General features: G+C 44.8%; 46 protein-coding genes, 4 tRNA genes and 2 pseudogenes (2 of these 52 running past the window's edge). 40 read left to right on the top strand and 12 right to left on the bottom strand.

The window, feature by feature from the left end; translation table 11 throughout:
* Together scpA and meaB are read left to right on the top strand one after the other, a co-directional pair.
* On the top strand, positions 1 to 1,945 hold the 3' portion of the coding sequence (gene scpA, locus IPP67_06845) for a methylmalonyl-CoA mutase (protein MBL0338872.1). Its footprint begins 215 nt before the window's first position; 1,945 of the gene's 2,160 nt are visible here — the last part of the coding sequence; its start codon lies off the left edge, out of view; it ends in the stop codon at positions 1,943 to 1,945.
* A 10-nt stretch (positions 1,946 to 1,955) separates the two neighbouring features.
* Entirely contained in the window at positions 1,956 to 3,005 is a 1,050-nt protein-coding gene (meaB, locus tag IPP67_06850; protein MBL0338873.1) for a methylmalonyl Co-A mutase-associated GTPase MeaB, read from the top strand.
* A gap of 95 nt (positions 3,006 to 3,100) precedes the next feature.
* Here meaB and IPP67_06855 read toward each other — a convergent pair whose 3' ends face one another.
* From IPP67_06855 to rpmI, 4 genes are all read right to left on the bottom strand, one after another.
* Positions 3,101 to 5,551 (bottom strand): phenylalanine--tRNA ligase subunit beta, encoded by a 2,451-nt coding sequence (locus IPP67_06855; GenBank protein ID MBL0338874.1) that lies wholly within the window; start codon positions 5,549 to 5,551, stop codon positions 3,101 to 3,103.
* A complete protein-coding gene (gene pheS / locus IPP67_06860; GenBank protein ID MBL0338875.1) occupies positions 5,552 to 6,673 on the bottom strand; it encodes a phenylalanine--tRNA ligase subunit alpha in 1,122 nt (373 codons plus the stop codon).
* Between the two features lie 114 nt (positions 6,674 to 6,787).
* The gene (gene rplT, locus IPP67_06865) at positions 6,788 to 7,159 is read right to left on the bottom strand and encodes a 50S ribosomal protein L20 (protein MBL0338876.1); all 372 of its coding nucleotides are present in this window, start codon (positions 7,157 to 7,159) and stop codon (positions 6,788 to 6,790) included.
* 16 nt (positions 7,160 to 7,175) lie between these two features.
* Positions 7,176 to 7,376: a 50S ribosomal protein L35 gene (gene rpmI, locus IPP67_06870; protein ID MBL0338877.1), complete on the bottom strand. Its 201-nt coding sequence runs from the start codon at positions 7,374 to 7,376 to the stop codon at positions 7,176 to 7,178.
* 491 nt (positions 7,377 to 7,867) lie between these two features.
* On the opposite strand from rpmI, the gene IPP67_06875 reads away from it, so the two are divergent.
* The 3 genes from IPP67_06875 (at position 7,868) to IPP67_06885 (ending at position 9,789) form a co-directional block, all read left to right on the top strand.
* Positions 7,868 to 8,836 (top strand): hypothetical protein, encoded by a 969-nt coding sequence (locus tag IPP67_06875; GenBank protein MBL0338878.1) that lies wholly within the window; start codon positions 7,868 to 7,870, stop codon positions 8,834 to 8,836.
* Positions 8,837 to 8,994: 158 nt separating this feature from the next.
* Complete coding sequence (locus tag IPP67_06880; protein ID MBL0338879.1) at positions 8,995 to 9,153, top strand: hypothetical protein; 159 nt, start codon at positions 8,995 to 8,997, stop codon at positions 9,151 to 9,153.
* Between the two features lie 162 nt (positions 9,154 to 9,315).
* Entirely contained in the window at positions 9,316 to 9,789 is a 474-nt protein-coding gene (locus tag IPP67_06885; GenBank protein MBL0338880.1) for a hypothetical protein, read from the top strand.
* 16 nt (positions 9,790 to 9,805) lie between these two features.
* On the opposite strand, the gene IPP67_06890 is transcribed toward IPP67_06885, so the two are convergent.
* From IPP67_06890 to moaA, 4 genes are all read right to left on the bottom strand, one after another.
* Positions 9,806 to 11,059 carry a molybdopterin molybdotransferase MoeA gene (locus tag IPP67_06890; GenBank protein ID MBL0338881.1) on the bottom strand — a complete coding sequence of 418 codons (1,254 nt, stop codon included), beginning with the start codon at positions 11,057 to 11,059 and terminating at the stop codon, positions 9,806 to 9,808.
* On the bottom strand, positions 11,040 to 12,119 hold the full coding sequence (locus IPP67_06895) for an alkene reductase (protein MBL0338882.1): 1,080 nt from the start codon (positions 12,117 to 12,119) through the stop codon (positions 11,040 to 11,042). The genes IPP67_06890 and IPP67_06895 overlap by 20 nt, the downstream gene beginning before the upstream one ends.
* A gap of 107 nt (positions 12,120 to 12,226) precedes the next feature.
* Positions 12,227 to 12,703 carry a cyclic pyranopterin monophosphate synthase MoaC gene (gene moaC, locus IPP67_06900; protein MBL0338883.1) on the bottom strand — a complete coding sequence of 159 codons (477 nt, stop codon included), beginning with the start codon at positions 12,701 to 12,703 and terminating at the stop codon, positions 12,227 to 12,229.
* A 34-nt stretch (positions 12,704 to 12,737) separates the two neighbouring features.
* Positions 12,738 to 13,712 carry a GTP 3',8-cyclase MoaA gene (moaA, locus tag IPP67_06905; GenBank protein MBL0338884.1) on the bottom strand — a complete coding sequence of 325 codons (975 nt, stop codon included), beginning with the start codon at positions 13,710 to 13,712 and terminating at the stop codon, positions 12,738 to 12,740.
* 141 nt (positions 13,713 to 13,853) lie between these two features.
* Here moaA and IPP67_06910 point away from each other — a divergent pair.
* From IPP67_06910 to IPP67_06965, 12 genes are all read left to right on the top strand, one after another.
* Positions 13,854 to 13,927 (top strand) — tRNA-Gly (locus IPP67_06910).
* 219 nt (positions 13,928 to 14,146) lie between these two features.
* Positions 14,147 to 15,355 (top strand): elongation factor Tu, encoded by a 1,209-nt coding sequence (gene tuf / locus IPP67_06915; protein MBL0338885.1) that lies wholly within the window; start codon positions 14,147 to 14,149, stop codon positions 15,353 to 15,355.
* 60 nt (positions 15,356 to 15,415) lie between these two features.
* Positions 15,416 to 15,492, top strand: a tRNA-Trp gene (locus tag IPP67_06920).
* A 198-nt stretch (positions 15,493 to 15,690) separates the two neighbouring features.
* The gene (secE, locus tag IPP67_06925) at positions 15,691 to 15,870 is read left to right on the top strand and encodes a preprotein translocase subunit SecE (protein MBL0338886.1); all 180 of its coding nucleotides are present in this window, start codon (positions 15,691 to 15,693) and stop codon (positions 15,868 to 15,870) included.
* Between the two features lie 24 nt (positions 15,871 to 15,894).
* Entirely contained in the window at positions 15,895 to 16,425 is a 531-nt protein-coding gene (gene nusG, locus IPP67_06930; GenBank protein ID MBL0338887.1) for a transcription termination/antitermination protein NusG, read from the top strand.
* Between the two features lie 115 nt (positions 16,426 to 16,540).
* Positions 16,541 to 16,969 (top strand): 50S ribosomal protein L11, encoded by a 429-nt coding sequence (gene rplK / locus IPP67_06935; GenBank protein ID MBL0338888.1) that lies wholly within the window; start codon positions 16,541 to 16,543, stop codon positions 16,967 to 16,969.
* A gap of 6 nt (positions 16,970 to 16,975) precedes the next feature.
* Positions 16,976 to 17,674 carry a 50S ribosomal protein L1 gene (gene rplA / locus IPP67_06940; GenBank protein MBL0338889.1) on the top strand — a complete coding sequence of 233 codons (699 nt, stop codon included), beginning with the start codon at positions 16,976 to 16,978 and terminating at the stop codon, positions 17,672 to 17,674.
* Between the two features lie 316 nt (positions 17,675 to 17,990).
* A complete protein-coding gene (gene rplJ / locus IPP67_06945; GenBank protein ID MBL0338890.1) occupies positions 17,991 to 18,509 on the top strand; it encodes a 50S ribosomal protein L10 in 519 nt (172 codons plus the stop codon).
* Positions 18,510 to 18,546: 37 nt separating this feature from the next.
* Positions 18,547 to 18,924 carry a 50S ribosomal protein L7/L12 gene (gene rplL / locus IPP67_06950; protein ID MBL0338891.1) on the top strand — a complete coding sequence of 126 codons (378 nt, stop codon included), beginning with the start codon at positions 18,547 to 18,549 and terminating at the stop codon, positions 18,922 to 18,924.
* Positions 18,925 to 19,284: 360 nt separating this feature from the next.
* On the top strand, positions 19,285 to 23,451 hold the full coding sequence (rpoB, locus tag IPP67_06955) for a DNA-directed RNA polymerase subunit beta (protein MBL0338892.1): 4,167 nt from the start codon (positions 19,285 to 19,287) through the stop codon (positions 23,449 to 23,451).
* A 38-nt stretch (positions 23,452 to 23,489) separates the two neighbouring features.
* Positions 23,490 to 27,644 (top strand): DNA-directed RNA polymerase subunit beta', encoded by a 4,155-nt coding sequence (rpoC, locus tag IPP67_06960; protein ID MBL0338893.1) that lies wholly within the window; start codon positions 23,490 to 23,492, stop codon positions 27,642 to 27,644.
* Between the two features lie 479 nt (positions 27,645 to 28,123).
* A complete protein-coding gene (locus tag IPP67_06965) occupies positions 28,124 to 30,205 on the top strand; it encodes a sodium-translocating pyrophosphatase (GenBank protein MBL0338894.1) in 2,082 nt (693 codons plus the stop codon).
* 139 nt (positions 30,206 to 30,344) lie between these two features.
* Here the strand turns inward: IPP67_06965 and IPP67_06970 are convergent, their stop codons facing one another.
* The gene (locus IPP67_06970) at positions 30,345 to 30,788 is read right to left on the bottom strand and encodes an outer membrane protein assembly factor BamE (protein MBL0338895.1); all 444 of its coding nucleotides are present in this window, start codon (positions 30,786 to 30,788) and stop codon (positions 30,345 to 30,347) included.
* Between the two features lie 131 nt (positions 30,789 to 30,919).
* Between IPP67_06970 and IPP67_06975 the strand changes: the two genes are divergently transcribed.
* From IPP67_06975 to IPP67_07025, 11 genes are all read left to right on the top strand, one after another.
* On the top strand, positions 30,920 to 31,447 hold the full coding sequence (locus IPP67_06975; GenBank protein MBL0338896.1) for a ubiquinol-cytochrome C chaperone family protein: 528 nt from the start codon (positions 30,920 to 30,922) through the stop codon (positions 31,445 to 31,447).
* 27 nt (positions 31,448 to 31,474) lie between these two features.
* Positions 31,475 to 31,909 carry a hypothetical protein gene (locus IPP67_06980; GenBank protein MBL0338897.1) on the top strand — a complete coding sequence of 145 codons (435 nt, stop codon included), beginning with the start codon at positions 31,475 to 31,477 and terminating at the stop codon, positions 31,907 to 31,909.
* A gap of 570 nt (positions 31,910 to 32,479) precedes the next feature.
* Positions 32,480 to 32,677 carry a 50S ribosomal protein L32 gene (gene rpmF, locus IPP67_06985; protein ID MBL0338898.1) on the top strand — a complete coding sequence of 66 codons (198 nt, stop codon included), beginning with the start codon at positions 32,480 to 32,482 and terminating at the stop codon, positions 32,675 to 32,677.
* A 41-nt stretch (positions 32,678 to 32,718) separates the two neighbouring features.
* A complete protein-coding gene (gene plsX, locus IPP67_06990; GenBank protein MBL0338899.1) occupies positions 32,719 to 33,774 on the top strand; it encodes a phosphate acyltransferase PlsX in 1,056 nt (351 codons plus the stop codon).
* Entirely contained in the window at positions 33,771 to 34,733 is a 963-nt protein-coding gene (locus tag IPP67_06995) for a ketoacyl-ACP synthase III (protein ID MBL0338900.1), read from the top strand. The genes plsX and IPP67_06995 overlap by 4 nt, the downstream gene beginning before the upstream one ends.
* Before the next feature lie 139 nt (positions 34,734 to 34,872).
* A complete protein-coding gene (locus IPP67_07000; GenBank protein MBL0338901.1) occupies positions 34,873 to 35,181 on the top strand; it encodes an integration host factor subunit alpha in 309 nt (102 codons plus the stop codon).
* A gap of 10 nt (positions 35,182 to 35,191) precedes the next feature.
* Positions 35,192 to 35,728, top strand: coding sequence for a MerR family transcriptional regulator (locus IPP67_07005; GenBank protein ID MBL0338902.1), 537 nt, complete (start codon positions 35,192 to 35,194; stop codon positions 35,726 to 35,728).
* 66 nt (positions 35,729 to 35,794) lie between these two features.
* Positions 35,795 to 35,871, top strand: a tRNA-Pro gene (locus IPP67_07010).
* Between the two features lie 218 nt (positions 35,872 to 36,089).
* Positions 36,090 to 37,622, top strand: a complete 1,533-nt coding sequence (locus tag IPP67_07015; protein ID MBL0338903.1) for an acyl-CoA carboxylase subunit beta — start codon at positions 36,090 to 36,092, stop codon at positions 37,620 to 37,622.
* A 73-nt stretch (positions 37,623 to 37,695) separates the two neighbouring features.
* A complete protein-coding gene (locus tag IPP67_07020) occupies positions 37,696 to 39,690 on the top strand; it encodes an acetyl/propionyl/methylcrotonyl-CoA carboxylase subunit alpha (protein ID MBL0338904.1) in 1,995 nt (664 codons plus the stop codon).
* Positions 39,691 to 39,693: 3 nt separating this feature from the next.
* Positions 39,694 to 39,972, top strand: coding sequence for an acylphosphatase (locus IPP67_07025; protein ID MBL0338905.1), 279 nt, complete (start codon positions 39,694 to 39,696; stop codon positions 39,970 to 39,972).
* On the opposite strand, the gene IPP67_07030 is transcribed toward IPP67_07025, so the two are convergent.
* A complete protein-coding gene (locus IPP67_07030; GenBank protein ID MBL0338906.1) occupies positions 39,969 to 40,832 on the bottom strand; it encodes a diaminopimelate epimerase in 864 nt (287 codons plus the stop codon). The two genes, IPP67_07025 and IPP67_07030, sit on opposite strands and share 4 nt — an antisense overlap.
* 163 nt (positions 40,833 to 40,995) lie before the next feature.
* Here IPP67_07030 and IPP67_07035 point away from each other — a divergent pair.
* The 6 genes from IPP67_07035 to IPP67_07060 all read left to right on the top strand — a co-directional run bounded on the left by IPP67_07035 (position 40,996) and on the right by IPP67_07060 (position 48,002).
* Positions 40,996 to 41,071: transfer RNA gene (locus IPP67_07035), tRNA-His, on the top strand.
* 150 nt (positions 41,072 to 41,221) lie between these two features.
* Positions 41,222 to 42,709, top strand: a complete 1,488-nt coding sequence (locus IPP67_07040; GenBank protein ID MBL0338907.1) for a DUF4139 domain-containing protein — start codon at positions 41,222 to 41,224, stop codon at positions 42,707 to 42,709.
* Positions 42,710 to 42,950: 241 nt separating this feature from the next.
* Positions 42,951 to 43,985: an HlyD family efflux transporter periplasmic adaptor subunit gene (locus tag IPP67_07045; protein MBL0338908.1), complete on the top strand. Its 1,035-nt coding sequence runs from the start codon at positions 42,951 to 42,953 to the stop codon at positions 43,983 to 43,985.
* A gap of 19 nt (positions 43,986 to 44,004) precedes the next feature.
* Positions 44,005 to 45,783: an ABC transporter ATP-binding protein gene (locus IPP67_07050; protein ID MBL0338909.1), complete on the top strand. Its 1,779-nt coding sequence runs from the start codon at positions 44,005 to 44,007 to the stop codon at positions 45,781 to 45,783.
* Positions 45,780 to 46,892 (top strand): ABC transporter permease, encoded by a 1,113-nt coding sequence (locus IPP67_07055; GenBank protein MBL0338910.1) that lies wholly within the window; start codon positions 45,780 to 45,782, stop codon positions 46,890 to 46,892. The genes IPP67_07050 and IPP67_07055 overlap by 4 nt, the downstream gene beginning before the upstream one ends.
* 3 nt (positions 46,893 to 46,895) lie before the next feature.
* Positions 46,896 to 48,002 (top strand): ABC transporter permease, encoded by a 1,107-nt coding sequence (locus tag IPP67_07060; protein ID MBL0338911.1) that lies wholly within the window; start codon positions 46,896 to 46,898, stop codon positions 48,000 to 48,002.
* Between the two features lie 666 nt (positions 48,003 to 48,668).
* Here IPP67_07060 and IPP67_07065 read toward each other — a convergent pair.
* Together IPP67_07065 and IPP67_07070 are read right to left on the bottom strand one after the other, a co-directional pair.
* Positions 48,669 to 49,709 carry a ribonucleotide-diphosphate reductase subunit beta gene (locus IPP67_07065; protein MBL0338912.1) on the bottom strand — a complete coding sequence of 347 codons (1,041 nt, stop codon included), beginning with the start codon at positions 49,707 to 49,709 and terminating at the stop codon, positions 48,669 to 48,671.
* 61 nt (positions 49,710 to 49,770) lie between these two features.
* A complete protein-coding gene (locus IPP67_07070; GenBank protein MBL0338913.1) occupies positions 49,771 to 51,582 on the bottom strand; it encodes a ribonucleoside-diphosphate reductase subunit alpha in 1,812 nt (603 codons plus the stop codon).
* Positions 51,583 to 52,117: 535 nt separating this feature from the next.
* Here IPP67_07070 and IPP67_07075 point away from each other — a divergent pair.
* From IPP67_07075 to IPP67_07100, 6 genes and pseudogenes are all read left to right on the top strand, one after another.
* Entirely contained in the window at positions 52,118 to 52,813 is a 696-nt protein-coding gene (locus tag IPP67_07075) for an isochorismatase family protein (protein ID MBL0338914.1), read from the top strand.
* Positions 52,814 to 52,898: 85 nt separating this feature from the next.
* Positions 52,899 to 54,074, top strand: coding sequence for an isovaleryl-CoA dehydrogenase (locus tag IPP67_07080; protein MBL0338915.1), 1,176 nt, complete (start codon positions 52,899 to 52,901; stop codon positions 54,072 to 54,074).
* 179 nt (positions 54,075 to 54,253) lie between these two features.
* The gene (locus tag IPP67_07085; protein ID MBL0338916.1) at positions 54,254 to 54,934 is read left to right on the top strand and encodes an SDR family oxidoreductase; all 681 of its coding nucleotides are present in this window, start codon (positions 54,254 to 54,256) and stop codon (positions 54,932 to 54,934) included.
* 38 nt (positions 54,935 to 54,972) lie between these two features.
* Positions 54,973 to 56,577, top strand: a complete 1,605-nt coding sequence (locus IPP67_07090) for a methylcrotonoyl-CoA carboxylase (GenBank protein ID MBL0338917.1) — start codon at positions 54,973 to 54,975, stop codon at positions 56,575 to 56,577.
* Position 56,578: 1 nt separating this feature from the next.
* Positions 56,579 to 57,327: pseudogene (locus IPP67_07095) on the top strand (enoyl-CoA hydratase/isomerase family protein).
* Between the two features lie 42 nt (positions 57,328 to 57,369).
* Positions 57,370 to 57,671, top strand: a pseudogene (locus IPP67_07100) (ATP-grasp domain-containing protein); it runs 1,682 nt beyond the window's last position.

Genomic DNA, 57,671 nt, shown 5'->3' on the forward strand with positions numbered 1-57,671 from the left:
CACCATGTATGCCAACCGCCCTTGGACAGTCCGTCAATATGCTGGTTTTTCAACGGCTGAGGAATCGAACGCTTTCTATAAGAAAAATCTGGCGGCTGGGCAAATGGGCTTGTCGGTGGCCTTCGATCTTGCGACCCACCGTGGTTATGATTCGGATCATCCGCGGGTGACAGGCGATGTGGGTAAGGCAGGCGTTGCGATTGATAGTGTGGAGGACATGAAAATTTTATTCCATGAGATCCCCTTGGATAAAATGAGCGTATCGATGACGATGAACGGGGCGGTTCTGCCAGTGCTTGCCAGTTTTATTGTAGCCGCGGAGGAACAGGGGGTCAAACAATCGCAGCTTTCCGGCACCATCCAAAACGATATTTTAAAAGAATTCATGGTGCGCAACACTTATATTTATCCACCAGCCCCCTCCATGCGGATTGTGGCTGACATTATTGCCTATACCGCTGGCCATATGCCGAAATTCAATTCGATTTCCATCTCTGGCTATCATATGCAAGAGGCGGGGGCTACGGCGGTGCAAGAACTGGCTTTCACTTTGGCGGACGGGCTTGAATATGTGCGCGCTGCTTTGGCCCAGGGGTTGGATATTGATAGCTTTGCCCCGCGCTTATCTTTTTTCTTTGCCATTGGCATGAATTTTTTCATGGAAGTAGCCAAATTACGGGCGGCCAGATATTTGTGGGCAAAATTGCTCAAGCCCTTTAACCCCAAAAATCCCGTCAGTTCAACTTTGCGTACCCATTGCCAAACCTCGGGCGTCAGTTTGACCGAGCAAGATCCTTATAATAACGTCATACGCACTACCTTGGAAGCATTGGCAGCGGTTTTGGGCGGCACGCAATCCTTGCACACCAATGCGCTTGATGAAGCCATAGGCTTACCCACGCCCTTTTCCGCCCGGATTGCTCGCAACACCCAATTGATTTTGCAGGAAGAAACGGGTATTACCAAGGTGGTTGATCCTTTGGGGGGGAGTTATTATGTGGAAAGCCTAACTAATGAATTGATCCAGGCGGCCTCAAATTTGATTGAGAAAGTGGAAAAGATGGGCGGGATGACCCAAGCCATTGAAACTGGGTTCCCAAAACGCCAGATTGAGGAAGCAGCTACCCGCCGTCAAGCTCGCATTGATCGGGGGGAAGAGGTTATCGTTGGGGTTAATAAATATAAACCGGCTGAAAAAACCACCATTGAGCTTTTGGATATTGACAACCAATCCGTGCGCGACAAACAAATTGCCCGGTTGCAGCAGGTTAAAAAACAACGGGATCCCAAGCAATGCGCGGCAGCCCTGCAGGCTTTAACAAAAGCTGCAGCTGGCAATGCCAATTTACTGGCGGCGGCGATTGATGCGACCCGCGCCCGGGCAACGGTTGGCGAGATATCCGATGCGATGGAAAAGGTTTTCGGGCGGTATCAGGCAACTCCGGTGGCGGTAAGCGGGGTATATGGTGCCGTTTATGCAAAGGATAAGGATTTCATGGCCATACAGGCGGATATTAAATTGTTTATGGAAGAGCAGGGGCGCAGGCCCCGGATGTTGGTGGCCAAATTAGGGCAGGATGGCCATGACCGCGGCGCCAAGGTGATTGCCACTTCCTTTGCGGATTTAGGCTTTGATATTGATATTGGCGCTTTATTTCAAACACCCGTTGAGGTGGCGCGCCAGGCGGTTGAAAACGATGTTCACATCGTGGGGGTATCAACCCAGGCGGCGGGTCATAAAACCTTGGTACCGGAATTAATCAAAGAGTTAAAGAAACAAAAAGCGCCGCATATTTTGGTGGTGGTGGGGGGGGTAATCCCCGAACAGGATTATGATTTCTTATGGAAACAGGGGGTTGCGGGCATTTATGGGCCAGGCACTAATATTATCAATGCTGCCGCTGAAATTTTAGGTAAATTACGTCAACATCAACAAAAAAATTAACTAAACCCGCATGCAACCAAAACCGCCTGTATCATCTGCAATTTCTTATGAATTAAGCGCCCCCTTACAGGAATTGCGGGAGAAAATTCTGGCGGGTGAAAGGGCCGCTTTGGCGCAGGCTATTACCTTATCGGAATCCAGCCGTGCCGATCACCGTAGGCAAGCCGAAAATTTAATCCAAAGCCTATTGTCACACACCGGCCAATCCATCCGCATAGGTATTTCGGGGCCACCGGGCACTGGCAAATCAACCTTTATTAACCGCTTTGGCTTAGAGATATTGCAGCAAGGGCACCGTTTGGCGGTGTTGGCGGTTGACCCATCTTCACAACGGGATAGTGGCGCTATTTTGGCTGATAAAACCCGCATGTTGGAATTATCGCAGCATCCCAGCAGTTTTATAAGGCCCAGCCCATCGGGGAAGAATTTAGGGGGGGTTGCGCGTTATACCCAGGAAGCCATTTTATTATGTGAAGCAGCGGGATATGATGTGGTGATGGTGGAAACGGTGGGGGTTGGGCAATCCGAAACGATGGTGGCGGAGATGACGGATTTATTTTTGCTGTTATTGCCACCCGGGGGTGGCGATGAATTGCAGGGCATGAAACGTGGCATCTTGGAATTGGCTGATATCATTCTTGTGAATAAGGCGGACGGTAATCTACTGCCCTTTGCCGAACAAACGGCCGATGAATTTCTTCGGGCTATCAATTTGTTTTACCCTCGTTACGCGGATTGGAAAACCGATGTGGCTTTATGTTCAGCAATGACCGGTAAGGGATTGAATGAGGTCTGGCAAAAAATTCAGCAATTTGTTGGGGTGATGAAAAAAGCTGGCGGGTGGCAGCAACGCCGCTCGAGGCAAAGGGAATATTGGTTAGAGAAAGAATTGCAAGAACAGCTGTTGGCAATTTTCCAACAGGAACCTTCTTTTAGCGGGCTGGTTAAACAAATTCACCAACAGGTGGGGGAAGGGGGCGTGCTGCCTTCCCTGGCTGCTCGGCAAACCATTGCTGCGGTTTTGCCCCCCCTGCTGACTACCAAAAAGCTCCCCAAATAAATCCGTTGTTAGGTTTCCGCCTCGTTGTTGGCACTTCAGGCGAAAAGTTCTTTTATTGACGGCGGGTCATCAATTTACTTTTTAGTTGCTCAAATTTATTGCCGCAGCACCGCCCCGGTGGCTTTGTTAGCGGCGGCAAGGATTTTGTTGGTGAGAGTGGTAATCTCCTCATCGGTTAGGGTGTGATCGGCTGCTTGCAACACCAAGCCAATCGCCAAGGATTTTTTGCCATCGGCTAATCCTTTGCCGCTATAAACATCAAACAGTTCCACTTTGCGGATCAATTGCTTATCAACCTGGCGCATCGCCCGCAATAATTTTTCAGCAGGCACGTTTGCATCCACCACCAGCGCAAAATCCCGTTCGACTGGCTGATAGGGCGATAAGGTCAGGGATGATTTTTGCGGTATTTTCGCTTCCGGTAAATCTTTTAAAAACAACTCAAACCCAGCAGCTGTGCCTTGCATATCATAATGCTGCAAGATACGGGGGTGGATTTCACCAAATTGCCCGATCATGATTTTCCCCATCATCAATTTGCCGGAACGGCCAGGGTGATAATAGTTTGCAGCTGGGGGTTCGGTGGTAATGGCCTCAGGCGATACCCCAGCGGCTTGTAACATAGTCATCAACGTCCCTTTAACATCAAAGGCGTCAACCACCCGTGCTGGCGCTGTCCAATGGCGGCGTACGGTGGTGCCCATCTGTAACCCGGTGAGTACCGGTTGCTGACCCTGCGGGGTAATATCTTGAAAAATTGGCCCCATTTCAAAAACCGCCCAATCCTTAAGGCCGCGGTTTTGGTTGCGCACTGCCGCTTGCAGTAAATTGGGCAATAGGCTTGGTCGCATCACCGATAAATCGACCGTGATGGGGTTGGTCAGAGTTAAGGCAGGCGACTTGCCCCCAAATAATTCAGCCGCCTTGGGGGACAGAAAGCTATAGGTTAAAGCTTCTTGATAGCCGCGCGTCACCATCAAGCGTTTCAGCATGTCTTGGCGTTGGTAAGCCAGCATATCCGTCATGCCCGGTTGGCCAACAGGTTTGCTTTTGTCGATGGTAGGGGAAATCAATGGGTTAGGGGTAAAAGCCGGTAAGGGCGTGCTAACGATTTGCTGATAGCCAATGACCCGCAATATCTCTTCCACTAAATCCACCCCTTGTTGCAAATCAGGCCGCCAACTGGGGGGTGTTACTAACCAAATATCCTGTATTTTTGATGCCATAGCCACAGCACATCCCAAAGCAGTTAAAATTTGCTGCATCTTGGCTTCAGGAATAGTGACGCCACCTAAATTTGTTACTTGGCTTGGGTTAAATTTGATTTGACGGACAAGGTTGGGCAATTGCCCGGCTTGCACGGTATCACTGGCTTCACCGCCGCAGATATCCAGGATCATTTGCGTGGCAATATCCATGCCCCAAGTAACAGATTGTGGGTCAACGCCCCGTTCGAACCGGTACCGGGCGTCACTTAAAATATTCAGTCGGCGTCCGGTGCGGGCAATAGTGGTTGGCTGAAAATAGGCAACTTCCAAAAAGGCCTCGGTTGTGGTCAGTTCACAAGCTGCGCTGCGCCCGCCAATAATGCCTGCCAATCCTTGCACCTGCTGCTGATCGGCAATCACCACATCATCGGTTGATAATTGATAGTCCTGGCCATCTAGGGCTGGCAGTACCTCTTTGTCTTTGGCCAACCTTATGACCAAATTCCCGTTTAAGCGCTGGGCATCATAGAGATGAAGGGGGCGACCCAGATCATAGGTTAAATAATTGGTGATATCGACCAAGGCGGAAATCGGGCGCTGACCAATGGCTTGCAGCCTTTGCTGCAGCCAACGGGGGCTTGATTGATTACGTAAGCCACGAAAATGCCTGCCGGTAACAATTGGGCAACGATCGCTGGCGGTCGTTGGCAAATCTATTTTCCAGCTAATCGGGCTTTTGAAAGAACCTTTGCGGGACTGGGTTTTCAAGGGGATGAGTTCGCCAAGTCCGCTGGCCGCCAAATCCCTGGCAACGCCATAAACGGCGCTGCAATCCGCCCGGTTGGGGGTAATGGCAATATGGATCACCGGATCATTCAGGTTAGCATAGGTCACAAAAGCTTGGCCAACGGGCGCATCGGTTGGTAATTCAACAATCCCATCAGCGTCACTGGATAATTTCAGTTCCTGGCCCGAGCATAACATGCCCTGGGATTCAACCCCGCGGATGGCGCTTTTCTTTAAAACCATGCCGTTGCTGGGCACAACCATGCCGGGCAATCCCAATACGGTTTTTAGGCCTTTGCGGGCATTTGGCGCCCCACAAACAATTTGCAGCAAGGGTTGGCCGGGTGCAGCCTGAACCATGCAAATTTGCAAGCGCTGGGCATCGGGGTGGGGTTTCGCCTCCATAATTTCGGCAACCATAAATCCCTGCAGATCTTTTCGCTCGATTATTTCCTCAACCTCTAAGCCTAAATTGGTTAAGCGGTCGCTGATGTCAGCGGTGGTCGCGGAAGTTTTGAGGTGGCTTTTTAACCATTGTTCGGTGAATTTCATTTATATCCCCATCCTGCTACTGGGTTTATCAAAGGGTGAAAAACCATAATGCTGCAACCAGCGGGCATCGGAATCGTAAAAAGCCCTAAGATCGGGAATACCGTATTTCAGCATGCCTAGGCGTTCAATGCCGATACCAAAAGCAAAGCCTTGATATTCCTCGGGGTTTATCCCTCCCATTTTTAAAACGTTCGGGTGAACCATGCCGCAGCCCAGTATTTCCAGCCAATCATCGCCTTCGCCAATTTTTAATTTACCGTCCCGCCGCAAGCAACCGATATCCATCTCGGCTGACGGTTCGGTGAACGGGAAATAACTGGGGCGGAAGCGCGCTTTTAAATGACGGACACCGAAGAAAGACTGACAAAAATCAATCACGCAAGCCTTCAAATGACCCATATGGATTTTTTTATCAACCACCAAGCCTTCAACCTGATGAAACATCGGGCTGTGGGTGGCATCCGAATCACAGCGGTAGGTGCGGCCTGGTGCCAATACCCGCAACGGTGGTGCTGATTGTCGCATGGCATGGATTTGCACGGGTGAGGTATGGGTACGCAACAAAACCGCCCCTAATTCCTTGCCGTCATGGGCAGGGGGTAAATAAGCAGGGGGTAAATAAAAGGTATCATGCATTTGCCGGGCGGGGTGATCTTCCGGGAAATTAAGGGCGGTGAAATTGTAATATTCGCGTTCGATATCAGGGCCTTCCGCCAACTCAAAACCCATTTTGGCAAAAATCTGCGTCACTTCCTCAATCACCTGGGTGATGGGGTGGATTTTTCCAACTGTTTCCGGCCGAGGCGGCAAACTGACATCCTGCTTTTCTTGCATTAACTTCTGATCTAAGGCAAGTTGTTGCAAGCTGGCGAAGCGTTCTTCCAGTTTTGTGGCCACTTCCTCGCGTACTTTATTTAAAAATCCGCCCAATTCCTTACGCGCATCAGGCGGCAATTGCCCCAGCATTTTTAACATATGGGTTAAGGGCGATTTCTTGCCGGTTAAATCGGGGCGAATTTTTTCAAGATCTGCAAGCGATGAAACCTGCTCTAATTGTTGCAGCAATTGTTGATGCAGAACCTGTATGCTGGTGAGGGTAAGGGGAGGGGAAATATCAGACATTTAAGTCACCTGTATCCTATCATCCATTAAATAAAATAAAAAAGCTGGGGAACAAAATAAAAAAGCTGGGAAGTTTCCTGCCCAGCTTTTCACTCGATTGTTGGTATAAACGACCTAGGCAGCTGCTTTGGCAGGAATAGCTGCCTTTACTTTTTCCACGATCGTTTTAAATGATTCCGGCTCACGCGTTGCCAGATCAGACAAAATTTTACGGTCTAACGTAATGCCTGCCAATTTAATGCCATGCAAGAATTGCGAATAGGTAATGCCATGCGAACGAACGCCAGCATTAATCCGTTGGATCCACAAACTGCGGAAATCACGCTTTTTATTGCGGCGGTCGCGGTACGCATAGCGAAGCGCCTTTTCAACTTTTTCAAGTGCAACTGAATAAACCTCAGACGAACGGCCACGATAGCCAGCGGCCATCGCCAATACTTTTTTGCGGCGAGCACGCCCTGGTACACCACGTTTTACACGAGCCATTTTTTAATACCCCTATCTAACCGTTTGGAAAATAATAACGTTTAACGAAATGTTCATCGGCCACATTCATCAATTCCGGGCCACGATGTTGACGTTTCATTTTCTTGGGGCGGCTCACTTGCCGGTGGCGCCGCTGCGAGGGGTACATTTTAACCTTCCCGCTGCCGGTCAACGCAAAGCGTTTTTTGGCGCCGCTTTTGGTTTTCATCTTGGGCATTTGTTATCCTTTCTTTAACATTTATCATCATCACATACGGGGGTATCGGCATGCCCTACATACGCCTTGACCACCCAAATTTCGAGCTAACGGTAAGTTTTATACATGAACTATGGGATAATTCAAGCATTTTTTAGAGGATTGGCTGCGGGATAAAGAAAGAACTTTTCTTCACAAAAGAAATCAGGTGCGGAAGAAAAAAACAGGGATCAGGATTTATCACTTGGCTTTGCTTTTAACATAGAATTCATAATGACCTATTCTGGTTGTCAAATATAGTGATTTATGCTAGGTAAAATTAAAATCAGAACAGCGGGGAAGAAAATGCTTTGGTTGAATAAAATAGGATGCGGGTTGCTTGGGATGGCGGTTTGGCTGGCAGCTGGTATTTCGGTTCCACAAGTTGATTCAACCGCCAAAGAATTGTTATAAAACCTTTTCCGGCAGAATTATTAAAAAGTGATTTTAATAGCCTGGGTTCTTGTGGATTAGTGGTTGTTAAGGGAGATTTTAGTGATCCTGCAACATCGATATCTGGGACAAACGGCTTTGGTTTGATATGTGGGGTTAAAACAAAAAATACGTCAAAAATTTGGTTTGCCCGCATTGCCGCAGATGGCACCTATCTAAAGGGTCATTTTCTAGACCAATTGGTTAAAAGAATTGAATATGCCTATGAAGACGGAAGCATTCTCGGACTTGCCAATACCTCTATCCCTGCTTTTATCATGGTTGATCCTCAAGGAAAAATAGTTTGGCAGTATAAAACTAAGACTGCCGAAAGTTTGGCAGCAGAAAATATTGCCATTGCTGAAGTAAAAGATGGATATGTTATAACCTATTATTCTCATATGGTGGCGCAAACTTCATCTCAGGGTATTAATTATAAGTTATTAAAAATAGGGATTGAAAAAATTGACCGTTACGGAAAAATAATATGGACGAATGAGCTCAAAGAACCCATCCAAGAAAATGCTGCTTTATTTGGGGAAAATGGAGAGGCAGTAACAATAGAAACATTACAAGATTCCAAATTTGCCGTATCAATTACTACTCGTTTTTTGGATGCAAATAATAACCCTAGTGCTATCCATTATGAGGTACATTACTATAATATGGATGGCACTCGGAAGTATCGTCGTGGATTTAATGTTAAAGATGCAGCGGCTAATGCTGACCAAGCTTTTAGTGTTGATCCAAATGGTAACATGATATTTATAGGATATACAGGAGAAAGTCAGGAAGATTGGCAAACTTTAGAACAACTGCAATTCATATTTTTCAATAGCGATGGAGAAATCGTGTGGCGTCAACCAATAGTGCCCAGTATCCCTCCGCAAACTGATACTAAAACTAAAGTAGGCGCTATTTGTATGCTTTGGAAAGCATTACAAGACCCCCAAGGCGATTATGTGGTGATATGCGAACAGCGCTATGCGGATGTAGCTATGCGGATGTAAATGGGTGGGTATCTGATCAAAGCTACAATCAATTAATGGCGTATCGATTTAATCAAGAAGGGAAGGCAATATCTATTACTCCTCTTTTAAATGGAGAGGAAGTAAGGAAAAATTCGTATTTTGAATCTGAGGGGGAAGTTACGCCAGTTGGAAAGAATGTGGCTTTTTCGCAAGGACAATTGCTGATTGGGTTAACAAAACCTATGGTCGAATTATCCAAAGCAGAACTAGACCAATTGATGCTGCCTAAAAATTCAGGGCAGATCAGTGAAAAATTAGGGATTAAGATTTACCAAATTTCATTGCCAACCAAATAAAACTTAGGTCGCTGAAAAAATTAATTTAGGGGCTGGGATAGATGTTTAGGTTATCTGTCTAGTCTTAATCCATTGGTTGAGTAGGTTCAACTGTATTTTTGGAGTATTGAAATGTTGTTGAGGGATGCCATTTAACTTTCGCATGTGCCGCTGCCAGCACCTTTGATTTCAAGTGCTATCAATAAAAAATTCTGGACTTTAAGAATTTTTCTAGCCCTTTTCTTTTTGTTAGGTTTTGGCGTCATACCTGCCAACGCAAAAATTTATGGATCTACCTGGAAAATCGTTCGCGTTATCGATGCGGGTACTTTTGAGGTGATTATTCCTGATTTGCCGGTAAATGCTAATCATGCAGCTGTTTACTTGATAGTGGAAAAAAAATTAAAACTGCCCAGACTTTTAAAAGGTGCTTTGGAATCTTGTGGTAGAGAATATGATGCAGCGGTTAAAGCCCAACAATATGTTCAAGAGATAGTTAATAAAGCCAAACAGATTGGTTTCGGTAATCCTAAAGGCTTAGAAGAATTAATGCGGGGAGAAACTCACGAAATAACGGCTGATATCATGATCGATGATAAATTGTTGAATGATTTACTGAAAGAAAAGAATTTTATTAGGTATAATTGGTGCATATAAATACGTTAATTCTATTTTATATAAAGGCAGGCAGCCAAGGATAAAATCCTTTTTTCATGCCTGCTGATAAAACATTATCGCTTTCATCGGCTATAATCCAGCCGTTGGTTTTAAGTAAAGGCTGAATTTTGAAAGATTCTTGCCCCGCAAGAATTTCTGCCTTGAACTGTGCCTGATTATCAACAGCCCCGTAAGCCTTTAAGAACTGTTTCAAGCGGCTATTTTTATGATAATCATTGGTAAGCACGGCAGTTAAGGGCTGTTCTTGAGGTTGTCCTAGCAAATGCCTTAAAAACGGCAGAATAAAAAAACGAAAACCGATCACGGTTGAAACCGGGTTGCCCGGCAGGCCGAAAAAATAATGGCCATTTGGTAATTCGGCAAATAAGATGGGTTTCCCGGGGCGGATAGCCACACCATGGAATAAAACTTCCCCCCCCATATTCTCAATTGTGGAGGGGATCAGATCATATTTACCTTTGGAAACAGCGCCGGTTGTAATAATCAGACCGGGTTTTTCCTTAAGGATAATTTTTTCAATATTTTGCTGCCATAATTCCGCCCGGTCGGCCATCGGTGGATAGGCCTTGAAGGGCAAGGATAATTCAGCACATAAACAATCAATCATTGGCAAACTGCTGTTGTAGATTTTACCACCTGCCATTGCCTGGTGGGGGGAAGATAGCAACTCATCACCCGTTGCCAGAAAATGCAGGGTTGGCATCATTGACGTTTTCACGGTGTCTTGCCCAAACGCTGCTAGAACAGCCAATTCAGCTGCATGTAAGGGCTGACCTTTAGACAACAAAAATTGTCCTGTCTTCACATCGCTGCCGACTTGGCGAACATTCTGTGAAGCCTTTAAAGCTGTGCTGATGGTTAGGTGAGGGGAAGGGGTTGGAGAATAAATGGCTTCCTCAACCGGTAGCACTGTATCATACCCTGCAGGCAAAGGGGCCCCGGTATTAATTTCAAAAGCTTTTGGGGTGCGAAAGGGTGGTGGTGATACACTTTGTCCGGCTGTAACGGTGCCCACCACCGGAATGGAAATAGGGTTAGTGGTTGAGGCCGCATGGGTATGGCTGGATACTAAAGTAAATCCATCCAGGCCAGCATTGATAAAGCGAGGCAGGGGAAAAGGTGCCTTGAACTCTTCTGCCAAAAAATGCCCTCGGCCTTTTGCTAAAGGAAGCGTTTCCGTTAGCGATAAGCGCGATTGTTGTTGGATAATCCCCAGGGCATCGTGATAGCTAATTAATCCGGGTTTCATCAAATGTTCCTTGTAAAGCTGGATAATCAACATATCCCTTGGCCCCAGGGGTATAAAAAGTCGCAGGGTCGGATGGGTTTAAAGGTGCATTCAATGAAAAGCGACGGGGTAAATCAGGATTAGAGATGAATAAGTTACCAAATGCTACGGCATCTGCCTGGTTGTTTTTTAAAGCGTGCTCAGCCAGTTCTTTGGTAATTTTTTGATTAGCTATATAAACACCACCGAAAGCTTTTTTGATTTCAAGCCCCAACCGACCTTCTTTTAAGGATTCGCGAACAAAAATGAAGCCAATTTGGCGTTTGCCTAATTCTGCGGCGACATAGCGGAAAGTTTCAACCAAATGCGTGTCTTCATCGGGTAATTTATCGCTGCGGGGAGACAGATGTACCCCAACCCGCTTGGCTCCCCAAACGGAGATTGCGGCATCCGTTACCTCCAGCATCAAACGGGCGCGATTTTCAAGGGAACCACCATAACGATCATGACGTTGGTTGGTGCTTTCATGCAAAAATTGATCAAGCAGATAACCGTTGGCCCCATGAATTTCAACCCCATCAAATCCAGCGACTTTAGCGTTATAAGCCGCTTGCCGGTATGATTCGATAATATCGGGTATTTCCTTGGGTTCCAAAGCCCTCGGGACAACATACGGCCGTTGTGGCCGCAGCAGGCTAACATGGCCGGGGGCGGCGATGGCACTGGGGGCAACCGGTAATTTCCCGTTTAAAAAAATGGGATCAGAAATACGGCCTACATGCCACAATTGCAGAAAAATGCGCCCTTGTGCCTGATGAACGGCTTGTGTTGTTAATTTCCAGCCCTCGATTTGGGCAGATGACCAAATTCCAGGGGTATCTGCATAGCCAACCCCCATCGGGGAGATCGACGTGGCCTCCGCTATAATTAAACCGGCTGAGGCGCGTTGCTGGTAATATTTAGCCATCAACGCATTGGGGATACGTTCTTGTCCTGCTCGACTGCGGGTCAACGGGGCCATGATAATACGATTGGGAATGGTTAGCTCGCCAATTTTAAGAGGGTCAAATAAACCGACCAATATGTATCCTTTCATTTTTGTGACTGCCATTTTATATGGAGTGGGCAATTTGTATTATCAAGTTCTGTGGGAATAAAAATTGGCACGGGGGGGGGCTGGAATTTAAATTATCTTTTTTCTATTTCTGGCTTCAACCACTGTGGAACATATTCCTGATTCTGCCACAAGCCATTTTTCCCGCCCTCTTTATATATCAATTTAATCTGATGAATCACTAAAAGGCTATCCAACATTTTGGTTAAATCATAAACCGTTAATAGAGCACCGGATACGGCTTGCAATGCCTCCATTTCCACGCCAGTTTTATAATGGGTACGCACCAGGCCATAGGCATGGATAGAAGAATTGTTGCGGTCCGGTTTTAGCCAAACCTTTATTTTTTCGATGGGTAAGGGATGGCATAGGGGAATTAACTGGGCGGTCATCTTGGCTGCTTGGATGCCAGCAATTTCTGCTAAAATCAAAGCATCTCCCTTAGGCAGGCGGCGTTCGACCACCTGCTTAAAAACATGAGGGCTAAGGGTGATATAGCCGGTGGCCACTGCTTGGCGAAAGGTTGCCTGCTTATCTCCAACATCAATCATTTATAGGCAGCGGTATTTTCCTCAGGCATAGTACTTATCCTCCGATTGAAGCAAGGTGCGGCGTAATACCGGTATGACCCTGTTGCAAACGGTGGGTTTCTTCTTTTAGGTTTAAGGCGCCGATAATGGCTTTTTGTAGGGCAGATAACTGGTCATCATGTTGCAACAATGGTCTTAAGTCATGACGCCCATCACCGAAAAGGCATAATTGTAGCCCACCCTTAGCGCTTACCCGCAAACGGTTACAACTCGCGCAAAAATTCTTTCCGTAAGGGGTAATTAGCCCAATGGTTCCTTGAAATTTAGGGTGTGAAAATTCGCGGGCAGGGCCAGCCGCAACTGCCCGGGGGATTTCCTGCCAACCGCTATTTAATAAGAAATCTTCAACCACTTGGCCAGATACATGGTGTTTTTGAAAAAATTCTTTTGTATGGCCGGTTTCCATCAATTCAATAAAACGGATGCTGAAAGATCTATTTCTAACCCATTCTATGAATTGGCTGATGTCTTGGTCGTTATACTCTTTCATTAGAACCGCATTTATTTTAATTTTTTGGAACCCTATCTTTTTTGCCAAATCAATGCCCTCCAGGATTTCCAGCAATTTGTTTTGGCCGGTGATTTCTTGGAATTTTTTGGGGTCAAGCGAATCGATGCTGACGTTTAAATAACGCACGCCTGCTTCATAATATAAAACGGCTTTTTGTAATAAATTATATCCATTGGTGGTTAGGGCAATGTGGGTAATTTGGGGGATAGAACGGATGGCTTCAATGATATGAGGTAAGTCCGTACGGATAGTTGGCTCTCCCCCTGTTAAACGAATTTTCCAAACTCCTAAAGCCGCGAATCCACGCACTAACCTACTAATTTCATCCACTGTTAAAAATTGTTGTTTGCCCTTATTCTCATATCCATTAGGCAAACAATACCTACAGCGAAAATTGCAGGAATCCGTTATGGAAAGCCTTAAATAAGGAAATGATCGCCCAAAAAGATCCTGCAGCAATTTTTTGTTGTCCTAGGTGCTTCAGCTAAGAAAAAATCTGGTAAGTGGGATGATAAAAACCGATTTTTATGAAAGCTTTATCATAAAACGATTTTTTGTTTTGACTAGTAAAAATAAAACAGGTAAAAAATGCTCTGACATGCGGGTGTAGCTCAATGGTAGAGTCCCAGCCTTCCAAGCTGGTTACGCGGGTCCGATTCCCGTCACCCGCTCCAACACAATGGATGAAAGCCAATTCCCGTAGATAAGGGGGTGTTTTGTTTTTATAAAAACCGTTGGCGATCAAATAAAATCTGGTTATTTATGGCTTGACAGAAAGTTGTTTACCCATCAGATATTCTAGAAACGGGTAAGGTGTATTCTCCGTCAGGGAATATGGTTTTTATCACAGGCAGTAAATATTTTAAATTGAATAATTTAAAGGATGAGAAGAGATGGCGAAAGCGAGATTTGAGCGGACGAAGTTGCACTGTAACGTAGGGACGATAGGGCACGTTGATCATGGTAAGACGACGACGACTGCGGCGTTGACGAAGATCTCTGCGGAGGTATATGGGAAGACGAAGTATGTGGCGTATGATGAGGTAGCGAAGGCGTCTGAGTCGCAGGGGCGGAGGGATCCGACGAAGATATTGACGATTGCGACGTCGCATGTGGAATATGAGACGAAGGGGCGGCACTATGCGCATGTGGACTGTCCTGGGCATGCGGATTATGTGAAGAACATGATAACGGGTGCGGCGCAGATGGACGGGGCGATATTGGTGGTATCAGCGGAAGACGGGCCGATGCCGCAGACACGTGAACATATATTATTGGCGCGGCAGGTGGGTGTGCCGGCGTTGGTGGTATTTTTGAACAAAGTGGACAAGGTGGATGATCCGGAGTTATTGGACTTGGTGGAATTGGAGATTAGGGATTTATTGACGCATTATAACTACCCTGGGGACAAGATACCGATTGTGCGAGGGTCTGCGTTGAGTGCGGTGAATGGGACTAATCCGCAGCTTGGGAAGGAAGCGATACTGAAGTTGATGGAAGCGATTGACACGTATATTCCGCAGCCTGTGCGTCCGAAGGACAAGGCATTTTTGATGCCGATTGAGGATGTGTTTTCGATCTCTGGGCGAGGGACGGTGGTGACAGGGCGAATTGAGCGGGGTGTTGTGAAGGTAGGGGAGGAAGTGGAGATTATCGGGTTGAAGGATACGGTTAAGACGACAGTGACGGGAGTTGAGATGTTCCGGAAGTTGTTGGACAGTGGAGAGGCAGGGGACAATGTGGGGGCGTTGTTGCGCGGGACGAAGCGAGAGGATGTGGAGCGTGGGCAGGTATTGGCGAAGCCTGGGTCGATTACGCCGCACACGAAATTTAAGGCGGAGGCGTATATTTTAAAGAAAGAAGAGGGCGGGCGTCATACGCCGTTCTTTACGAATTACCGGCCGCAATTTTACTTTCGGACGACGGATGTGACGGGAGTGGTGCAGTTGCCTGCTGGTACGGAGATGGTGATGCCGGGTGATAATATAGCGGTGGATGTGCAGTTGATTGCGCCGATTGCCATGGATGAGGGGTTGCGTTTTGCTATCCGTGAGGGCGGCAAGACTGTTGGTGCCGGTGTCGTCACCAAAATCGTCGAATAATTAACTCTTGTAAGACGGTGAGGGGTTGTGAATTGATCCTTCACCGTCTTGTTTTTTTTTAGGAGTGTAGCTCAATTGGCTAGAGCACCGGTCTCCAAAACCGGGGGTTGGGGGTTCGACTCCCTCCACTCCTGCCACCTTAAAATCAAGTATCGGGGCGGGAATAGCGTGGGAATTAGTTTTATACCATGCTGATCCGTTGACGTTGTATTTTTGGCATTTAAATGTAAGCAATTGATAATTGCAGTAAAAGATTAATGGGTGATTGTTTTCCCTTGACTTATCTTGTTAAGTCTGCCAAAAAAACCAAGTTTTCAAATATACTGGTAGATCCAATGAAATTGTTACAATTCTATCGACAAGTCGTTCAAGAAACAAAAAAAGTTGCCTGGCCAACAAGGCGTGAAACCCTGATCACAGCCTTAATGGTTGTGGTTTTAACTGTAGTGGCGTCGCTTTTCTTTTTTTTGGCAGATCAGCTATTTGCTTATGTTATCGGATCGATTATCGGTTAAACAGAAAAGTTAAGGAGTGCGCTTGTGGCGTTGCGTTGGTATGTCATCCATGTATATTCGGGGTTTGAGCGGAAAGTTGCTGCTTCTATTCAGGAGCAGGCCCAAAAAAAGGATATGCGAGATAAGTTTGCAGAAATTTTGATTCCCACGGAAGAAGTGATTGAGGTCCGTAGGGGGGCGAAAGTTAGTGCGGAACGCAAATTTTTTCCGGGCTATGTCCTGATTAAAATGGATCTCAGTGACGAAACCTGGCATTTGGTCAAAAGCACCCCAAAAGTCACGGGTTTCTTGGGTAGTAGGGATCGTCCTTCCCCTATTTCTGAAGATGAGGCAATGCGTATCTTGACTCAAATGAAAGAGGGTGTTGAGCGGCCTAAACATTCTGTTTCTTTTGAGATTGGCGAACAGGTGCGAGTGACAGATGGGCCTTTCACAACCTTTAGTGGGATGGTGGAGGGGGTTGATTTGGAAAAAAACCGCTTGCGGGTCGCTGTGTCGATTTTCGGTCGTTCGACGCCGGTGGAGCTTGAATATTCACAAGTGGAAAAAGTTTAGTATCAGAGAAATTAACAATATTCGGCGGGAGACTTGGCCAGAGTTGCTGACCGCCACTTTCTATGTTTAACAATAAAATCTGGCTTTGTTGTTGGCCTTATGATTGGAGTTTAAAATGGCAAAAAAAATCGTTGGTTATATTAAATTGCAAGTTCCGGCGGGTAAAGCAAACCCATCGCCGCCGATTGGCCCTGCATTAGGGCAGCGTGGCTTAAATATTATGGAATTCTGCAAGAATTTTAATGCACAGACACAAGGGATGGAAGCTGGGATGCCAATTCCAGTTGTCATTACGTGCTTTTCCGATAAATCATTTACTTTTGTAATGAAGACACCGCCCGTCAGCTATTTCTTGCTAAAAGCTGCGGGTTTGGAAAAAGGTTCGCAAACCACTGGTAAAACGGTTGTTGGTAAGGTTGCAATTGATGAAGTTCGTGCAATTGCCAAAAAGAAAATGGCTGATCTGAACGCAAATGATTTAGAAGCGGCCATATCCATGGTTAAGGGGTCAGCACGTTCAATGGGCATTCAGATTGTGGAGTAATGGATAATGGCGTTTGTAGGGAAAAGACTAACAAAAGCTTATGGATTGGTTGATCGCAATAAATCTTATGCGTTAGATGAGGCGATTAAAATTTTAAAGAAAACGGCTTCAGCTAAATTTGATGAAACAGTCGAAATTGCTATGAATCTTAGCGTTGATCCGCGTCAAGCAGAGCAATCCGTACGTGGGGTGGTTCAGCTGCCCAACGGGACTGGTAAGCAAGTTAGGGTGGCTGTTTTTGCCAAGCCTGATAAAGCGAAGCAAGCATTGGAAGCGGGTGCCGACATTGTGGGTGCAGATGATTTGGCTGAAAAAGTGTTGGCAGGCCAAATTGATTTTGATCGTTGTATTGCAACGCCCGATATGATGGGTGTTGTAGGAAAACTGGGAAAAGTTTTAGGGCCACGTGGGTTGATGCCAAATCCTAAATTAGGTACTGTAACCGCTGATGTGGCGCAGGCTGTAAGGGCTGTTAAGGGTGGCCAAGTAGAATTTCGTGCTGAGAAAACAGGGATTGTGCATGCCGGTATTGGTAAGGCTAGCTTTACGGAGCAAGCCCTTAACCAAAATATTAAGTTTTTTGTGGCGGCCATTCAACGGTCAAAGCCATCTGGGACAAAAGGCAGTTATGTGCGCAAGATTTCGATCAGTTCCACGATGGGGCCTGGTTTAAAACTTGAATTATCTAGCGTACAGGATGCTTAAGGATTTTACCGTATCAAGATTGATGCGGGGACAAAGTTTCCCGGGGAAACCCGGGAATGGTTGAATTAAGAAATTTTTTCAACCGTCTTCCTGTCCAAAGACTGCAGGGGTTGGTGTCATTGATTGTTGATAACTGACTTAATTTTCCCGGCATAGGAGAAAGAAGCAAGAAACCATGAAACATCTTTTGATGGCCATGTTGTCTCTTAAACTTCCAGGACAGGTGACAAAATGTTTCCTTCAGTTTTTTATGAAGGAAATTCGCAGCTAACCATGTTAAGCCGGGTGGTTTAACATAACCTTTGGAGAAGTATCAGTGAATCGAACAGAAAAAGAAGAACTGGTCGAATCTTTGCGACAATCGTTAAATAAGGCAGGTGTTGTTTTGGTAACGCATAATGCCGGTTTAACCGTTGCAGAGGTTACTGATTTACGTAAGGTTGTACGTAAATCGGGAGCGACTTATAAAGTTGCCAAAAATAGGTTAGCCTGTATCGCCTTGGAAGGAACAAAGTTTGAAGTAGCGAAATCTATATTCAAGGGCCCAACCGCGCTGATTTGCGCCGAAGAACCTATTGCAGTTGCCAAAGCTATTATGGCTTATGCAAGCAGCAATCCTAAATTAAAGATTGTTGGGGGTTGTTTGGATGGTCAGTTGTTGGATGAGAAGGCTGTTAAAACGCTTTCTACCTTGCCGTCGCTTAACGAACTACGGGCTCGAATTCTTGGCATGTTGCAAACACCTGCCACGCGTTTGGCCACTGTATTGCAGGCACCTGCATCTCAGATGGCACGTGTTGTCCAGGCTTACAGCAAAAAAGAACAGGCAGCCTAATATCATTTATAATCAATAGAAGTTTAAGGAGACAGAAATGGCTGATTTACAGCAATTGGTAAACGATTTATCGAAATTAACCGTATTAGAAGCGGCCGAATTAAGCAAAAAACTGGAGCAAGCATGGGGTGTTTCTGCTGCTGCTCAAGTGATGTCGGCCGGTCCTGCAGCTGGTGCTGCAGCTGCAGCCCCTGCTGCTGAAAAAGAAGACTTTACGGTTGTATTGGTAAATGCTGGCGCCAATAAAATCAACGTGATTAAAGAAGTGCGTGCCATTACGGGCTTGGGCTTAAAAGAAGCAAAAGACCTGGTTGAAGGCGCGCCGAAGAATATTAAAGAAGGCGTCAATAAAGCGGAAGCTCAGGATTTGAAAAAGAAACTTGAAGATGCTGGCGCTAAGATTGAACTGAAATAAGGCTGATAGAGAGGATTGGTAGAATCAGATAAAGTCATTCTACCAACCTTCTATTAAAATAAAAAATAAAAAAATTAGCTTATAGACGTGTCAGCGTCTTTAGGCTAATTTCCATTACTTCGTAAAAATACTTCATTATTCGCAGTATATGCTTTCGTAAGGCCAATTAGTATCGGAAGAGACAACACTTTTCTCAGGTTATCCGCTTCATATTTAAGGGCGAGGTGAAGCGGAGAAATTATAATATCAAGGAATAATAGTGTTAAGGATTGAAATTTTTTAGGTATGACGCTGGACAGAGACGTTTCACCATATTTTATCATCAGTTTTTATTATTGCTAAGCAGACGGGATCATCCACATGACAAAAACATTAGCTGGTCGTAGGCGCGTTCGGAAAAATTTTGGGCGTATCCCCGAAATTGTGACGATGCCAAATCTTATCGAAATGCAAAAAAATTCTTATGATCAGTTCCTTCAGATCCATATCAAACCGGAAAACCGCCAAGACATAGGTTTGCAGGAGGTTTTTAAATCCGTTTTTCCGATTAATGATTTTGCCGGTCGTTCAGAATTGCAATTTGTGCAGTATGAATTTGATGAACCGAAATATGACGTGGATGAATGCCAGCAACGGGGGATGACTTTTGCGGCCCCTTTGAAAACTACCTTGCGCTTGATTGTTTGGGATATAGAGGAGGATACGGGGGCTCGCTCCATTCGTGACATCAAAGAACAAGAAGTATATATGGGCGACATGCCGTTGATGACGAATAAGGGTACCTTTATCGTTAATGGCACAGAACGTGTTATTGTTAGCCAAATGCATCGCTCGCCTGGCGTTTTCTTTGATCATGATGGCGGAAAAACCCACTCTTCAGGCAAGTATTTGTTTGGTGCCCGTGTTATTCCTTATCGCGGCTCTTGGTTGGATTTTGAGTTTGATGCGAAAGATATGTTATTCGTGCGCATTGACCGGCGGCGCAAATTGTCAGCGGCAACCTTTTTGATGTCCTTGTGGAATGATCAGGTTGAAGAAATTGTTGCACAAGGTAAGACTCCAGACGAACAGGATATTCGTTTTGGGGGGATGACGCCGGAACAAATTTTACAAACTTTCTACAGCCAAATTGTATATACTCGCAATAAAAAGAAGGGTTGGCAAACCGCTTTTAATCCTCAGCAATTAAAGGGGACAAAATTAACCCATGATTTTGTTAATGCCGCTAATGGGGAAGTTTTGGCTGAAGCAGGTGCCAAGATTACTCCCCGTGTTCTTAAAAAACTAGAAGAATCAGGTGTTAAAAATCAACTGGTAATCCCTGCTGAGTTGGTGGGTAAATATGTTGGGGCAGATCTTATTAATGAGGCCACGGGTGAGATTTACGTCGAAGCTGGCGAAGAACTAACGGAAGAGGTATTGGCAAAGCTTGAAAAAGCAGGTGTACAAGAAATTTCCACTTTAGCCATTGATCATATCAATGTTGGTCCTTATTTGCGCAATACCTTGTTTGCCGACCGTAACCGGACGCGCGAAGAAGCGTTGTTGGATGTGTACCGCGTCATGCGCCCCGGTGAGCCACCGACATTAGATGCTGCCCACACTTTATTCCAAAATCTGTTTTTTGATATTGAACGGTATGATCTTTCGGCTGTCGGCCGGGTCAAGATGAATGCACGTTTGAATTTTAAAACGGATGACCAGGTTCGTATTTTGAGGAAAGAGGATATTCTGGCTATCGTTAAAACGATGCTGGAACTGAAGGATGGGCGCGGCGAAATAGACGACATTGATCATTTGGGCAATCGTCGTATCCGCTCTGTCGGTGAGTTGCTTGAAAACCAATATCGTATTGGGTTGTTGAGGATGGAGCGGGCCATTCGCGAACGCATGAGTTCGGTCGAGATTGATACGGTCATGCCGCATGACCTTGTCAATGCGAAGCCTGTTGCTGCGGTTGTCCGCGAATTTTTTGGCTCTTCACAATTATCCCAGTTTATGGACCAAACCAATCCATTGTCGGAAATTACCCACAAACGGCGTCTTTCTGCTTTAGGGCCAGGGGGGTTAACCCGGGAACGCGCTGGTTTTGAGGTGCGTGACGTACATCCCAGCCATTATGGGCGTATTTGTCCTATTGAAACGCCGGAGGGTCCGAATATCGGGCTGATTAACAGTTTGGCAACATACGCCCGTGTTAACCAGTATGGTTTTATTGAAACGCCTTACCGCAAGGTCGAGAACGGCGCAATCGTTGGTCAAGAAATTGTTTACCTTTCGGCGATGGAAGAGGGTAACCACGTGATTGCCCAGGCCAATGCTAAATTGGACAGCAAGGGGCGTTTAATTGATGACTTGGTCCAATGTCGTTGTGGGGACGATTTCGTCCTGCGTCGCCCGGCAGATATCTCCTATATTGACGTTTCACCCAAACAATTGGTTTCGGTCGCGGCCGCTCTCATCCCCTTCTTGGAAAATGATGACGCTAACCGGGCGCTGATGGGTTCCAACATGCAACGTCAGGCCGTACCCTTGTTGCAAACAGACGCCCCTTTGGTGGGTACAGGGATGGAAGGGCAGGTTGCCCGCGATTCCGGAGCAACCATTGTAGCAAAGCGTGCAGGTATCGTGGATCAGGTTGATGCCATCCGTATTGTGGTAAAGGCCAGTGAAAAAGGCAATTATGACAGCCCTGGTGTGGATATTTACAATTTGTTGAAATTCCAGCGCTCCAACCAAAGCACTTGTATTACCCAAAAACCATTGGTGAAGGTGGGTGATCAGGTTGCCGCCGGTGATACGATTGCCGATGGTCCTTCCACCCAAGATGGTGAATTGGCACTCGGGCGCAATATCCTTTGTGCTTTTATGCCCTGGCAAGGATATAATTTTGAAGATTCCATCTTGGTTTCTGAACGGTTAGTCAAAGATGACGTCCTCACTTCAATCCATATGGAAGAATTTGAAGTAATGGCACGCGATACCAAATTGGGCCAAGAGGATATCACCCGTGATATCCCCAATGTGGGTGAAGAAGCTTTGAGAAACCTGGACGAAGCTGGTGTGGTATATATCGGTGCCGAAGTAAAGCCGGGTGATATTTTAGTGGGCAAAGTTACACCGAAAGGTGAAAGCCCCATGACACCGGAAGAAAAATTGTTGCGTGCCATTTTCGGCGAAAAAGCTTCCGACGTTCGTGATACGTCTTTAAGGTTGCCTCCCGGTGTTTCTGGGACGATTGTTGAGGTGCGTATTTTCTCGCGGCGTGGTATTGAGAAAGATGAACGTGCCATGGCCATTGAAAGGGCAGAGATCGAGCATTTTGCCAAAGACCGGGATGTAGAAAAGGGAATTTTAGAGCGCAGTTTCTACAGCCAACTGAAAGAGTTGTTGCTGGGCCAGGTTGTTGTTAGCGGCCCCAAGGGGCTTAAGGTGGAAACCAAGATCACGGATAAAGTACTCAAGGATTTTACCGAAGGCCAATGGCGTGCCATCGGCATTAAAAACGACAAGAAGATGGCGGAAATTGAGGCTATCAGAGGTCAGTTTGAAGAAAGCATTGGGGCTTTAGAAAAACGCTTTAACAGTAAGGTTGAAAAATTGCAGCGGGGGGATGAATTGCCACCCGGTGTGATGAAGATGGTGAAAGTTTTTGTGGCGGTAAAGCGTAAGATTCAGCCCGGTGATAAAATGGCTGGCCGACATGGGAATAAAGGGGTGGTTTCAAAAATTATCCCTGTTGAGGATATGCCTTATTTGGAAGATGGAACACCGATTGATATTGTGCTGAATCCTTTAGGGGTGCCAAGCCGTATGAACGTTGGTCAAATCCTTGAAACCCATTTAGGTTGGGCTTGTGCGAATTTAGGACGCCAGGTTGCCGCTTTGGTTAATAATTATAACCTAACCAATAAGGCCGAAGAATTGCGCAAAAAGCTCAAATCAATTTATGGTTCAACCATTTTCAAAAGTTCTATTGAAGATTTGAAAGATGAACAGTTGTTAGAAATGTCAACGCGTTTATGCGGCGGCATACCAATTGCGTCACCGGTTTTCGATGGGGCCCGCGAAGAAGATATTGTGACTATGCTTGAGCAATCTGGCATAGATCGCTCAGGTCAGGTTACCTTGATTGATGGGCGAACGGGGGAGTCATTCGACCGTAAAGTAACCGTCGGTTATATTTATATGTTGAAACTACACCATTTGGTTGACGATAAGATCCACGCCCGCTCGATCGGACCCTACAGCTTAGTAACCCAGCAACCTTTAGGTGGTAAGGCGCAATTTGGCGGCCAACGCTTTGGGGAAATGGAAGTATGGGCCTTGGAAGCATACGGGGCGGCTTATACATTGCAAGAAATGTTGACCATTAAATCTGATGACGTTTCCGGCCGGACGAAGGCTTATGAAGCCATTGTTCGAGGGGATGATAATTTCGAGGCCGGGATACCTGAATCATTCAACGTTTTGGTGAAGGAGTTGCGTTCATTAGGCTTAAATATTGAACTAAACCAGGATAGTTAATTTGTTTATAATGCAATAATGATCAAGGATATCATATAATGAACCAAGTGATGAATGTTTTGGGACAAGTTAACCGTCCGCAAAGCTTTGATGAAATTAGGATCTCAATTGCTAATCCGGAACAGGTGCGTTCTTGGTCTTTTGGAGAAATAAAGAAACCGGAAACTATTAATTACCGGACTTTCAAACCTGAAAAAGACGGGTTGTTTTGTGCGCGTATTTTTGGGCCGATCAAGGATTATGAGTGTCTTTGCGGTAAATACAAACGGATGAAATACCGCGGGATTGTTTGTGAAAAGTGCGGGGTTGAGGTAACTTTATCTAAAGTTCGCCGTGAACGCATGGGCCATATTGAGCTGGCTTCACCTGTGGCACATATTTGGTTAATGAAATCGTTGCCAAGTCGCATCGGGTTGCTCTTGGATATGACACTGAAGGATTTGGAAAAAGTCCTTTATTTCGAAAATTATGTGGTGATAGAACCAGGGCTTACTTCTTTGCGCCAGCATCAGATGCTCAGTGAAGAAGAATTTATGACCGCCCAAGATGAGTTCGGTGCGGATAATTTTCAAGCCGGTATTGGTGCGGAAGCCATACGTACCATGCTGATGGCGATTGACTTGAAGAGTGAATATGAGCAAATGCGGGTTGAACTGAAAGATGTCAGTTCGGAAGCGAAGAGGAAAAAGCTGGTTAAAAGGTTAAAACTGGCCGAAGCCTTTTTAGATTCCAATACAAAACCCGAATGGATGATTTTAGAAGTTATCCCCGTGATCCCGCCAGAATTAAGGCCGCTGGTTCCCTTGGATGGGGGGCGGTTTGCCACTTCTGACCTAAATGATTTGTATCGTCGGGTCATTAACCGTAATAATCGGTTAAAGCGGCTGATCGAATTGCGGGCGCCGGATATTATTGTCCGCAATGAAAAACGTATGTTGCAAGAATCGGTCGATGCTTTGTTTGACAATGGCCGGAGAGGGCGCGTCATTACGGGCGCCAATAAACGGCCGCTTAAATCCTTAGCGGACATGCTAAAGGGAAAACAAGGTCGGTTCCGGCAAAACTTGCTTGGTAAGCGGGTGGATTATTCTGGCCGTTCTGTTATCGTGGTTGGTCCTGAGTTAAAATTGCATCAATGCGGGTTGCCTAAAAAAATGGCTTTGGAATTATTCAAACCATTTATTTATGCCAAACTCGAATTATATGGCTACGCCAGCACTATTAAGGCTGCTCGCCGGATGGTCGAAAAAGAGCGACCGGAAGTTTGGGATATTTTAGAAGAAGTTATCCGCGAACATCCCGTCCTTTTGAATAGGGCGCCTACTTTGCATCGCTTGGGAATCCAAGCATTTGAGCCCGTATTAATTGAGGGTAAAGCTATTCAGTTGCACCCCTTGGTTTGCACGGCTTTCAACGCTGACTTCGACGGGGACCAGATGGCTGTCCATGTGCCTTTATCGTTAGAAGCACAGTTGGAAGCTCGCGTGCTGATGATGTCAACCAACAATATTTTATCACCAGCCAATGGTAAACCCATCATTGTGCCAAGCCAAGACATTGTTTTGGGTATCTATTACTTAACGATGGAAGGCCGGAAAGATGAACCAGGTTTAGGCAAGGCGTTCAGCACACCCTCAGAAGTTGTTCAAGCTCTTGAGGCGAAAGCGATCAGCTTGCATGCCCCTATTAAAGTTCGGATTAAGACTAAGGGTAAAGATGGCCAAGAGATTAACAAATTAATTCAAACGACCGCAGGCCGGTTATTTGTCAATACGTTAATTCCTGAGCATCCAGAATTGCCCTTGGAATTAACCAACAGGTTGCTAACTAAAAAAGATATAGCGAACGTTCTTGAGGCTGTGTACCGCCATCGTGGGCAAAAAGAATGCGTTATATTTGCTGATAGGCTGATGGCACTAGGCTTCAGCTATGCCTGTAAGGCGGGCATATCATTCGGTAAAGATGATTTAATCATTCCCAAATCGAAAACCAAGTTGGTTGCCGATGCCCGGACAAAAGTTAAGGAATATGAGCAGCAATACCAAGACGGCTTAATCACCCAAGGTGAAAAATACAATAAGGTGGTTGACGTTTGGTCCAGCTGTACGGAACGGGTGGCTGAAGAAATGATGAAAGCTATGTCAGAAAATGCCAAAGGCGCCCAGATTAACTCCGTTTATATGATGGCCCATTCAGGTGCGCGCGGATCGGCTGCACAGATTAAACAGCTGGCTGGTATGCGCGGCTTAATGGCTAAACCATCTGGAGAGATCATTGAATCTCCGATTATTTCAAATTTCAAGGAAGGTTTAACGGTTCTTGAATACTTTAACTCTACCCACGGGGCACGGAAGGGACTAGCGGATACTGCTTTAAAAACAGCTAACTCCGGTTATTTGACCCGCCGATTGGTTGATGTTGCCCAAGATGCAATTATTACCGAAGTCGATTGTCATACCACTAAAGGCTTAACGGTTAAAGCGTTGGTTGAAGGTGGCGATGTGGTTTCATCCTTGATTGAACGTATTTTAGGAAGGGTTGCAGCCGTTGACGTTATTGATCCCTTGTCCGGCAAAGTAATTATATCAGCAGGAACAATGTTTGACGAACGGATAGTCGAATTAGTTGATCGGGCGGGGGTTGAAACAATTAAAATTCGCTCTGCCCTTACTTGTGAAACGAAATTCGGACTTTGCTCACAATGTTATGGGCGTGATTTAGCCCGTGGCACAAAAGTGAATATTGGCGAAGCAGTGGGTGTGATTGCCGCGCAGTCAATCGGTGAGCCAGGTACGCAGCTTACCATGCGGACTTTCCACATTGGCGGAGCGGCACAGCGTGGTGCCGAACAATCCAGTGTTGAAGCGGTATTGGACGGGACAGTGGTGATCCGCCAACAGAACGCGGCAAGCGCAGGAAAAAAGACGGCAATTGTTATGACCAGAAATGCTGAAATTGTCATGTTAGATCAGGCCAACCGGGAGCGTGCTCGCCACCGGGTGCCGTATGGGGCAAGGTTGCTTGTCAAGGACGGTGCGGTGGTTACCAAAGGGACAAAATTGGCCGAATGGGATCCTTATACTTTGCCCATTATTACGGAACAAGAAGGAATAGTTAAATATGTCGATTTGGTGGAAGGCACGACCTTCCGTGAAATCGTGGATGAAACAACAGGGATTGCCAGTCGTGTGGTTGTGGATTGGAAACAGCAACCAAGGAGTGGTGAACTTCGCCCGAGGATTGTGATCTGTAATAAAAAAGGCCAGCCTTTAACCTTGTCCAATGGGATGGAAGCCAGATATTTCTTATCAGCCGATGCCATTCTTTCCATTGAAGATGGGACAGCGGTAAAAGCCGGAGATGTTTTGGCACGTATCCCACGGGAAAGCATGAAGACGCGCGATATTACCGGGGGATTACCGAGGGTTGCAGAATTGTTTGAGGCACGCCGTCCAAAAGACCATGCGATTATCAGTGAAATCGATGGCCGCGTTGAATTTGGTAAGGATTATAAAACCAAAAGACGTATTTTGATTGTGCCGACCGATCCCACACAACAACCGCTGGAGTACCTGATTCCTAAAGGGCGTCATGTCAGTGTCCAGGAAGGGGATCTTATTCAAAAGGGCGATCTCTTGATGGATGGTAACCCAGTTCCGCATGACATCTTAAGTGTTGTGGGGGTTGAGGAGCTTGCAAATTATCTGATTAATGAAATTCAGGAAGTTTATCGGTTACAGGGTGTTAAAATTAACGATAAGCATATTGAAGTGATCATTCGCCAAATGTTACAAAAAGTGGAAATCACTGACCCTGGCGAGACAACTTTCTTAAGTGGTGAACAAGTTGATCATCAGGAATTTGAAGAAGAAAATGATAAGGCCTTAAAAGCAGGTGGTCGTCTTGCGGAAGCTAAGGCAGTTCTGCAAGGGATTACCAAAGCCAGTCTGCAAACACGTTCATTTATTTCAGCGGCTTCTTTCCAAGAAACAACGCGTGTTTTAACCGAAGCAGCAGTTGCAGGTAAGGTTGATCGATTGATCGGCTTGAAAGAAAACGTGATTGTCGGCCGATTGGTGCCAGCGGGAACAGGCGGCACGATCGAAAAGATGCGTAAGCTTGCTGCAGAGCGTGATAAGGGGGGTGTCCTACAGCCAACAACGATCCCGTCGATAGCACAACCTGCCGAATAGGAGAGTTGAGGGTCTTTAGAAAAATGGGCGCGTGTTATTTTAAGTAATAATGTCGCGCCCAAATTTCATGAAGATCACTTTTTGTCAAATGTTCAGAAAGTTCCTTGAAAAACTTTTTTGCAATTTTAAGGGGTTTCTGATCTAGGCACTTACCCGTAAAAACATGTTAGAACACGTTAAAAATAATCTTAAATTGCCAACAGATATTTAGTCTATAATCGCTAAATAATTCTCATCGCTCACCCATCATTTTAGCTGATTATTTCAAATCATCTTGAAAGTTAGCTGGGATAAATAGGCTTCCTAAAGTCATCAGAGGCGCTTTCAGCAAAATAATCACATTTATATGAAAGAAAATCTTATTTGCACTCTTGACGAGAGGGCAATTCTCGAGGAAAACAAAATCCATGAGGTTTAGTTTCATACGTTTTAATTTACAAGGTTGATTGCTTTGCAACCAAAAAGAAAGAACACAAATAATGACAACAGCTTATAGTATTATCATAGGTTGCGGCTTAATTGCCTTGGCTTATGGTATTTATGCGACAATCGTAATTATGAAAGCCGATACCGGCAATGAGCGGATGAGAGAAATTGCGGCAGCTATTCAAGAAGGTGCCCGTGCTTATCTGAACCGCCAATATTTAACCATTGCTCTAGTTGGCATTGTCATTGGGGCTGGTCTTTATTGGGCTTTAGGGCAATATGTAACCATTGGATTTGCCGTGGGTGCAATTTTGTCCGGGGTTGCTGGGTATATCGGCATGAACATTTCTGTTCGGGCGAATGTCAGGACAGCGGAGGCCGCACGCCATGGATTGGCGCCAGCTTTGAAGGTTGCTGTTCAAGCAGGTACGATCACCGGTATGTTGGTTGTTGGTTTGGGCCTTTTGGGTGTGGTTGGTTATTATATGCTATTGAAACAACAGGATTTAACCGGTCGTCAGGTTATTGAAGCGTTGGTTGCCCTTAGTTTTGGGGCTTCTCTCATTTCTATTTTTGCGCGGTTAGGTGGTGGAATATTTACCAAAGGTGCGGATGTGGGCGCCGATTTGGTGGGTAAAATTGAAGCTGGAATTCCCGAGGATGATCCGCGTAACCCCGCTGTTATTGCTGACAATGTGGGAGATAATGTGGGGGATTGCGCTGGGATGGCTGCTGATCTTTTCGAAACATATGCCGTAACAATGGTAGCAACGATGTTATTGGCATCTATTTTCTTTATAGATCCTGTGTTGCAAGAACAAATGATGTTGTTGCCGCTTTTAATTGGCGGCGCTTGTATTTTGGCGTCTGTTGTCGGGGTGTTTTTTATCCGTTTGGGACGCAAGCAAAAAATTATGCAAGCCTTGTATAAGGGATTGGTCGCTACAGGAGTCATATCGGCAGTTCTTATAGCCGGTTTATTATGGTGGCAATTGGGTTTTGATACACAATATCAAATCGGTTCAATCACCATCACCGGTCTAAAATTATTTGGCTGTAGTTTGATCGGTTTGCTTGTCACAGGTTTATTGGTTTGGGTAACAGAATATTATACCGCAACCAATTACCGGCCTGTCCGTTCCATTGCCAAAGCATCAACAACTGGCCATGCCACCAATATGATCCAGGGATTGGCCATATCGATGGAAGCATGTGCGTTACCAGTTCTGATCATTTCTGCAGCTATCATTGGGTCTTATATTTTGGCCGGATTGTTTGGTATTGCGATTGCTGCCACGACCATGTTGGCGTTGGCCGGAATGATTGTGACCTTGGACGCATATGGCCCTGTCACGGATAATGCGGGCGGTATTGCCGAAATGTCCAACCTGCCAGAAGATGTTCGTCACACAACCGATGCCTTGGATGCTGTCGGAAACACCACCAAAGCGGTTACCAAGGGATATGCAATCGGTTCAGCTGGCTTGGCGGCGTTGGTTCTATTTGGTGCGTATACGGAAGATCTACATCATTATTTTCCAAATCTTTCGATACAATTTGTCCTGCAAGATCCCTATGTGGTCATCGGCTTATTTATCGGTGGCATTTTGCCCTTCTTATTCGGGGCAATGGGCATGATGGCGGTGGGAAGATCAGCCGGATCGGTGGTCGTTGAAGTGCGTAGGCAATTTAAGGAAATACCGGGTATTATGGAAGGTACGGCAAAGCCAGATTATAAGCGTGCAGTGGATTTGTTAACCCGTTCTGCTATTAAGGAAATGATTATCCCATCCTTATTGCCGGTGTTAGCGCCTGTAGTTTTATATTTTGTTATTTACGGCACCATTGGGCAAGTGGAAGCCCTAACTTCCTTAGGGGCCATGTTGCTTGGCACCATCGTGACCGGGTTATTTGTAGCCATTCAAATGACATCAGGTGGTGGCGCTTGGGATAATGCTAAGAAATACATTGAATCCGGCCAACATGGGGGCAAGGGCTCGGCTGCTCATAAGGCAGCCATAACGGGTGATACCGTTGGTGATCCGTACAAGGATACAGCGGGACCAGCAATTAACCCGATGATTAAAATTATTAATATTGTTGCTTTGTTACTGTTGGCGGTCTTAGCTCGCTAATCAGCTGCTATTGAATGCAGGAAAACCCCCTTTGAAAAAAACAAAGGGGGTTTTTTATCTAACTACTCGGTTTTTAATTTTAAAAGAGCATTGCTTGACGATTGCTTATTCTGAGACTAAAAAAAAACAATTAAAATTTTTAAGGTTTTGTAAATTTTCCTAAATTACCTAAGAGTTGTTGCAAGAAAGTTAATTCTTGACCTTCGGTTGGGGTAGTCCTCTTGACCGGATCAATAATTTTTCCGTCTTCTAAACGATACACATTAATTTTGCTAACCAAGCCGTTCTTATCGAAGGCAACAGCAACAACTTGCTGATCAATTAATTTGGGGCGGAAAAAGGCCAAACTTGAAGTCTTACCACCCACATAATACCAGCGTTCGGAAGAAAAAGTGGCCACGTTGGTGGGCGATCCAAAACGCCTTAAGATATCATTTTTTGAAAGCTTTTCACTTTGAGCCGCTGCGATATCTTGGGGATCAATCAGATTGCCTCGTACGTCAATCCTTGGATTACAGGCGTATAACAAGCTTGTTAAAGTCAGGGTGCATAGAGTTAACGGAAAAGAATATTTTTGTTTCATGTTACCTTCAGTGCAATTATGTTAAAGATGTTGTCTTGCTTATACCTCCCAACCCATTATCCAGGCAAGAAGAAATAAATCGAACAGTAGAAATAGCAACAGAACACTAATAGTAAGATAGTTAAAGAAAAATGATTAATTTTTGGCGCCGCATTCGCCTTCATCAGCAACAAATCGGTCATTTATATCAAATGATTATAGGGCAAAGTCGTTCTGTAGAAATATATCAAGCTTTTTCTATTCCTGATACTATTGACGGACGATATGAAGTATTAGTGCTGCATACTTGGTTAATTTTGCAAAGATTACGAAATACCACTAACCAACAAGCGAAGAAAATCAGCCAAGGGATTTTTGATTCCTTGATTACTGATTTTGATCTAAGCCTTAAAGAAATAGGGGTAGGGGATAAGAAATTAGGCAAACAAGTTCGATTTATGGTGAAGGGTGCGTATGGCAGGTTTCATGCTTATGATCAATCTTGGGGTCAACCATCTTTATTTCTTGAGGCATTAACACGTAATTTTTTTGGCGCTTCTGCACCTTCCCCCGAACAGATTGACAAAGCGTATCATTATATCTTGGATGCAAGCGAAATATTAAAAAATATGACGGATGATCAATTGGTAAGTGGCAATTTTATTTGGCCAATGGTATAAAAAATATAAAATAAATGGAAGGAAACGATGGTTATTAAAAACGAATTCAGCCGCTTGCTGGCGCTTGATCAATTACACCAAAAGCCTATGGAACGTACAATTAAAGCAAATTCCGACGAGATGAATTTGTTAGCAAAGCGGTTTGATCTTTTTAAAATCAGTAAATTAGAGGCTAAACTATCTGTAGGATATACCGCCCAACGTGATTTGGAAATCAAGGGCCATCTTGTAGCGGATTTCCAACAAAAAAATGTTAAAACCCTTCAACCAATTGCTAAAGCAGTTAACAAAGAATTTGTTGTTACCTTTGTAAAAGAAAGGGATCATACCATTGACAATATTGAGGAGGACAGTCTGGAACTGCTAAAAAACTGGGTTATCGACGGTGAACTGGACATCGGAGAAATTGTGGTGCAGGAGTTTTCCGATGAGGTTGATTTGTATCCCGGTATAGAAGATTAAGGGATAAATAAAGACAAATAAAAAAGCCGCGGATAAGGCAAATGCGGCTTTCTTAGTAAAATAAGACGGTAAATATATATACTATATGGATCGTCTTTCAATTATTGGCTTGAAAATACTTTATATTGGCCATTATCGCGAGGGTTACTCGTACAAGCGGCTGTAAGCGAAGATACCGCAACAACCATTAAAAAACTGAGAAATATTTTTTTCATAACTTATACCTTTCATTATTATTAAGCAGTCGTATCACTGCTTATCCCCACTTTTACCTATAACATACAATTAACGAAATGCCAAATTATAGATGGCCAACGGGCCAAATGAAATTTATTCCCTGATATAAAAGGTTAACCAACGATGACTAAAATAATAAATGTTGTTGTTTGTCTTCAGGAGGATATGATAATCTGGCTAGATATGAAGAAGATCATGGAGCCAACGGGTTGAAACGAAAAGATTTTTTAAAAACTACCTGTTTAAGCTTGTATAAAAACAATCTTTTCGCTAAAAATGGCAAACAATTTCTTCAATCTTGAGTAACTATTATATCTTAGAAAGTTTTATATTATGGCAGTTCCTAAAAAGAAAACATCAAAATCACGGCGAAACATGCGGCGTGCGCATGACGCATTATCACTTGTCATGGCGGTGGAATGCTCAAATTGCGGAGAGATGAAAAAACCCCATCACATTTGTGCCTCTTGCGGTCATTATGATGGCAAATCTGTAGTCAGCGTGAAAACGACTGCAACCGCAGCCGAGTAGATGTTTCATTATTAAGAATAAATGAATAAGGCGAAATTCCCTTGAGTGATGCTATCACTATAGCGCTTGATGCAATGGGTGGGGATTATGCTCCTGAGATTGTTATCAAGGGGGCGTTGATTGCTCGAGGGCGTTTTCCCAATTTACGTTATTTGATTTTTGGTGACGAACGTCTCATCCAGCCATTGCTTAACAAATACAGCGGTCTGGTTGATGTGTCTACCATTGTGCACACAACCCAGGTGGTCCGCGGTGAGGACAAGCCGTCTGTGGCCCTGCGCAACAGTCGTGAAAGTAGTATGCGGCTAGCTATCGAGGCTGTGTCTGAAGGAAAATCTTCTGCTATGGTGTCAGCCGGTAATACGGGTGCCTTAATGGCTATGTCAAAAATAGTATTAAGAACATTGCCAGGCATCGATCGCCCCGCCATGGCCTCTTATTTCCCCACCATGAAAGGGGAAAGTGTCATGTTAGATTTAGGGGCGAATGTCCAGTATGATACGGCTAACCTTTTACAATTTGCATTGATGGGCAGCGTTTTTGCAACCGCTGTTTTAGGGATTCGTAAACCGATTGTCGGTTTATTGAATGTGGGATCAGAGGAAGTCAAAGGTAACGAAATTGTCCGGGAAACCCATGCAATCTTAAAAAACATCAAGCTGCCAGGCCATTATCATGGGTTCATTGAAGGTGATGATATTGCCAAAGGAACGGTTGACGTTATTGTCACCGATGGGTTTACCGGTAACATTGTCTTAAAATCAATCGAGGGGACGGCCAAGCTGATCTCGGAATTTTTGAAACAAACATTCCGTAGTTCATTTCTTGCCCAAATTGGTTATTTATTTGCCCGGCCCGCGTTAAACACCTTAAAAGTCCGGGTTGATCCCCGTCGTTATAATGGCGCTATATTCTTAGGGCTTAATGGGGTGGCTGTTAAAAGCCATGGTAGCACGGATGCTATTGGTTTTGCCAATGCCATAGGTGTTGCAGCGAATATGGTCATCCATCATGCAATAGATAAAATTAAACATGATTATGAATTAATTAAAGATTCGATGAAACCCGCGCTCGTTCATCCAGCGGTTCAATCATGACCATCCGTTCCGTTATTTTGGGTTGTGGGGGGTATTTGCCTGAAAAAATCTTAAGTAATGAAGAGTTATCAGGAAAACTTGAAACCACGGATGAATGGATCCAACAAAGAACGGGTATCAAACAACGGCATTTGGCTGCAAAAGGCGAAAAAACCTCTGATATGGCGGTTAAAGCGGCCCAGATTGCAATGAAAAAAGCCAATATAACAGCAGCAGACATCGATTTAATTATTTTGGCAACGACCACCCCTGACCGGACTTTTCCGGCAACCGCTGTTACCGTTCAGGCTAAATTGGGAATTGAGCGAGGTTTTGCGTTTGATATTCAGGCGGTGTGTTCAGGTTTTGTCTACGCCTTGGCAGTGGCCGACAATTTTATCCGATTACAGCAAGTGAAGCATGCGCTGGTTATTGGTGCAGAAGTATTTTCATCCTTATTAGATTGGCAGGATCGTTCTACCTGTGTTTTATTTGGGGATGGGGCTGGCGCCGTTGTTTTAAAAGGTCAAGAAAGCGATAGCCGGGGAATATTATCCACGCATTTATTTGCCGACGGTCGTTATGAGGAAATGCTGTTTGTTGATGGCGGCCCCGGATCCACGGGGCTGGTTGGCAAAGTTAAGATGGTGGGAAAAGAAGTTTTTAAGCACGCCGTCCAAAAAATGGAACAGGCTGTGCGGACAGGTTTGGAACACCATAAACTATCCGTTGCTGATTTGGATTGGCTGGTTCCGCATCAGGCTAACAAACGAATTATTGAGGCGGTTGGCGATAGGTTGAAATTGCCTATTGAAAAAGTGATTGTGACCGTTGACCTTCATGCCAATACTTCTGCGGCGTCTATTCCTTTGGCTTTGGCTGAAGCAACGGCCGATGGGCGGATTAAGAAAGGTGATTTGGTCATGTTGGAAGCCTTAGGTGGCGGATTCACCTGGGGCTCTGCCTTGATACGTTGGTAAAATATTTGCTAAAATATCATGATATTAAGAAAAAAATAATCCTTGTTTCTTATAAAAACAATTGATATGAAGATATAGGATTAATATGAAGATATAAGAATATGTAGTTGATTTTGCTTATAAAAAAATTTATGGACCTATGGATCAAGACCAACCATCTCAACAGACATTGACACGGGCTGATTTAAGTCAGGAGATTTATTACCAAATGGGCTTTTCCAGGGTGGAATCAATTCGTTTGGTTGAGGATATTTTTGAAATTATTGCGGGTAATCTCGAACAGGGCAAAGATGTAAAAATTAGCGGTTTTGGAACATTTGCCATCAAATCAAAAAATATGCGGATTGGCCGCAATCCAAAAACGGGCGAGAAAGTTTATATAACACCTAGGAAGGTTCTCAGTTTTAGGTCGTCTCCTTTGTTAAAAAATAAAATTAACGTAACGTAGAAAAAACATAATGCGTCAAAAACTTGCAAGATCGCTTCCATCACCGGGGGGCACCGATTCTCCGGCCCAGATAAACCCAGAAGACCAGTCCTTGCGGGTTCAAAGGGCTAAGTTTGATAAAGCTGAAACTGCTTACCGAACCATTAGTGAGGTTTCTGAAGAGCTGTCCATACCCCAACATGTTTTACGGTTTTGGGAATCAAAATTTACCGTTATAAAACCAATTAAACGTGGCGGTGGGCGGCGTTATTATAAACCGGATGATATTCAATCACTAAAAATTATTCAACGGTTGTTATATGAGCAGGGATATACCATTAAAGGCGTGCAGCGGATGATAAGTGAGCGAGGATTGAAGCCCATTGATTACCCTGTGTCTCGTGTAAGTCGTTCTGTTGGACAGCCTGCATTGCCTGGCAATTCATTTACACAAAATGCAGCACAAGGAAATGACGAGAAAAATCTGTCTGAAGTTGATTCCCTAAAAGAAGTGCTTGGAGAGTTAAAAGAGTTGAAAAACAAGCTGAATAAATTGTTTGAATCGTAATGATGCAATTCTTGGCTTGACAAATTTTGATAAAAAACTCTTATGGGATGACAATGATAAAAATAACGGAGCGTAGCGCAGCCTGGTAGCGCATCACACTGGGGGTGTGGGGGTCGTGGGTTCAAATCCCGCCGCTCCGACCATTTTTATCACTAGACTTTTGTTTCTTTCGTTAATCATTTTGACAAAACCCCATCTTATTTTTACCTTAGTAGGAACGAAGACCCCATTGGGGTGTTGGGATGATTTACTTTTTGCTCATATGATTGGTTAGATGGTTATCAAAAGTTAATAAGATTGCGGCAAAGGTTTTTTATCCAATTCAACAACCTACCCTTAATCATCAGAACAGGTTATCAGAATGCGTGATGTACTAGAACAACTTGAAAAAAAACGTGCTGCGGCTAGGTTGGGCGGTGGCGAGCAACGCATCCGTGCACAACATGCAAAAGGGAAATTGACCGCACGCGAACGCTTAGAGGTATTACTAGATCCGCATTCCTTTGAAGAATGGGATATGTTTAAGGAACATCGTTGCCATGATTTCGGGCTTGATCAACAACAAATTCCTGGCGACGGGGTGGTAATCGGTCACGGAACTATTTACGGACGCAAGGTGTTTGTTTTTAGCCAAGATTTTACCGTATTCGGTGGGTCATTAAGCGAAACCCAGGCAGAAAAAATATGCAAGGTGATGGATCAAGCGATAAAGCTTGGGATACCGCTGATTGGCATCAATGATTCGGGTGGGGCGCGTATCCAAGAAGGGGTTGCGTCCCTGGCCGGTTACGCAGAGGTTTTTCAGCGAAATATTCTAGCCTCTGGCGTCATTCCCCAAATATCCTTGGTGATGGGGCCTTGTGCTGGGGGGGCTGTCTATTCCCCTGCCATAACGGATTTTGTTTTTATGGTACGGGAATCGTCCTATATGTATGTGACGGGCCCTGATGTTGTCAAAACAGTAACCCATGAAACCGTTAGCCATGAGGAGTTGGGTGGGGCAACAACGCATACCACGAAATCAGGCGTGGCAGATTTGGCTTTTGATCATGACATCCAGGCTTTATTGCAAGTTCGCAGGTTATATGATTTTCTACCTTTATCCAACCGCCATCCCCTTCCCATCAAAAAATCGGCCAAGGTTACTGATAAACCCGACTTTTCTTTGGATACCCTTATCCCTAAAAACCCTAATAAGCCTTATGATATGAAAGAATTGATCCTGAAGGTTGTGGATGGGGAAGATTTTTTTGAAATACAGCCGGATTTCGCCAAAAATATTATCGTGGGATTTGCCAGGATGGACGGGATCCCTGTAGGGGTGGTAGCCAACCAACCCACCGTTTTAGCGGGTTGTTTAGACATTGATGCTTCAAGGAAAGCTGCCCGTTTTGTGCGTTTTTGCGATTGTTTTAACATTCCCTTGGTCACTTTCGTGGATGTTCCGGGTTTTATGCCGGGAACATCGCAGGAATATAATGGTATTATTAAACATGGGGCAAAACTTTTATTTGCTTACGGGGAAGCAACCGTTCCTAAAATTACCGTAATCACCCGTAAAGCCTATGGTGGCGCTTATGATGTGATGAGTTCAAAGCATTTGCGGGGTGATGTTAATTATGCTTGGCCCACCGCAGAGATTGCTGTCATGGGACCTAAGGGGGCGGTAGAAATTATTTTTAGGACTGATATCCAAGATCAGGCCAAAATTGCCCAACGTACCGAAGAATATCGCCAAAAATTTGCCAATCCTTTTATTGTGGCTAAACGCGGTTTTATTGATGATGTGATTATGCCCCATGGAACCAGGCGCAGGATTTGCCGTGCTTTACATTTATTGCAAGATAAAAAGCTTCAAAACCCTTGGAAAAAGCATGACAATATTCCCCTCTAGCCAAGTGAATGATCTAACTGGGCGGATTTCTGTAATCTTTATTTAATGATGCTGGATGAATAAGGTATAAGGAATGTTTAAAAAAATACTGATTGCTAATCGTGGGGAAATTGCCCGTCGGGTTATTCGCACTGCCCAACGTATGGGAATTAAAACTGTTGCCGTATATTCTGAAATTGATAGTGATGCCTGCCATGTTAGGGAAGCGGATGAGGCTGTTTTGATAGGTGGTGCCCCCTCTAACCAAAGCTATTTGGTGATGGAAAAAATCATTGACGCTATCCGCCAAACGGGTGCGGAGGCCGTGCATCCAGGCTATGGATTTTTATCAGAAAAACCGGCTTTTGCGGCCGCTGTGAAAGCAGCGGGCGCGGTTTTTATAGGCCCTCCCAGTACAGCAATTGCGGCCATGGGGGATAAAATTGAATCAAAAAAATTGGCCCAAAAAGCTGGGGTGACAACTGTGCCAGGGTATCTGGGTACTATCACTGATGAAGCCCAGGCTTTACGTATTGCCAAAGAAATCGGATATCCTGTTATCGTCAAAGCCTCTGCCGGTGGTGGGGGTAAAGGCATGCGGATTGCTTGGAATGAGCAGCAATTATTTGAGGGTTTAAGATTGGCGCGTAGTGAGGCAAAAAATAGTTTTGCCGATGATCGTGTTTTTTTAGAAAAATATATCCAACAACCCCGGCATATTGAAATACAAATTCTGGCTGACCAGCATGGAAAAACGTTGTATTTAGGGGAAAGAGAATGTTCCATTCAGCGTCGTCACCAAAAAGTTATTGAAGAATGCCCAAGCCCTTTCCTTGATGAAAAGACCCGCCGGATGATGGGTGAACAAGCGGTAGGATTGGCTAAGGCAGTAGGGTATCAATCAGCTGGGACGGTTGAATTTGTTGTTGATCCGCAACGGAATTTTTATTTCCTGGAAATGAACACGCGTTTGCAAGTCGAACATCCTGTGACAGAACTGGTTTTAGGATTGGATTTAGTGGAGTGGATGATCCGAATTGCACATGGCGAAAAAATTCCCTTTACCCAGCAAGATATCCGTATGAAAGGGTGGGCGATTGAAGCCCGTTTTTATGCCGAAGATCCGCAACGCGGCTTTTTACCATCAATCGGCCGACTAACCCATTATCTGCAGCCGCCGACGAATAAGAATATCCGCGTCGATAGCGGGGTGGATGAGGGCAGTGAAATATCGGTTTATTATGATCCCATGATTGCCAAGGTTTGTTCTTATGGGGATACACGGACAGAGGCGGCCTATCACTTAAGGCAAGCATTAGACCGTTTTGTCGTGAGAGGGATTTCGCACAATGCTTTGTTTTTGTCCAACGTTTTAGGAAAACAAAAATTTATTGAGGGCAAGTTAAGCACTGCTTTTATCCAAGAGGAATTTCCTGAAGGGTTCCATGTTCCGTCACATCCGGTTTCGATGCTTCCCGCATTAACCGCTCTCGCAAGCTTGCTATATTATTTGCAGGAATGTCATATTGATCCGTCGCTGTCCCAATTCGGGATTTTATCAGACACGGGTGACATTCGCTTGGTGGTTTTTCAGGCAAAACAACAGCTGTCCGTCATCATTAACAGATCGCATACATCAAAGGATTACCAGGTAACCATCAATCAGCAGGTGTATTCGATTAGTTTAGACCTGTCAGATACCAAACTGCTGTTAATAGGGTCAATTAATCAACAACCTGTTGTGGTGCAGGTGGAATATTTGGGAAATAATGGCTATCGGCTGAGTAGCCAAGGGGCACAAACTGACTTTCATGTGTATTTGCCCCATATTGCCAATTTAATGCAATGGATGCCGGAAAGAAAATTGGCTGACCGGTCAAAAATGCTGTCATCCCCCATGCCTGGGATGTTAACCTCACTTACCGTGAAAGAGGGGGAAGAGGTTAAAATAGGGCAGGAGTTATTGGTTTTAGAAGCCATGAAAATGGAAAATATTATCCGGGCGGAACGCAATGGAAAAATCAAAAAAATCCACGCAAAAGCCGGTGAAACGCTGGCAGTTGACCAAATGATATTGGAATTTGAATAACTGATGCGGCAAGCCATCCAAATAACTATCCATGGGCTTGTGCAGAAGGTTGGCTACCGCGAATGGCTGCGAAAGCAAGCGAAAAATTACCAAGTCGTGGGCTGGGTTAAAAATTTACCGGTAGGTACTGTCCTGGCTTTGCTGATAGGCGAGGATGAATCCTTACAAAAATTAATCCAAGATTGCTACCGTGGGCCATCGTTGGCTACTGTCCAAAAAATTGACCAACAAAAAATGTTGTTGCCAAGCCCTTTGCCTCTTATTTTTGAAATCGTTCCCTAAATATCTTGCCAGCTCCCATCAGGCCAATATTGACTAAGCCATTCGGGGCTTATGAACCCTTGTGCGATGATCATGGTAGGGCCGCTTAGGAACAGGTCACTTACTAGATGATTTTTCATATGGAATTCTACCGCCAGTTCACCCCCTGGGGTGGATAAATGAACCGGGGATGGCAAGGAATATCGGTAATGGCTGATGATGGCTGCCGCAACCGCACCTGTTCCACAAGAAAGTGTTTCCTGTTCAACACCCCGCTCGAAGGTCCTGATAGCAATCCTACCATTTGGTAAAGATTGGATAAAATTAACATTGGTGCCGTGAGGGGAAAAATGGGGATGCCACCGCAATTCTTGTCCCAATTCCGCGACCGGCAATTTTTTTATGTCCATGTTAGTTAGGCCGACTACCAAATGGGGGACGCCCGTGTCCAGAAAATCAAGTGATTGAAAATAGGGATTGGTTTGGGATAAATCCAGATTGAATTGCGGTTGTTGTAGCAAAGGAATCTCAACACGAAAATGGCTATTATCAAGCCTATACACGGATAATATGCCAGCGTCCGTTAAAATTTTTGTGTGATCCTTGAAAAAACCAAGTTCATAGCCGTAACGGGCAGCACAGCGTAAGCCGTTTCCACAAAGTTTGCCGTCGCTGCCGTCCGCATTCAAATAGGTCATTTTAAATGAAGTAGCTTGATCAGGGGTTGGTTCTATTAAAATGAAGCCGTCAGCGCCCACACCCCAATGTTCATGACAAATATACCGGCTGAAAGAAGCTTTTATAACATTTAGCTTCTGCCCCTGATCATGAATGAGGATAAAACTATTGCCGCAGCCATGAATTTTTACAAAAGATAGCATGAAAAACCTTATATTAGTCTAAAGGATTAGAATCAGGATATGTCTAAAACACATCTTTATTCTGAGATTATAAGATAATAAATTACGATTTATAGCTTTCCTATGCAAGTTACACTTGACCTTTGGGGTGTAAAATTTGTATGTGTAGCATCTGTGGTATATGGCGGGCGTAGCTCAGTTGGTAGAGCTCCAGATTGTGGTTCTGGCTGTCGCGGGTTCGATCCCCGTCGCTCGCCCCACTACTTTCATTATTTATTCTCCCGATCAGATGATTTTCAAAACAGGCTGGGGTGCTTTAGCGTCCATATTCCTGCTTGCCATGTTTTTGACATAATTGTGAATCACAATTGAATAAATTCGGTATTTAATCTTGGCAAACAGGTATTCACATGAACATCGGCTATTCTAAAATCGCAACCTCCTTATTTGCAATATTTCCGCTGATGGCTGGGTTAGGCGCTTTATCAGCCCAGGAGACGCCCTCAATTCCAACTATCCAGACGGGGGTTGCGGTCACCATTTATAATCAAAATCTGGCTATGGTGAAAGACCAGCGGCATTATTCTCAACGCAATACGGTCAATGATCTGGTTTTTTCAGGAGTTAGTGATCAAATTCGTCCAGAAACAGCGTTGCTGCAAAATCTGACGGATGGGGAAGACATTACTGTTCTGGAGCAAAATTTTAATTATGATTTATTGACACCAGCGCAATTGCTTGAAAAATCGGTCGGGCAAATCGTGCAGGTGGTAATGTGGGATGAGGCAGCAAAACAGGAAAAAACTGTTGATGCATTAGTCTTAAGCACAGCTGAAGGGATTGTCTTGAAAATAGGCGACCGGATTGAAACAGAAATTCCCGGCCGCATCATTTATAAATCCATACCGGCGGGCCTGCGCCCCATTCCCACCTTAACCTTAAAAATCAATCAAGTTAGCCACCGTGCTATGAAGGAACAATTGCCAACGGAAGTGCAATTAAGTTATCTAACAGGTGGCTTGTCCTGGCAAGCGGATTATGTGGCCAAATTAAATGCAGATGAAACGCGGTTGGATTTAACCGGTTTTGTTACCCTGACCAATGAAACCGCCGTAACTTTTGAAAATGCCCAATTACAATTGGTGGCTGGGGATTTAAACCTGATTGAAACGGATACGGTTGAGGAATTTGAGGATATTAAGGATTATGACGATAGCCCAGAGCAAGAACGTATGACAGAGGAGGCCCTTTTCGAATATCATTTATATAGTTTGCCGCGTTTAACCACCATTCGCTCCAACCAAACCAAACAGGTAAGCTTATTAGCAGCGTCCTCCGTTGCTGTCGGGAAACAATATGTTTTTAATAATTTGATCACAGGTGCGGAATGGGAGGGTGAGGATAGCAACGAAATCGCTGAAATAATCGCCCATCCTGCTGTTATCCTAAAACTTTTGAATAATACCGAAAACGGCCTTGGCATGCCTTTGCCCAAAGGGACCGTTCGTCTATACAAAAACGATCAACGTGGCCAACCAATTTTTGTGGGGGAAGACTTGATTGCCCACACCCCCGTCAATGAAACAGTCAACTTGCAATTGGGATATGCTTTCGACCTAACCGCCCATCTGAAAGCCACCAATTATCATATGGTCAATGACACCATGGTGGATATCAGCTATGAGGTTGTTTTCCATAATGCCAAATCTGAACCTGTCACGATTATCATGAACGAAAATGCTGGGGAAATTGATTATAGTTGGGAAATAACCCAGGAAAATTATCCTGGCCAACAATTATCCGCCCAATCATGGCAATGGACAATCCCTGTTCCGGCCAATGGCAGCGCCACTCTTCAATTAAGTTTCCGCGCCAGTTGGGATGAAAATGACGACTAAAGTCATCTAAAAAATAAGTCTTTGCTGTTTAAAGAATAATGAGACGTATGAAGGAGGGGAAATTTTATGATTTCCCCTTTTTTATTCAAATGGGAGCATTATCACGTAACATTTCCTAATATGGGTTTTAAAAAAGCCTGTTGCTAATTGATATCCGCAACCTATATGGTGCTATCATCGCTAAATTAAGCGTGTGGCAAAATTTCTTCACTTATTCTCAATACTTAAAAAGATCAATCCTATGAAAAAGACTGATAAATCTTCCCTTAAAGCAATGGTTATCCGTAAAAAATATTTGATTGCCGGAATAGCGGGTATTCTGGCGCTTATCCTTTTATACATGGTGGCCTTTCGTAGCCACAATGGCCGTCCTGAACAATTGACCCTTTATGGTAATGTTGATATCCGCCAGGTCGATTTGGCTTTTGAAGTAGACGGACGGATTGAAAAGCTTGTGGTGGAAGAGGGGGATATGGTTGAGCAAGGCCAATTGATAGGCGCCCTTAATCAGGAACTTTATCAACAATCTACCCTATTGGCACAGGCACGGGTGAATGCCCAGCAGGCTGTTTTGCAGAAACTTCAATCCGGTAATCGCTTGGAAGAAATTGCTCAAGCCAGGGCCGAACTTGCCGTGGCTGATAGCCAATATAATTTACAGAAAGCAGAATTTTCCAGACGGGAAGAGCTTTTTAAAAGTGGTAATATTTCTCGTCAGCAATATGAGGATTCTAAAAATGCCTTAGAAACGGCATTGGCCCGCCAACAATCAGCCCAGCAAAATTTAAATTTATCAGAAAAAGGCGCCCGTGAGGAAGATATTGCCCAGGCTAAATCTCAATTGCAGGCAGAGCAAGCAAGTTTGGCCATTATGAAGAACCGGTACGCCCGGACTCAACTTTTCTCCCCGGCAAAAGGGGTGATTACCGCCCGGGTTTTAGAACCGGGTTCGGTGGTTGCAGCCTCTTCCATTGTTTATACCTTAGCGGTGGATGATAAACCTTGGATTCGCAGTTACGTTCCAGAACCCTTGCGCGGCTTTATTAAACAGGGTATGCAGGTGGTGATCACCTCGGATCAACCGGATGGTAAAACATATCATGGCCAAATTGGCTTTATTTCCCCTGTTGCTGAATTCACCCCAAAAACGGTTGAAACCACAGAATTAAGAACCCAATTGGTGTACCGGGTAAGAATTTTGGTGGATGATAATGATGGCAATTTACATCAAGGCATGCCAGTCACCATTGTGGTGGCAATCCCTGAAAATCCGTAAGGCATAGTTTTAAAAAACCATGCAAAACGTCATTGAATTTGAAAAGGTTGCGAAAGTCTTTAAACAGGGCAAACAAACAGTTCACGCCCTCAAAAGCCTAGATTTTGCTTTGCAACCCGGACAAGTGATCGGGCTGGTTGGGCCAGACGGGGCGGGGAAAACAACTTTGCTGCGCTTGATGGTAGGGCTTTTAAGCCCAACCAAAGGGGTTATCAAAATATTTGGCCAAGATATCCGGCATGATCATTCTTACCGTCCGTGTATGGGCTATATGCCCCAGCGATTTGGCCTTTACGAAGAATTAACGATAAAAGAAAATCTTAATCTATATGCCGATTTATACGGTATCAGCCAGCAAGAACGCGGGGCGCAGTTTCAACGGTTGTTGCAATTTAGCCGGTTGGAACCCTTCACCAACCGTCAGGCGGGCAAACTATCCGGTGGTATGAAACAGAAACTGGCTTTGGCCTGTAGCCTGCTTGTTAAGCCAAAAATTTTGCTGTTGGATGAACCCAGTGTCGGGGTTGATCCCTTGTCACGCCGCGAGCTTTGGGAACTGGTTCAGCAACTTATTCGTCATACGGATACCTTGGTGATATGGAGTACAGCTTATTTAGATGAGGCGGAGCGTTGCGATCACGTCTTACTATTGCATGAAGGGGTTTTATTAAACCAAGGCAAACCAAGTGAATTAAGTAACCAGTTGGCTGGTCGTATTAACTTATTGCTGCCGGTTGAAAAAAACTTGAAAAGAATGTTGCAACGCCGTTTAAACAACCATCCAAAAATTATCAGTGCGGTTATCCAAGGGGAATATATCCGGGTTTTAGCGGAAGCTGAGGGGAGCATTGAGCAGATTCTAAAAGAAATTCAGCTTAATCCTTCTATAAAAACGATTATTCCGGCCCCCCCCCGATTTGAAGATAGTTATATGGATCATCTTTTTCGGTTACAGTCCCATAAAAAGCCCTCTTATAAAACTGAACATCTAGACGTTCAAGAAGATGCTTCCCTGCTTCCCCACCAAGTGGGGAAAAGGGTCGATATCGAAGTTAGAAACCTCAGTAAACGCTTTGGGGATTTTTGGGCTGTTCGCCAGATTAGTTTTGATGTGCATCAGGGAGAAATATTTGGTTTACTGGGGCCTAACGGGGCAGGAAAATCAACCACCTTTCGGATGTTATGCGGATTGCTTGCCCCAACCGACGGTTCTGCCAAAGTTGCCGGGTTGGATCTTGGGCATAGCCCAGCTGAAGCCAGAAGCCGCTTAGGATATATGTCACAAAAATTTTCTTTATATGGGGAATTGTCCGTTAAAGAAAATATAGAATTCTTTGGTAAAGTTTACGGCCTGCAGGGAAAATTTTTAAAAAACGCTTATGACAAAGCGTTAGAGCAATTTGACTTAAAGGCTTATGAGAGAATGCCAAGCATATTACTGCCGCTTGGGTTTAAGCAACGTTTAGCATTGGCTTGCGCCTTAATCCATTCCCCCAGTATTTTGTTCCTAGACGAACCCACCTCCGGGGTTGACCCAAACACGCGGCGTCAGTTTTGGCAAGAAATCGGTATTCTGGCGGATCAAGGCGTTACCGTTTTAGTGACCACCCATTTTATGGAGGAAGCAGAATATTGCGACCGTTTGGGGATTATTTACCGCGGCCAAATGATTGCCAATGGCAGCCCCGATGGTCTAAAAGGTAAAACTGGCCAAGGCCCCAACAAAATGGTGACTTTGGAAGATACTTTTATCAGGCTTATCCAACAGACCGATCAGCAACAAGGGCCTATAGTATGAAAAGCAAACGCTTATGGGGATTGATCCATAAAGAATATTTGCAAATTACCCGGGATCTGTCTTCCATCTTGATTGCATTTGTGATGCCCCTTATCCTTTTGTTAATCAATGGTTTTGGCATGTCATTTGATATCCGTAATGTACCGGTGGGGATTGTGCATAATGATTCAAGCCCTTTGCCTTTATCGCTTTATAACAGCTTGCGTGCATTGCCGGATTTTGAACCTGTTATTTTTTTAAGTGACCGGGCTGCGGAACAAAGCCTGATTGACCGGAAGATCAAAGCTTACATCAATTTTGAAACCACCCATATTGTCAGCCCTTTATCTTGGATTCCGAAAATCCAATTAATCGTCAATGGGGTGGATGCCGGTCAGGCACGCATCGTTTCCTCTTATGTCACGGGTGCGCTGCAAACTTGGTTGAGCGGGCTATTAAAAGAGCGTGGCTATAGTTTTTCAGGACAAATTAAGGTTGAAACCCAATTTTGGTTTAACCCTGAATTGCGAAGCGCCAATTTTCTAGTGCCAGGGCTTATTGCCTTGGTTATGACCTTAATCGGCACCTTATTAACTGCTTTGGTGGTAGCAAGGGAGTGGGAGCGGGGAACAGTCGAATCGATTTTATCCACGCCCGTTAGCACCACGGAAATATTACTGGCCCGCTTGATTGCTTTTTTTGTATTGGGGATGGCCAGTATGCTGGTATGTTTTCTGGTGGCTAGCTTCTTGTTCCATGTGCCGTTCCGGGGATCGTTCTTTGCCCTTGCCATCGCATCTGGATTATTTTTATTAGGCGCCCTGTCGGTGGGATTGTTGATTTCAACCATCACCCGCAATCAATTCGTGGCTGCCCAGACTGCTTTTATCGTCAGTTATCTTCCGGCCATGATGTTATCTGGATTTTTGTTTGATATTAACTCCATGCCAACCATCATCCAATGGCTAACAAATATTATTGCTGCTAAATATTTCGTGGCTTGCCTGCAAAGCCTTTTTTTGGTTGGCGATGTGTGGGCAATCCTCATCCCAAACATGTTAGTGTTACTGTTATTTGCCGTGATTGGTTTAGGGTTAACTTTGTATTTTAGCCGCCAGAAGTTGGAATAAAACATGTTTGCAAGATTATGGGCGTTAGTTAGGAAAGAATTGATCAGCCTGTGGAAGGATAAGCGCGTGCGCTCGGTGCTTATTTTGCCGCCCATTTTGCAAACATTGGTTTTTTCCTATGCCGCCAATTTTGACGTCAAACAAATTCCCCTAGTGGTGTGGAATGAAGATGCAACCTTACCGGCGCGTGACTTGATCTATCAATTTACCAGTTCCGGGCAATTTAAATTGGTAGGGTTGGTCAATAACATTAAAGGGGCTGAGGATTATATTTTAGGGCAAACAGCCATGATGGTTTTGCATATACCCCAGAACTTTTCGGGAAATTTATTGAATGGCAAACCCATTGCTTTGCAATTGATTATTGATGGTAGGCGTTCCAATGCGGCGATGGTCATTCAGGGATATGCCCAAGAAATTATCCAAAAATTCCAGAAAAATTGGCGCAAAACAACCCGGTTAGCTAATGTTGCGAGCATTGAAACCCGCATATGGTATAATTCCAATCTTGACAGTCAGTGGTTTGTTTTGCCGGGATTGGTTGGCTTGCTTACCGCTATTGCGACCCTTTTAATTACCGCGTTAAGTGTAGCCCGGGAAAGGGAATTGGGAACTTTTGAACAATTATTAGTAACGCCTTTAAGAACCAATGAAATTATGCTGGGTAAGATCATTCCGGCTTTAATGGTTGGCTTTTTGGTGGCCAATGTCGTCATGATTATATCCCAAATTTGGTTTCACATCCCCTTTGCGGGGAATATTTTAAAACTTTATTTGGCTATTTTCTTATTTCTGCTGGCGATTGTGGGGATAGGGCTTAGCATTTCAACAATTTCCAAAACGCAACAGCAGGCAATTTTGGGGGTTTTCCTATTTTTGGCGCCTGCCGTTGTGCTTTCAGGGATGATGACACCGATCGATAATATGCCCCTATGGTGCCAATTCATTACCTATCTGAACCCGCTGCGCTACATCATGATTGTTTCACGCGGTGTATTCCTTCAAGATATACCTTGGGGAATCGTATTAACGCAAATTGTGCCTTTGGCTGTTATTGCGGCTTTAACTATTCCATTTTCCGCCAGTCTTTTCCGCAAAAGGCTTGGTTGAAAAGAAGGCATATCTGGATGGAGTCCAGAATGGGATGCAGGGAAAGGGGCCCCGGGGGGGGGGGCTGTTGTTTAATGGGTGGGTTGCTGGGGGGGGGGGGGGAATCTCAGAGATTTGGATTAACATTTCTTGTCAAAAATGTGATATCAGGCAAAGAAAAGCCGACCTTCAGGGTCTAAAAGATTTTTTTGCAATGCCACCAGAAATTGCACTTATTAAAACACTACATCTGGTCAATCTGCGGGTGGGCGCCGGAGGGAGGGGGGGGAAAAAAGGGGGAGTTTTGAGGCGCTAGACCCGACAAAAGAACAGGGGGAGGGCTGGGGGGGGGGGGGGGGGGGCCCCCCGGGGGGGGGGGGGGGGGGGGGGGGTGGGCCCCCTCCCCCACTCGCCAGGGTCAAACCCCCCCAAAAAAAAAAAAAAAAAACAAAACCAAACAAAAAAGGAAGGGGGGAAGGGGAAAAGGGGCCCGCGCCCCGGGGCCAAACAAAAAAAAAAAAAAATTGGGGGTTATTCCCGCCCCTTCATATTCATCAGCGGCTTCAAAGCTTGAATTAACAGTCTATTCTTGACTAACTAATGACGGTCACGTTCTCAAAATCAGCATCAATTTTACGCAAAAACCAGTCATCCTTGTATATTTTCACAAAGATTCATTATTTATAATTATAATAATGACGGTGATTTTTGACTAATCAAGGCAGATTGTTCATTGGTTAAGGTTTGTTGTGCCTGTAAGCGACGTCCAAACCGATCCCATGTCTCTTCCCAATCGCCACGGGTTGCTGCCTTGGAATATTCCGTTGACCGCGTCTCAAAGAAATTAGCGTGTTCAACCCCATTCAACATACTGGTTAACCAAGGCAAGGGATGTGACTCAATCCTGTAAACAGCTGGCAACCCCAATTGCCCCAAACGCCAATCCGCCACATAACGGATATAGGACTTGATATCAGCCGCCGCCATCCCCTCAACCGGCCCCATATCAAATGCCAGGTCGATAAAGGCATCCTCTAATTTAACCACTGTTTGGGCACAATCGATAATATCATCTTTAATGGCGCGCGTTAAACAACCCGTTTCTTGGCAGAAGGCATGGAACAGCTTGATGATGCCTTCGCAATGTAGCGATTCATCGCGCACCGACCAGGTCACAATCTGTCCCATTCCCTTCATTTTATTGAGGCGAGGAAAATTCAGCAACATCGCAAAGCTTGCGAATAATTGTAACCCTTCTGTAAAAGCGCCGAACATAGCTAAGGTGCGGTCGACATTTCCGTCATTTTCAACGTTAAAAAAATGCATATAATTATGTTTATCAGCCATTTCTTTATATCTTAAAGAGGCTGAATATTCGCTTTCCGGCATCCCAATTGTATCTAATAAATGACTGTAGGCTGCAATATGAACCGTTTCCATATTGCTGAAGGCTGCCAGCATCATCTTGACTTCGGTGGGTTTAAAAATGCGCCCATATTTGTCATGGTAACAATCTTGCACCTCCACATCGGCCTGGGTAAAAAAGCGGAAAATCTGGGTTAACAAATTGCGTTCATTTTCTGTCAATTTCCGGGCCCAGTCACGGCAATCTTCGCCCAACGGAACTTCTTCAGGCATCCAATGGATTTGCTGCTGGCGTTTCCAATAATCAAAGGCCCAAGGATAAGAAAAAGGTTTATAGATTTTGCTGGCTTTCAGTAAGGACATGTTTTCACCATAGTAAATCATGAAGAGGAATCGGGGGATAAGACGTAAATAGCCGTGAAGATCACTGGCAGGCTAAACATTCATCATAATCTTTGGTTTCAGCAATGACTTTGCGGTGTTCAATCGTGTTATCAGCTTCAACCCCGCCCGCCCAAGCGGCCCGCTGGATGCTTTTAGAGCGGCAATAATACAAACTTTTAACGCCCATTTCCCAAGAACGGTAATGCAGCATCAACAAATCCCATTTATCAATATCACCCGGCAAGAACAGGTTTAATGATGTGGCTTGGCAAACAAACGGGGTGCGGTCAGCCGCAAATTCAAGCAACCAACGCTGGTCAATTTCAAAGGCTGTGCGGAAAACCGATTTCTCGTCTTCTGTCAAAAACTTAAGATGGCGTACCGATCCGTCATGTTCCAAAATCGATTGCCATACATGTTCCTGATCGGCATTTTTCTGCTGCAGCAATTTTTCAAGGTGGGTGTTTTTAACGGCAAAAGATCCGGATAAGGTTTTGTGGGTATAGATATTGGCAGGAATTGGTTCAATCCCTGCGGATGTGCCGCCGCAAATGATGGAAATAGAGGCAGTTGGGGCAATGGCAATTTTGTGACTGAATCGTTCCATAACACCGACATCTGCCGCATCCGGGCACGGGCCACGTTCTTTAGCCAGATACATGCTTGCTGCATCGGCCTGTTCACGGATATGGCGGTGCATTTTCATATTCCAAGATTTTGCCAAGGCGCTTTCCCAGGGAATCATGCGGGATTGTAAGAAACTGTGCCAGCCCATCACGCCTAACCCCACTGACCTTTCCCGCATGGCGCTGTATTTGGCATGCTTCATGCTGTCGGGGGCACGATCAATAAAATCCTGTAACACATTGTCTAAAAAGCGCATGATATCTTCGATAAACTTTGGTTCTTGGTGCCACTCATCCCACTTTTCCAAATTAACGGAAGAAAGGCAGCAAACAGCGGTGCGGTCATTACCCAAATGATCAAAGCCAGTATGCAGCATAATTTCGCTGCACAAATTGGAAGTTGTAACTTTCAACCCTAATGATTGCTGATGTTGGGCCAGTTGCCGGTTTACCGTGTCAATGAAGATCAAATAAGGTTCGCCTGTGGCTAAACGGGTTTCAACAATCTTCTGAAATAAATTGCGCGCATTCACGCTGCGAATCGGCTGGTGGCTGCGGGGGCTTTTTAGATCAAAAGGCGTATCATCCCGCACTGCTTGCATAAAAGCATCGGTGATTAAAACTCCATGATGTAAATTCAAAGCTTTACGATTAAAATCACCCGATGCTTTGCGGATTTCAAGGAACTCTTCAATTTCTGGATGGTTTACATCCAAATAAACGGCAGCAGAGCCACGGCGCAGGCTGCCTTGGCTAATAGCTAAGGTCAAACTGTCCATCACGCGGATAAAGGGGATAATACCGGAAGTCTTGCCATTCATGCCAACGGGCTCACCAATCGAACGTACATGGCCCCAATAAGTGCCGATTCCACCGCCGCGTGATGACAGCCACACATTTTCATTCCAGGTGTTAACAATCCCGTCCAAACTGTCATGGACCGAATTCAAATAGCAGGAAATCGGTAATCCTCGCCCGGTTCCACCGTTAGAAAGGATGGGGGTGGCTGGCATGAACCATAATTTACTCATATAATCATAAAGCCGTTGGGCATGCTGGGTATCATCCGCATATGCTTTGGAGACCCTTAGGAATAAATCTTGATAGTCTTCGCCCGGCAATAGATAACGATCAGAAAGGGTAGCCTTCCCGAAATCGGTCAGCAAATCGTTACGGTTGGTATCAATATCAATGTGGTTGCTGAAAAAACGATTTCCGCCGTCCATGTGGTGCTCCCCGTTGCTGGGTGTGTTAATAAAAATGAACCTGCGTCCAAAATCGGACTGTACAGATTACATGTTGATGAAAGCGATGATTGATTTCTTAATTGTTGGAGAAGAAACTTCATCCATACCACATCTTGTATGTGGGCATGAAAATATGTCAAGATGTATTAATGGGATCAAATTAAAAAACGATTCGCTGTGATATTTTTAGATAATTTGAAGGTTGTCACTTGGAGAGGGCGTGATTTTTAAGAAGAAAAAATTTTTAGCCCATATGGTTCTAGTAACGCCTGTCAATAGTTTATGATGGTATCACCTAAAAATAAAAATATCTATTTTAAAATGCCTAGGCACATCATGTTTTTATGTTTTTTGAAACCATCAGAAAAATTTTAGATGATGCCGCTAATAAAAATTCCTATATTATAATAGAATATTGAGACAGGGATGGCTAAAGTTTATGGGAAATAAAATGGCAGGTAAAAGCAACAAGGTAATTCCAGAAGTCGTATTGGAAAAATTATTAAACCAACAGATGCCACTATTGTTGCAGGCAAAAACGATTGGAAAAGAAGAAAAAATCGGTTTAGTCATCGTTGATATCGTCAATGGTTTTGCAACAACAGGCGCGGGAAATATGGCACCCCAGCAACCGAATCAGCAGATTGTCCAAATGGTTGCAGAGGCAAATGATTTGGCAAAACTCTTTTGCAGTCAGCATAAGCCAATTCTTGCTTTGCTTGATACCCATCGTCCCGAGCAACAAGAATATCCCTATCCCAGCCACTGTGTGGTGGGAACAGGGGAAGAAGATTTAGTACCTGCATTAAAATGGCTGGAAAGGGAAAAATCAGTCACGTTGATCCGAAAAGATTGTATCAACGGTTTCATTGGTGCATATGACCATTCAGGTAACAATCAACTCCTTACGTGGGTTAAGCATCATCAATTGCAAGAATTATTAGTCATAGGTATTTGTACCGATATTTGTGTGATGGATTTGGTTTTGACCTTATTATCAGCAAGGAATCACGGGATGTTAGGAAAAGTTGAAAAAATATGGGTGTATGAAAAAGGTTGCTCCACCTTTGATCTGCCAAGGGCAGAAGTGGAGGAAAAGAAATTGCCCCTTCATTTGTGTCACCCACAGCAAGCAACTCATCATATGGGGTTATATTTCATGGCATCGCGGGGTGCCCAGCTTTTAGGGGCGGTTAAAATAGAATTGTAATACGACTTAGATAAATGCCTGATTTGAAGGCATAAAATCCCCTATCATTTTTATCAATAAACCTTAAAAGAGCAGAGAAAAAAGAATGACCATTTATAACAAATTGCCGATGTTAGACTTTGGATTACCTGAAACTGCCGCCATGATACGTTCCAGTGTGCAAGCATTTGCGGCGGCTGAAATTGCCCCGCGTGCCGCGGAAATAGACCAAAAAAACAGCTTTCCCAACGATTTGTGGCGTAAATTTGGCGATTTAGGGTTGCTTGGGATCACGGTTGAACCGGAACATGGTGGCACCGGCCTTGGTTATTTAGAACATGTGATTGCGGTTGAAGAAATCAGCCGTGCTTCCGCAAGTGTGGGCTTAAGTTACGGGGCCCATTCCAATTTATGTGTCAATCAATTGCGCCGTCATGCCACTGAACCACAAAAACTTAAGTTTTTACCCAAACTTATCAGCGGCGAATATATTGGGGCTTTGGCCATGAGTGAAACCGAGGCCGGTTCAGATGTGGTCAGTATGCGGTTGAAAGCGGATAAAACACCTAAGGGATATATCTTAAATGGCAATAAAATGTGGATTACCAATGGCCCGGATGCCCATGTTTTAATTGTTTATGCCAAAACTGATCCGAAAGCTGGATCTAAGGGAATTTCTGCCTTCATCATCGAAAAGGGGATGAAGGGTTTTTCAACTGCCCAAAAACTGGATAAATTGGGGATGCGCGGCTCCAACACTTGCGAACTAGTATTCCGCGATTGTTTGGTACCAGCAGAAAATTTGTTAGGACTTGAGAATCAGGGTGTCAAAGTGCTGATGAGTGGCCTTGATTATGAGCGGGTGGTTTTGGCCGGTGGGCCGTTAGGCATTATGCAGGCTTGTATGGATGTGGTGCTGCCTTATATCCATGAACGCAAACAATTTGGCCAACCCATCGGTGAATTCCAACTGATGCAGGCAAAAATTGCCGATATGTATACGGTGATGAATGCGGCTAGGTCTTATGTATATACGGTTGCCCAAGCTTGCGACCGCAACCAAACCAGCCGGGTTGATGCGGCTGGCGTCATTTTATTTGCCGCGGAAAAAGCCACTTGGATGGCCTTGCAAGCGATTCAAGTGTTGGGGGGGAATGGGTATATCAATGAATATCCAACCGGGCGATTGTTGCGGGATGCAAAATTATATGAGATTGGGGCCGGAACTTCTGAAATCAGGCGTATCCTGATTGGTCGTGAGCTTTTCCGGCAGACACAATAAGTAATTTTTGATAACAAGTGATCGGTAGATTCTATGTGGATATTTGGTTTTTGGAATTGTGGAAAGTTTATGATGTGCATGGGGTGCTCTGGATTGCTTTAGTAAAATATGTATTGAACTCTAAGATAAATTATCCATTATGATAGCCATCAAATCAGCTGCCAAAGAAAGGGATTATGATGCCAACAATTTTGGTAACAGGTGCAAATAGGGGGCTTGGGCTTGAATTTGTGAAACAATATGCGGCCGATGGCTGGCACGTCATTGCTTGCTGCCGCAATCCTTCCACTTCAAAAGATTTGGCCAGCATTAAAGGTAAAGTGGCGGTTCATCGGTTAGATGTTTTGGAAGACCAGCAGATAAGGTCTTTAGGGCAAGAACTATCCTCCCATGCCATTGATATTGTATTAAATAATGCCGGTGTTGGTGGTTTTGGCGACAGTTTTGGCAATACAGATACGCGCCGCTGGCTTTCGGTTTTACATGTCAACTGTATCGCCCCATTCCATGTGGTTGAAAGCTTCCTGCCTCATTTAGAGCGGGGACAAAAGAAGTTAGTGGTGAATATTAGCAGCCGCATGGGTAGTATTGATGATAACCAAACAGGCGGCTATTATTCTTACCGTTCCAGTAAAGCAGCCCTTAATATGGCGATGAAAAGTTTGGCTGTAGAGCTAAAACCCAAAGGGGTAGGTGTCGTCATGTTGCATCCCGGTTGGGTGCGGACGGCGATGGGCGGACAAAGCGCCCCTTTGTTGCCTGCGGAAAGTATTACCCATTTGCGTAAAGTGATTAATAATCTGACCATCAATGACAGCGGGCATTTTTTGAATTACGATGGCCAAAATATTCCTTGGTAACCAGCTTTTAATCAATCACCTTTAAACTGTTTATTCATATGGCTTTATTACCTACCTTGCTGGACCCTAAAAGTCCCTCCTATATTCGTAACTATCAAGCGATGGCGAAAACTGTTCAAGATTTGCGCCATAAAGTCAGCGTTATTATGGAAGGGGGTGGGAAAGAGGCAAAACAAAAACATCAAAGCCGCGGAAAATTGTTGGTCAGGGATCGCATCCAATATCTGGTTGATCCGGGTTCGGCTTTTCTAGAATTTTCCCAATTTGCTGCTTACCAGCAATATGGCGGAGATGTCCCGGCAGCAGGGATTGTAACAGGGGTTGGGGTGGTGCATGGCCAACATTGTTTGATTGTTGCCAATGACGCCACGGTTAAAGGCGGCACATATTTTCCGTTAACGGTAAAAAAACATTTGCGGGCGCAGGAAATTGCAGAACAAAATCGCTTGCCCTGTATCTATTTGGTTGATTCTGGCGGGGCGTTTTTGCCCGCTCAAGACGAAGTGTTCCCGGATCGCGATCATTTTGGCCGCATATTTTATAATCAAGCGCGCTTGTCTGCCAAGGGTATCCCCCAGATTGCGGTGGTTATGGGTTCTTGTACGGCGGGTGGGGCTTACATCCCCGCCATGGCCGATCAAAGTATTATTGTAAAAGGGAATGGCACCATTTTTCTCGGCGGGCCACCGTTAGTTAAGGCCGCAACTGGGGAAATTGTGGATCCAGAAGAATTAGGGGGGGCTGAAGTTCATAGCCGCTTGTCAGGCGTTACGGATCATATGGCACAAAATGACCTTCATGCTTTATCATTAACCCGCCAAATAGTTGCCCAGTTGAATGTGCAAAAGCCGTTGCAGCAAGTGCTTAATCCTCAGGCCCCTATTTACGACCCGCAAGATTTATATGGCATAATCCCTGCTGATACGCGTGAGCCATATGATGTTCGCGAGGTTATTGCCCGTATTGTCGATGGCAGTGAATTTGATGAATTTAAGCCCTTATATGGCAGCACTATTGTCTGTGGGTTTTCCAGGCTTTATGGTCAATTGGTGGGGATCATTGCTAATAACGGCATTTTATTTTCGGAAAGCTCTTTAAAGGCTACCCATTTTATCGAAATCTGCTGCAAAAGATCTATTCCTTTAATTTTTTTACAAAACATTACGGGATTTATGGTGGGTAAAAAATATGAAAATGGCGGCATTGCAAAAGATGGGGCGAAACTGGTGAATGCCGTCGCTTGTGCGGCGGTGCCTAAATTAACGGTATTGATTGGCGGTAGTTTTGGGGCGGGTAATTACGGTATGTGCGGGCGTGCTTTTAGCCCGCGCTTTCTGTGGATGTGGCCGAATGCCAGAATTTCTGTAATGGGTGGTGAGCAAGCAGCCAATGTTTTAGCCCAAATTAAGCGCGATAGCATGGGGCAAAAAAAACAAAATTGGTCTGTTGATGAGGAAAATGCCTTTAAAGCCCCCATCCGGCAACAATATGAAACGCAGGGGCACCCCTATTATGCTAGCGCCAGGCTTTGGGATGATGGAATTATTGACCCCATTGATACTAGGCAAGTTCTAGGTTTAAGTTTAACGGCGGCCTTGAACGCCCCTATTGAGCAAACAAATTTCGGCATTTTCCGGATGTAACATGATTGATTTTCAAATAAAAAACTCGGTTGCTTATGTGACCTTGAATAGGCCTGAGGTTCATAACGCCTTTAACGAGGTTTTAATTCAGGAACTGGAAAAAATATTCCGCCACATCGATAATGAACCAAACGTTCGGGTGATGGTTTTGGCTGCAGCAGGCAAAACATTTTCAGCTGGTGCTGATTTACAATGGATGCAGAAAGTCGCGCGGTTCAGTGAACAGGAAAATACGGAAGATGCCCTTTGTCTAGCTCGGATGATGGCAAACCTCCATGCTTTGGGAAAACCAACCGTCGTTAAAATCCAGGGTGCGGCGTATGGGGGAGGGGTTGGATTAATCGCTGCTTGTGATATTGCGGTGGCCAGCCATTCGGCAATTTTTTGTTTGTCTGAAGTCAAATTGGGGTTATTCCTGCCGTTATTTCGCCTTATGTGATTAAAGCAATCGGGGAAAGGCAGGCGGGTCGTTATTTTTTAACGGCGGAAACGTTTGATGCCAGAACAGCGCAACAAATTGGCTTGATCCATGCTATTGTCCAACCGGCTGATCTGGATTTGGAAATTGAAAAAATTATTCAGTCTTTATTGCAAGGGGCGCCCTTAGCGCAACGGGAAGCCAAAAAACTAGTCCACGAAGTGTCGGGTCAACCAATTAATATGGCCCTTATCCGTAATACTGCCGAACGAATCGCCCGCCGCCGTGTGTCCGTTGAAGGACAAGAAGGTATCAACGCCTTCCTAAAAAAATGCCGCCGTCTTGGCAAAAAACAAAGAATAAGGAATAAAGCCATGTTCCAAAAGATATTGATTGCCAACCGGGGGGAAATTGCCTGTCGTATTATGGAAACAGCCCGGCGGTTAAATATTCGCACAGTTGCTATTTATTCGGATGCTGATAAATCCGCCAAACATACCCAAATGGCAGATGAAGCTTATAGGGTTGGGGCAACAGCTGCCCAAGAAAGCTATTTAAAAATTGAAAATATTATGGATGTCTTGCGCCGATGTGGGGCCGAGGCCGTTCATCCAGGATATGGTTTTTTATCTGAAAATGCCAATTTTGCTGAAGCGGTGCAACAAGCCAAGCGTGT

The organism is Rhodospirillaceae bacterium, from assembly GCA_016722635.1.
In the GTDB taxonomy this organism is placed as follows: domain Bacteria; phylum Pseudomonadota; class Alphaproteobacteria; order JAEUKQ01; family JAEUKQ01; genus JAEUKQ01.

Bases quoted from the DNA above. Each gene is read 5' to 3' on its own strand.
- meaB (MBL0338873.1), top strand. From the start codon at position 1,956: ATGCAACCAAAACCGCCTGTATCATCTGCAATTTCTTATGAATTAAGC.
- IPP67_06855 (MBL0338874.1), bottom strand. From the start codon at position 5,551: ATGAAATTCACCGAACAATGGTTAAAAAGCCACCTCAAAACTTCCGCG.
- pheS (MBL0338875.1), bottom strand. From the start codon at position 6,673: ATGTCTGATATTTCCCCTCCCCTTACCCTCACCAGCATACAGGTTCTG.
- rplT (MBL0338876.1), bottom strand. From the start codon at position 7,159: ATGGCTCGTGTAAAACGTGGTGTACCAGGGCGTGCTCGCCGCAAAAAA.
- rpmI (MBL0338877.1), bottom strand. From the start codon at position 7,376: ATGCCCAAGATGAAAACCAAAAGCGGCGCCAAAAAACGCTTTGCGTTG.
- IPP67_06890 (MBL0338881.1), bottom strand. From the start codon at position 11,059: ATGAAACCCGGATTAATTAGCTATCACGATGCCCTGGGGATTATCCAA.
- moaC (MBL0338883.1), bottom strand. From the start codon at position 12,703: ATGATTGATGTTGGAGATAAGCAGGCAACCTTTCGCCAAGCAGTGGCC.
- tuf (MBL0338885.1), top strand. From the start codon at position 14,147: ATGGCGAAAGCGAGATTTGAGCGGACGAAGTTGCACTGTAACGTAGGG.
- secE (MBL0338886.1), top strand. From the start codon at position 15,691: ATGAAATTGTTACAATTCTATCGACAAGTCGTTCAAGAAACAAAAAAA.
- rplK (MBL0338888.1), top strand. From the start codon at position 16,541: ATGGCAAAAAAAATCGTTGGTTATATTAAATTGCAAGTTCCGGCGGGT.
- rplA (MBL0338889.1), top strand. From the start codon at position 16,976: ATGGCGTTTGTAGGGAAAAGACTAACAAAAGCTTATGGATTGGTTGAT.
- rplL (MBL0338891.1), top strand. From the start codon at position 18,547: ATGGCTGATTTACAGCAATTGGTAAACGATTTATCGAAATTAACCGTA.
- rpoB (MBL0338892.1), top strand. From the start codon at position 19,285: ATGACAAAAACATTAGCTGGTCGTAGGCGCGTTCGGAAAAATTTTGGG.
- rpoC (MBL0338893.1), top strand. From the start codon at position 23,490: ATGAACCAAGTGATGAATGTTTTGGGACAAGTTAACCGTCCGCAAAGC.
- IPP67_06965 (MBL0338894.1), top strand. From the start codon at position 28,124: ATGACAACAGCTTATAGTATTATCATAGGTTGCGGCTTAATTGCCTTG.
- IPP67_06970 (MBL0338895.1), bottom strand. From the start codon at position 30,788: ATGAAACAAAAATATTCTTTTCCGTTAACTCTATGCACCCTGACTTTA.
- IPP67_06975 (MBL0338896.1), top strand. From the start codon at position 30,920: ATGATTAATTTTTGGCGCCGCATTCGCCTTCATCAGCAACAAATCGGT.
- IPP67_06980 (MBL0338897.1), top strand. From the start codon at position 31,475: ATGGTTATTAAAAACGAATTCAGCCGCTTGCTGGCGCTTGATCAATTA.
- rpmF (MBL0338898.1), top strand. From the start codon at position 32,480: ATGGCAGTTCCTAAAAAGAAAACATCAAAATCACGGCGAAACATGCGG.
- IPP67_06995 (MBL0338900.1), top strand. From the start codon at position 33,771: ATGACCATCCGTTCCGTTATTTTGGGTTGTGGGGGGTATTTGCCTGAA.
- IPP67_07000 (MBL0338901.1), top strand. From the start codon at position 34,873: ATGGATCAAGACCAACCATCTCAACAGACATTGACACGGGCTGATTTA.
- IPP67_07005 (MBL0338902.1), top strand. From the start codon at position 35,192: ATGCGTCAAAAACTTGCAAGATCGCTTCCATCACCGGGGGGCACCGAT.
- IPP67_07015 (MBL0338903.1), top strand. From the start codon at position 36,090: ATGCGTGATGTACTAGAACAACTTGAAAAAAAACGTGCTGCGGCTAGG.
- IPP67_07020 (MBL0338904.1), top strand. From the start codon at position 37,696: ATGTTTAAAAAAATACTGATTGCTAATCGTGGGGAAATTGCCCGTCGG.
- IPP67_07025 (MBL0338905.1), top strand. From the start codon at position 39,694: ATGCGGCAAGCCATCCAAATAACTATCCATGGGCTTGTGCAGAAGGTT.
- IPP67_07030 (MBL0338906.1), bottom strand. From the start codon at position 40,832: ATGCTATCTTTTGTAAAAATTCATGGCTGCGGCAATAGTTTTATCCTC.
- IPP67_07040 (MBL0338907.1), top strand. From the start codon at position 41,222: ATGAACATCGGCTATTCTAAAATCGCAACCTCCTTATTTGCAATATTT.
- IPP67_07045 (MBL0338908.1), top strand. From the start codon at position 42,951: ATGAAAAAGACTGATAAATCTTCCCTTAAAGCAATGGTTATCCGTAAA.
- IPP67_07050 (MBL0338909.1), top strand. From the start codon at position 44,005: ATGCAAAACGTCATTGAATTTGAAAAGGTTGCGAAAGTCTTTAAACAG.
- IPP67_07055 (MBL0338910.1), top strand. From the start codon at position 45,780: ATGAAAAGCAAACGCTTATGGGGATTGATCCATAAAGAATATTTGCAA.
- IPP67_07060 (MBL0338911.1), top strand. From the start codon at position 46,896: ATGTTTGCAAGATTATGGGCGTTAGTTAGGAAAGAATTGATCAGCCTG.
- IPP67_07065 (MBL0338912.1), bottom strand. From the start codon at position 49,709: ATGTCCTTACTGAAAGCCAGCAAAATCTATAAACCTTTTTCTTATCCT.
- IPP67_07070 (MBL0338913.1), bottom strand. From the start codon at position 51,582: ATGGACGGCGGAAATCGTTTTTTCAGCAACCACATTGATATTGATACC.
- IPP67_07075 (MBL0338914.1), top strand. From the start codon at position 52,118: ATGCCACTATTGTTGCAGGCAAAAACGATTGGAAAAGAAGAAAAAATC.
- IPP67_07080 (MBL0338915.1), top strand. From the start codon at position 52,899: ATGACCATTTATAACAAATTGCCGATGTTAGACTTTGGATTACCTGAA.
- IPP67_07085 (MBL0338916.1), top strand. From the start codon at position 54,254: ATGCCAACAATTTTGGTAACAGGTGCAAATAGGGGGCTTGGGCTTGAA.
- IPP67_07090 (MBL0338917.1), top strand. From the start codon at position 54,973: ATGGCTTTATTACCTACCTTGCTGGACCCTAAAAGTCCCTCCTATATT.